The following is a 57,671-nucleotide window of genomic DNA, read 5'->3' as shown; positions in this document are numbered from 1 at the left end:
ACATAATGAAACAATATCGTCATGATAGGGGTTTCTGCCGTGCTTGGGCGTTTTAAATAGTTCGAAAAGTGTTAACGCGGTGCACCGTTTGTAACGGTTGTCAGGGTGGGTGGATTGAATTTTGAGAACGGAAGATTTGCGTCTATCGTGACGCTTCGGTTTTTCAGGCGTCATAGACCGGTACGATTGAAGTTGAATGGCCACCATTGGCCTTCGGCACCTTGGAAGAGGCAGAATTTTTATGATCATCAAACCGCGGGTTCGTGGCTTTATCTGTGTGACCGCTCACCCTGTTGGCTGTGAAGCGAACGTCAAGGAGCAGATCGAGTACGTCACCCAAAACGGCGTAATCGAAGGCGGCCCCAAGAAGGTGCTGGTCCTCGGTGCTTCCACCGGCTACGGCCTGGCCGCGCGCATCAGTGCTGCGTTTGGCTGCGGCGCCGACACCCTGGGCGTGTTTTTTGAGAAAGAAGGCGAAGAAGGCAAGCTGAGCTCCGCCGGCTGGTACAACAGCGCGGCGTTCGAGAAGTTTGCCGTGCAAAAGGGCCTGTACGCCAAGAGCATCAACGGCGACGCGTTCTCCGACGAGATCAAGCGCCTGACCATCGACACCATCAAGAAAGACCTGGGCAAGATCGACCTGGTGGTCTACAGCCTGGCCGCGCCACGCCGTACCGACCCGCAAGGCGTGGTGCACACCTCCACCCTCAAGCCGATCGGCAAGGCTGTGACCCTGCGTGGGATCAACACCGACAAGGGCGTGGTGGTCGACACGACGCTGGAACCGGCGACCCAGGAGGAAATCGACGGCACCGTGAAAGTGATGGGCGGCGAAGACTGGCAGCTGTGGATCGATGCCCTGCGCGACGCCGACGTACTGGCCGAAGGCGCCAAGACCACCGCGTTCACTTACCTCGGCGAAAAGCTGACCCAGGACATCTACTGGAACGGTTCCATCGGCGAAGCCAAGAAGGACCTGGATAAGAAAGTCCTGACCCTGCGCGAAAACCTCGCTGCACTCAAGGGCGACGCCCGTGTGTCGGTGCTCAAGGCCGTGGTCACCCAGGCAAGCTCGGCAATCCCGATCATGCCGCTGTACCTGTCGCTGCTGTTCAAGGTCATGAAAGAGCAGGGCACTCACGAAGGCTGCATCGAGCAGGTCTATGGCCTGTTCAAGGACAGCCTCTACGGCAGCGAGCCAAAGCTGGATGCCGACGGTCGCCTGCGTGCCGACCTGGCCGAGTTGGAGCCAAAGGTCCAGGACGCCGTGGCGGCGCTGTGGAACCAGGTCACCGACGACAACGTCAACGAGATCAGCGATTTTGCCGGCTACAAGGCTGAGTTCCTGCGCTTGTTCGGTTTTGAAGTCGATGGCGTGGACTACGACGCGGACGTGAACCCGACCGTCAAGATCAACGGTCTGGTCCAGGCGTAAATGATGTGATTGGCAGCGGCCTGGATCACAAAGTGATCAGGCTGCTGTTCGCCCGAGTTTGAGTTGAATAAGGTTTTGCGCGCGGATGAAGTCAGGCCGTCGCACCTCGACCACTTCTTTCTCCCAGAGTGGATTCAACGGCAAATGATAGCCGCTGTCCTTGGCGGTGTTAATGAATTCGGCCATTTCCCGAGCGTTACAGATGATGCTGATTTCATCGAATCTGCCCAGTTTCGCCGGCAGGAAAAAGGTCACCGGGTAATTTGCGCTCACGTCCGTGAACGGGTTGCCTGAATCCGCACTGTGGTGAACCACTGGCTCCGCATCACCCACCAGTTTGCGGTTGATGATGTTTATCATCTGCTGCAGTCGCGCAGTTGCATTGCCGAGATGGGGATCTTCTTTCTGATAGAAACTGTCCGCGCTTTTAAAGTCCGCGTGCAGTTCTTGCGGTACCTTTTTGTACCCACTGATTCGTTCCTTGAACACGCTGTGCGCGACACCCGATACGGGGAGCTTATCCTGGGCCCCGAAGTCACTCAGGTGCGGCGCGACCATATGCAGATCGTAGTCGGCGGTCAAAGGCTTGCCCTCTGCCTGCTTGGCCAGCACTTCAAGCGGCTTGTCCTGGTGGGTGATCAGATAGGTGTCGGCGGCGGGCGAAGCGCAACGGGCTTGAAACGTATAGCGTTGCCCGCTCGGCCCTTGGGCGCTGAGGTGCAGCGTACCGTTGGCGTCTTTTGCAGACAGCTCAGTGATAGCGCCCAGCTTCACCAATTCGTTAAGGCGGCCGCGCGAGAGTTTCAGCGGGATCGGGACTGCATGGCCTTGCGCGACACAATCCAGGATCTGCACGTTGGCGCCAGCGACTTTTTCCGGCGTGCCCTCCAGCTTGCTGAAGGCCTGGTCGATACAGATCAGACCGGCCTGCGGCCCCCAGTTGGCACTTTTGCTCTTGATGTGAAAATCCTTGGTGGGGTGTCCGGCTTCTATCAGTCCGGTAGCCACGGACTCGACTGGGCGTATGCCGATGATGGAGTTGGTGGTCGCCGCGATCTGTTGCAAGGGTTCTATGTGGCTTGAAACTATTCCTGTTTGCTCTTTTACCCGCTCGATCAGGGGGGTGTGCAGGCTGTCGGATTTTCCGGCACCTGCGTTTTTCTGAAGGGACTGTTTGCGGTGCAAGGCTTCCATGCTGAGTGCGGAGGGTGATGTAACACTGAGAGTTCTGGTTTTCATCGGAATACCTCTACGTCACGTCTAGCGGCAGTGCGGGATGATTCCGTTCAGTCACTGTTCTCCTTGATAGGGCTGACAGTAAAAGAGATTGGCTCCTTACGCAGAGGTTTGGTGAATTTTCAGAACGATCCTACGCGTGCTTGCCTTCTGCTGCGGGTCCTGCGCATGCCAGACTGCCCCACTCATTGTGCAAACGAGAGCAAACCCATGACGATCCGGGCGGTAGTGTTTGATTTCGGTGGCGTGTTGTTTGACTGGAGCCCGCAGCATCTGTATCGCAAGCTGATTGCCGACGAGCAGGAACGGCAATGGTTTCTCGAGAATATCTGCACCCAGGCCTGGAACACCGAGCAGGATGCCGGCCGAACCCTGGTTGAAGGCACCCGCAGCCTGATTGCCCAACATCCTGAACACCGGGCCTTGATCGAGGCTTACTACGCGCGCTGGCACGAAATGTTGCGTGGTGCGTTGCCGGAAGGGGTTGCGATTCTCACCGCGTTGCATCAGGCCAATATGCCGTTGTTCGGGCTGACCAACTGGTCGGCGCAAACCTTTCCCTATGCCCTTGAACGCTACCCGTTCCTGCAATTGTTCCGCGATATCGTCGTCTCCGGCCAATTGAAACTGATCAAGCCGGACCCGGCGATCTACCAGGCCAGTCTTACGCGGATCCGTGCCCATCTGCCGGACATCCAGCCCAATGAGGTGGTGTTCATTGATGATGTCGTCGGCAATGTCGACGCGGCCATCGCCCTTGGCTGGCAGGGCATCCACCACGTGTCGGCCGAGCGCACCGCCGCGCATCTGCGTGAACGGGGCGTGGCGTTCTAGCGCGCCCATTTCTCCATGACAAAATCGACGAAGGCCCGCAGCTTGGGCAGGCGATAACGGTCCTGGCGATACAGCAGGTGCATGGGCCGGCTGGGCAGTTTGTAGCCGGTCAGCAAGGCGACCAGCTTGCCGCTCTCCAGGTCCGGTTGCACCAGGGCATCCGCCAGCATGATGATGCCCATGCCGTTTACCGCCGCCTGGCGCAAGCCCTGGGAGCTGTTGATGGTCAATGAGCCGGCCACCGGCACCTCTACCTCGCCCGCGTCCCCGGTCATGCGCCACAGTTTGTCGGTGTCGCGCCAGTTGTCGGTGGCAGGGTAGGCGAAGGCCAGGCAGTCGTGTTGCTGCAGGTCAGCCGGAGTCTGCGGCGTGCCACGCCGCGCCAGGTACGCAGGGGACGCGCAGAGGGTGAGGGTGTAGGCCTGCAGGGGCCTGGCGATCACGCTGGAGGTTTCCAGTTCGCCGAGACGGATCGCCACGTCGAAGCCGCTGTCGACCAGGTCCATCCGCTCATTGCTCAGCACCACGTACAGGTCGATCAGCGGGTAGCGCTGGGAAAACTCGCTCAAGGCCGGCACGAGACGTTCGGTGCCGAACACGGGCGGGGCGGTGATACGCAGGCTGCCTTTGGGGGCTTCGCTGTGAATCTGCTCCGCCAGCAGCTCGGAGTCGGCCACCAGCCCCAGCACTTCCAGACAGCGCTGATAATACTGCCCGCCAAATTCGGTAAGGTTCTGTTTGCGGGTGGTGCGTTTGAGCAAACTGACGCCCAGTCGTTGCTCCAGCGCCCGCAGATGGTTGCCGACCATGGTGGTCGACATCCCGCACTCGTGCGCGGCGGCGGTCATGCTGCCGGTCTCGACGACTTTCACGTACACCGACATGGCCTGGAACAGATCCATTATCAAGTCCTGGTTTAAAGTAATTGCAGTAATTCGCAGTTTATCCAGCTGTGGTGGCTAACGATACTTAAACACCACAACGATGCACTGGAGCCCGCCCCATGACTGCCGCCTGCCTGATGAGCACCTATCAACCCTTGGCCTTGAGTTTTACCCGTGGCTTGGGCACCCGTCTGTGGGATCAGCATGGCCGCGAATACCTGGACGCGGTTGCGGGCGTGGCCGTGACCAATGTCGGCCATTCCCATCCGCGGCTGGTAACGGCCATCAGCGAGCAGGCCGGCCTGCTGTTGCACACCTCCAACCTCTACAGCATTGACTGGCAACAGCGTCTGGCCAGGCGCCTGACCCAGCTGTCCGGGCTGGACCGCGCGTTCTTCAACAATTCAGGCGCTGAAGCCAATGAAGCAGCGCTGAAACTGGCACGACTGCATGGCTGGAAAAAAGGCATTGAGCAACCCCTGGTGGTGGTGATGGAGAACGCTTTCCACGGGCGCACGCTGGGCACCATGGCCGCCAGCGACGGGCCGTCGGTACGCCTTGGGTTTCAACGTTTGCCGGGGGATTTTCTGAAGGTGGGTTTTGGCGATCTGGACGCACTGGAACGTATCACCCAACACTGTGGCGCGCGTATCGCCGCCGTGCTGCTGGAGCCGATCCAGGGCGAAAGCGGTGTATTACCGGCACCGCCCGGCTATCTGAAAGCGCTGCGTGATCACTGCACGCGCCACGGCTGGCTGATGATGCTCGATGAAATACAGACCGGCATTGGCCGTACGGGGGCCTGGTTTGCCTTTCAGCACGAGGGCATTGTCCCCGACGTGATGACCCTGGCCAAAGGCCTCGGCAACGGCATACCGATCGGCGCCTGCCTGGCCCGCGCCGGCGTCGCCGAATTGTTCACGCCGGGCAGCCATGGCAGCACCTTTGGCGGCAACCCGCTGGCGTGCCGTGTCGCTTGCACCGTGCTGGATATTATTCACGAGCAAGGCTTGTTGCAGAACGCTGCACGCCAGGGCGAACACCTGCTGGATCGCTTGCGCATCGAGCTGGATGGGCATCTGCAAGTGCGGGCGATTCGTGGCAAAGGCCTGATGATCGGGATTGAACTGGCCAGCCCTTATCGCGACCTTGCACACCGTGCCGCCCAGGAGCACGGGCTGTTGATCAACGTCACGCGGGGCAAGATCATTCGCCTGTTGCCGCCGCTGACCCTTGACGCCAGGGAAGTCGAGATGATCGTTCGAGCCATCACCCGACTGCTGGACTGAAAGGCAATCAAAATGTGGGAGGGGCAAGCCTTAATACCGTCTGTAGGAGCGAGCTTGCTCGCGAAAAACGTCAACGATAACGCGTGCTTTCTGAATGAACGCGGTGCCGGTAAGTTTCTCGCGAGCAAGAGCTAGGCGCTCCCCTCCCTCAGAATTCTGTGCCGCTTTTCAGATTCCATTCAACCACTCCTGATTCAGGGTCTCGGTATCCCCCAGGTACTCCAGCAACCACGCCATGGCCGGCGACAGTTTGTTCTGCGCCCAGGCCACGCAGGATGGGCTGGCCGGGAAGGGGCGGTGCAGTTGCAGCGCCACCAGCTCGCCGCGCTCGACCCACGGCAGCACCTGATGCGCCGGGGCCATGCCGACGCACAAACCGTCGCGCAAGCAATCGAGCGCCGAGGACCAGTTGGGCACCACCAGGCGGCGCTGGTTATCCAGGGTCCAGGTGTCACGCTTGGGCAGGTTGCGCGAGGTGTCGGTCATGCACAGTGAGGCAAAGGGGCGCAGTTGATCATCACTGAGCAGGCCGCTGACCGCTGCCAGGGGATGTTTGGCGCTGACCACGCACAACCAGTTCAACAAGCCCATGTCACGAAAGCTGAAGTGGCTGGCCACCGGCACCGCGCTGGTGGCGCCGATCACAATGTCGGTGCGCTCGTCCGCCAGCGCATCCCACACGCCGTTGTACACCTCGTACTCCAGCAGTAATTCCACGTCGGGAAACTGTCGATAGAAGTCCAGCACCAGTTGCCGACAGCGGTGCGGCTTGACGATGGAATCCACCGCCACCTTCAATTGGCCGCTCCAGCCATTGGCCACTTGCTGGCACAGGCGCCGGGTGCCGAGCATTTTTTTCATCACCCCGCGGGCTTCGTCGATAAACAGGCGGCCGGCGGGCGTCAGCTCCACGTCACGGTGGCGCCGTACAAACAGCGGCACGGCCAGCCACTCTTCGAGCTGACGCACCGTGTAACTGATGGCCGACGGCACGCGATGCAGTTCCTGGGCGGCGGCGCTGAAACTGCCGTGGCGTGCAACGGCATCGACCACATCCAGGGAGTATTCGGACCACATGGCAGTTGCCTTCAAAATTATTGATAAGACTATTCAATTATTATCGCTTCACAGGAAAACTGCCAGCTTCATAATGGGCGCGAGTCAGCAAATAGTTTGATGGCAGGATCGACAAGGCTTCAATGAAAAATTCTTTTGGTTTCACGTGGTATCTGGCGGGGCTGAGCATGCTCGGTTATCTCGCCATGGACATGTATTTGCCGGCGTTTGGCGCCATGGGCGAGCAGTTGCAGATTGGCGCCGGGGCCGTGGGCGCCAGCTTGAGCATTTTCCTTGCCGGTTTTGCGCTGGGGCAGTTGCTGTGGGGGCCACTGTCCGACCGGCTCGGGCGCAAGCCGGTCCTGCTCATGGGGTTGAGCCTGTTTGTGCTGGGGTGCCTGGGTATGTTCTGGGTGCAGACGGCGCCGCAGCTCTGGGCATTGCGCTTTATGCAGGCGATCGGTGTGTGCTCTGCCGCCGTGAGTTGGCAAGCGCTGGTGATTGATCGTTACCCGGCGGACAAGGCTCACCGCGTGTTCGCCAGCATCATGCCGCTGATGTCGCTGTCGCCGGCGTTGGCGCCGTTGTTGGGCGCGATGGTGTTGAATCACTTTGGCTGGCAGGCGATTTTTGGCGTGTTGCTGGGTGTGTCGCTGCTTCTGCTGTTGCCGACAGTGTTCCTGCGCGCCGCACCGAAGCGTCAAACGCACCACCCCGTGCGCCTTGGCTATGCACAGCTGCTCACTTCACGGGTATTTACCGGCAACGTCATGATATTTGCCGCCTGCTCCGCCAGTTTCTTTGCCTGGCTGACTGCTTCGCCCTTCATCCTCGGTGGCATGGGCTACACCCCGAGTGACATCGGCCTCAGTTACGTGCTGCCCACCCTGGCCTTTCTCGTCGGCGGCTACAGTTGCCGCAGCGCCTTGCAGCGCTTGCCGGGCAAAACCTTGCTACCGTGGTTGCTCGCCTTCTATTGCCTGAGCATGGTGGCGTTGTACCTGGTTGCAACGTTGACAGTGCCGACCCTCACCACCTTGCTGATTCCGTTCTGCCTGATGGCGCTGTGCAACGGGGCCAGTTACCCGATTGTGGTGGCGAATGCACTGATGCCGTTCTCGGAAAATTCCGGCAAGGCGGCCGCTCTGCAAAATACCCTGCAATTGGGCTTGTGCTTTCTCGCCAGTCTGTTGGTGTCATCAATGATCGAGCAGCCGCTGTTGATCACGGTGATTGTGATGCTGGCGACCGCACCGGTGGCGGTGCTGGGTTACTGGCTGGCGCGGCCGAAGGCGCAGTGCTCTGAGCTGGCAACTGATCTGAAGTGAAAGTGTGGGAGGGGGCTTGCCCCCGATAGCAGTGGATCGGCCAGCACATTTGGCGCTGATATACCGCGATCGGGGGCAAGCCCCCTCCCACATTTGGATTGAGTTTTTTCAGCTTGAACGCGTTCTGGCTCATGACGGCTGGATTGTTTTTGTAACGCCTCGGCAGGCTATCTTGTCTGAATGATTGTATACAACTCTATGGACATACAGTCTTAACATTGCATACAGTGAGCGCACAACAAAAACAGAGATGCGCTCACCATGACTATCCCGAAGGCGTCACCGCAGCGGCCCGAAGATGAAAATCTGGGGGTCGCCGCCAATATGGCCTACGGCCTGCAGCATGTGCTCACCATGTATGGCGGCATCGTTGCCGTACCGTTGATCGTCGGCCAGGCAGCCGGGTTGTCGCCAGCGGATATCGGCCTGTTGATCGCCGCGTCGTTGTTTGCCGGTGGCCTGGCCACGTTGCTGCAAACCCTTGGCTTGCCGTTCTTCGGCTGCCAGTTGCCGCTGGTGCAGGGCGTGTCGTTCGCCGGTGTGGCGACCATGGTGGCGATCGTTGGCAGCGACGGGGCAGGGGGCGTGCCGGCGATTCTCGGCGCGGTGATGGCCGCGTCGTTGATCGGTTTGTTGATCACCCCGGTGTTTTCGCGCATTACCCGGTTTTTCCCGCCGCTGGTGACCGGTATCGTCATTACCACCATCGGCCTGACCCTGATGCCCGTGGCGGCGCGCTGGGCCATGGGCGGCAACAGTCGCGCGGCGGATTTCGGCAGCATGTCGAATATCGGCCTGGCTGCGCTGACACTGGTGCTGGTGTTGCTGCTGAGCAAAATCGGCAGCGCGGCGATCTCGCGCCTGTCGATTCTGCTGGCGATGGTGATCGGCACGGCGATCGCGGTGTTCCTGGGCATGGCCGACTTCTCCGGCGTGACCCAGGGGCCCATGTTCGGCTTTCCCACGCCGTTCCATTTCGGCATGCCGACCTTTCATGTGGCGGCGATCATTTCCATGTGCATTGTGGTGATGGTGACGCTGGTGGAAACCTCGGCGGACATTCTGGCGGTGGGCGAGATCATCGACACCAAGGTCGACTCCAAACGCCTGGGCAACGGCCTGCGCGCCGACATGCTGTCGAGCCTGTTCGCGCCGATCTTCGGTTCATTCACGCAGAGTGCGTTCGCCCAGAACGTCGGCCTGGTGGCGGTGACCGGGGTGAAAAGCCGGTTCGTGGTGGCAACCGGCGGGGTGTTCCTGGTGGTGCTTGGCCTGCTGCCGTTCATGGGCCGGGTGATTGCCGCAGTGCCTACCTCGGTACTTGGCGGTGCCGGCATTGTGTTGTTCGGCACGGTGGCGGCCAGCGGTATTCGCACCTTGTCCAAGGTGGATTACCGCAACAACATGAACCTGATCATCGTCGCCACGAGTATCGGTTTCGGCATGATTCCTATCGCCGCGCCCAGCTTCTACGACCAGTTTCCCAGCTGGTTCGCGACCATTTTCCATTCGGGCATCAGCTCGTCGGCGATCATGGCGATCTTGCTCAACCTGACGTTCAACCACTTCACCGCCGGTAACTCCGACCAGCAGTCGGTATTCGTGGCGGGGACTGAGCGCAGTTTGTGCTTTCGCGATGTGGCGGCATTGCGCGACGGTGACTACTACCGGGGCGGCAAGCTGTTCGATGCCGAAGGCAAGGAGATTCCTTTGGTGGCGGATACCTTGAGGAAAACCGCCAAACCTGAAACCACTGAGGTCTGAATGTGGGAGGGGGCTTGCCCCCGATGGCGGTGTATCAGTCAAAACTCCAGTGGCTGACACACCGCTATCGGGGGCAAGCCCCCTCCCACATTGGAATTAGCCAGCCTTGAGGGCTTGGTGCGGCATTGAACATACTTCATCCAAGAACTTCACCACCGTCCCCATGCACGCCTGGCGTTCTTCCACGTGGGGCATGTGGCTGGAGTCTTCGAACAGCGCCCAACGCACGTCCGGGATTTCGTCCAGGAACGGCTTGACCACCAGCGGCGTGGCCTCGTCGTGCCGGCCGGAGATCACCAGGGTCGGCACGTTGATCGCAGACAAGCGACCGATCACGTTCCAGTCCTTCAAGCTGCCGATGACATGGAACTCCGTCGGGCCGCTCATGGCGTGATACACCGTCGGGTCGGCATCGACCTGGGCGAAGGTGCGCGCGACTTCTTCCGGCCACGGGTTGACCCGGCACACGTGCTGGTCGTAGAAAATCCGCGAGGCGGCCTGGTATTCCGGGTCCTGGTAGGTACCGGCGGCTTCATGCTTGAGCAGGGTTTCATGCACACCTTCGGGCAACAGCTTGCGCAGTCGATTGGCCTCGCTGACCCAGGTGCGCATGCACGTCGGTGAGTTGGCCGGGATAAAGGCGCGCAGGCCCTTGGGCTGCAGAATCGCATGTTCGCTGCCGAGCATGCCGCCCCAGGATTGCCCGAGGATCGCGTAGTTGTCGCTGATGTGCAGGTGGTCGAGCAGGTTGTTCAATTCGTCGAGGAATAGCTCGACGGTCCAGAACGAAGCCGGTTTTTCCGGCAAGTGCGTCGAGCGACCATTGCCCAACTGGTCGTAGTGAATCACCGCGTGGCCGCTGGCGGCGACATCCTTGAACGCGTCGACGTAATCGTGGGTGCAGCCGGGGCCGCCATGGATGATCACCAGTGGTGTGCGGCCAGTGGACAGCTCGCCCGTGATGCGATACCACGTCTGATAAGCGCCGAAGGGGGCGTAGCCTTCGCGGACTTTGTCGATGAATTCCATTTCGTACCCTGCTCTGAAAAAAGGATCATGGCTACGATAGTCTGCACGCGACGTTTAGGTAACTAGCAAAACAGCTAGGTTTTAGATAAGGATCAATCGTCCAGCAACCGGTAGTGCGTGGCGCGCACCACCGCCTGCACGCGGTTCTTGGCGCCCAACTTGTGCATGGCCGATGCCAGGTGCAGGGTCACCACCGCCAGCGAACGGGTCAATTGCGTGGCGATCTCGGCCGCAGTCAAGCCTTCGGCCGCCCATTTCAGGCACTCGCGCTCGCGCTTGGTCAGATGGATATGCGGGTAGGTGCGCACTGCTTTGTTGAACAAAGGATAAGCCGCCTCCTGTAACGCGTGGCCGATCACGCTGAAGTCCGACAAGGTTTGCTGCGCATCTTTCAATACCGCGCTCGCCTTACCGGTGCGCAGCCCGGTCAGTGAAGCGAAGCCACCGCGGGGCAGGTGGATCGGCACGCTGACGCCGCAGGTCAACTGTTGTTCGTGTAGGTAGGAGCAAACGGGTGCATGGCAGGGGTCGATGATCGTTTGCAGTGCAGTCTCGGCCTTTGCCTCATACGACCAGACAAACGGCGATACGCTGCGCAAGGCCAGGTGTTGCACCGGATCGATCTGGTAGAACCCTTCGCTGCACCACAAGGCGTGCCAGTCGGTCGGCGTGTTGCGCAGTTGCAGCACCGAGGGCGTGATCAGCACCCCGTTGAGGTCGATGGGCACCGGCGTGTAGTCGTACACCAGCGCATCGAAACCCAGCTGTTGGGCGAGGATAAACGTATTGTCTATCTGCTCGTCCAGGCTCCTGCCCGGCATCAGGCGATTATTGAAGGCAGTTAGCCTGGCCAGCATCCGTTCTGCTCCCGAATTCATTTGAATCTCGACTTGCTGCAAGTAGAATGCCACGCCCCGGCGAAGGACTGCCAGGCCAAACCTATAAGAAACGCTAGGTTATGGACGCGCGGCATCCTCGGTAGTGTTGACGTACAAACGGCCACTACCTGCCAGGCCGATACAACACAAGGAATGTATGCATGTGGCGTGAAATTGCCCCCGACCAGCAGTACAACGTGCAAGTCGACGGCCATAATCTCGTGGTCTACAGCTTTGGCGAAGGCGATGAGGTGCTGCTGTGCCTCAACGGCGGGCCGGGCCTGCCGTGTGACTATTTGCGCGACGCCCATGGCTGGCTCAAAGACCATAACCTGCGAGTGGTTGCATTCGACCAGCTTGGCACGGGCGCATCAGCCAGACCGAGCGATGTTTCCCTGTGGGAAATCCGCCGTTATGTCGAAGAAGTCGAGACCGTGCGCCAGGCACTGGGCCTGGGCCCTGTGCATCTGCTCGGGCATTCCTGGGGCGGTTGGCTGGGTATCGAGTACGCCATCCATTACCCCGATGCGCTGAAAAGCCTGATCCTCGAAAACACGGTCGGCGATATTCCCCACCTGTCACGGGAACTTGAACGCCTGCGCGGCGCCCTTGGCAGCGAAACCGTGGCCATGATGCAGCGCCATGAAGCCATGGGCACGCTCGATCACCCGCAGTATCAAGCCGCCATCACCTTGCTCAACTATCGTCACGTGTGCCGCCTGGACGAATGGCCGGAGCCGGTAAAACGCTCCCTCGGCGACTGGAACATGGGGCCTTACGAAACCATGCAGGGGCCCAACGAATTCCTGTATATCGGCAACCTCAAGGACTGGAACCGCATTCCTGAAATGGCCACGTTCAAGATGCCGATCCTGATCACCACCGGCCAGCACGACGAACTCACGCCGGCCTGTGCCCTGCGCATGAAGATGGCGGCCCGGCACGCCGAACTGCACGTATTTCCCAACAGCAGCCATATGCCGTTCTACGAAGAACCCGAGGCGTATTTTCCGGTGCTGCTGGACTTTCTCGCCCGCCACCGAGGCTGACGAATGAACCTCGCGCGTTACCGCTTTGTACTGTCCCGGCCCCTGCAATTGTTGCCAGTGCTATTGGGCATCAGCCTGATCACCTTTGTGCTGGTGCGTTCGATCCCGGGCGATCCGGCGCGCGCGCTGCTGGGTTCGCGCAGCACGCCCGACGCGTTGCTGAAAATCCGCGCCCAGTACGGCCTCGATGAACCGTTGTGGCTGCAATATTTCTACTTCCTGAAGAACCTGCTCAAGGGCGATCTCGGCCAATCGCTGCTGTACAAGGTCGACGCCCTGAAGCTGATCGTCACGCGTATCGAACCGACGCTGGTGCTGGTGCTCGGCAGTGTGCTGCTGGCGCTGTTGATCGCTGTCCCGCTGGCGACACTGGCGGCGCGCAATAAAGGCGGTTGGCCAGACAACCTGATCCGCGTATTCACCACAGTCGGCCTGGGCATGCCGGCGTTCTGGCTGGGCCTGATGCTGATCCTGTTGCTGAGTGTGCAGTGGGGCTTGTTTCCGGTGTCCGGTTACGGTCGCACCTGGCTGGACAAGGCCCATCATATGGTCCTGCCGTGTCTGACCATTGCCCTGGCGCTGTCGGCAGTGCTGGTGCGCAATTTGCGCGCGAGCATGTTGGTGGAACTGCAGGCCGATCATGTCACCGCAGCGCGGGCGCGGGGGCTGTCGGAAGCCGCCGTGTTCCGCCGCCATGTCGTGCCCAACTCCCTGGTGCCGGCCGTCAACCTGCTGGCTGTGAATATCGGCTGGCTGATCAGCGGCACGGTGGTCATCGAAAGCCTGTTCGCCATTCCCGGCATCGGCCAGTTGCTGGTGCGCGGTATTTTTACCCGCGACTACATGGTGGTACAGGGCGTGGCGATGGTGCTGGCCTGTGCGACGGTGGTGGTCAACTTCATCGCCGACGTGGTCACGGTGGCCCTCGACCCACGGGTGAAAATGCAATGAACAGCCGCCCATTGATAGCGCCCTGGCGTTTGCGCCTGCGCCTGGGTTTTCGCAACGGCCGGCTGACCGCCGCGTGGGGCCTGTTGATACTGCTCACGTGGCTGACCCTGGCGCTGTTCGCGCCGTGGATCGCGCCCTACGACCCGATTGCGCAGAACACCGATATGAGTCTGCTGGCGCCCGGTGCTGCGCACCTGTTCGGCACCGATAACTACGGTCGCGACGTGCTGTCGCGGGTGATCTGGGGTGCGCGCATCGACCTGCAACTGGCGATTGTCGGGGTGATCTTTCCGTTCATGATCGGCACCTTCATCGGTGCAATCTCCGGTTATATCGGCGGGCGCCTGGACAGCGTGTGCATGCGCGTGATCGATGTGGTCCTGGCGTTCCCGTTTCTGGTGTTGATGCTGGCGATCATGGCCATTCTCGGGCCTGGGCTGCAGAGCTTTTACATCGCTATGGCGCTGGTGGGCTGGGTCTCTTATGCGCGGTTGATCCGCTCGCAGATCCTGGTGCTCAAGGAGAGTGATTTTGCCCTGGCCGCCAGGAGCCTGGGGTTTGGTCATGGGCGTATTCTGTTCCGGCATTTGCTGCCCAATGCCATGTTTGGCTCGATCGTGTTTTCCATGTCCGACGCGGTGCTGGTGCTGCTCAACGGCGCCGCGGTGAGCTACCTGGGCCTGGGCGTGCAGCCACCGACCGCCGAATGGGGCACGATGGTCGCCGAGGGCCAGGCCTTTATCACCACCGCCTGGTGGATCTGCACCTTCCCGGGCGTGGCCATCGTGACCCTGGCCATGGGCTTCAGCCTGCTGGCCGATGGTGTGGCGCAAGTCCTGGGGGATCGTTCATGAGCCTGCTGCAAGTGCGCGACCTCAGCGTGATCGCCGATAACGGCGGGCATGCGCTGACCCTGGTCGACCGCGTGTCCTTCGACCTGGCCGAGGGTGAAATCCTCGGATTGGTCGGTGAAAGCGGTTCGGGCAAGACCCTGGCCTGTCGCGGCCTGATGCGCCTGCTGCCATCGCCCAACCTGCGCGTGCAGGGCGGCACGGTACACCTGGCCGGCCAGGACCTGCTGCGCCTGGATGAAGCCGGCATGCGCGCCGTCCGTGGCGGGCAGTTGGGCATGATCTTCCAGAACCCCAGCAGCCATCTGGACCCGTTGATGCGTATCGGTGAGCAGATCGCCGAAGGCATCCGCCTGCATCAAGGCGCCTCGAAGAAAGACGCGCGCCAGCAGGCCATCGACGTGCTGCGCCAAGTGGGCATTCCCGACCCGCAGGCCCGTGTCGACAACTATCCCCATGAGTTTTCCGGCGGCATGCGCCAGCGCGCGATGATTGCGGTAGCCCTGGGGTGCAACCCGAAGGTGCTGATCGCCGACGAACCCACCACGGCCCTGGATGTGACGGTGCAGGCGCAAATCCTGCGGTTGTTGCTCGACCTTCGCGACAGGCGTGGCCTGTCGATCATCATGATCACCCACGACCTCGGCGTGGTCGCGCAAAGCTGCGACTCCATCGCGGTGATGTACGCCGGGCGCCTGTGCGAACACGGCAGCAAATACGAACTGCTGGCCCAGCCACGGCACCCGTACACCGCCGGCCTGATCGATTGCCAGCCGGCCCACAGCAGCGGCCATGCGTTGTTGCGCACCATCCCTGGCCAGCCGCCGCTGCTCGACGCATTGCCGGGCGGTTGCCGCTTCAACCCGCGCTGCCCGCAGGTCGGCGCCCTGTGTACCGAACTGTTGCCGGAAGGCGCGCGAGTTGCCTGTCACTATCCCCTCGGAGGGCGCCCATGAGCCTGTTGCAGATCAAGGACCTGGAGGTCCGCTTTGCCGCATCCGGCGGTGGCCTGTTCGGGTTGAGCAAGCAGTGGGTGAGGGCGGTGAACGGGGTGTCGCTGAATCTGGCCGCCGGTGAAACCCTCGGGCTGGTGGGCGAGTCCGGCAGCGGTAAAAGCACGTTGGGCCGGGCAGTTTTGCACCTCAACCCGATCAGCGCCGGGCAAGTGCTGTTCGACGGTGTCGACATGGCCCGGGGCAGCGCCATCGATATTGCGCGCTTGCGCCGGGAAACCGCGATGATCTTCCAGGACCCCTACGCCGCCCTGAACCCGCGTCACAGCATCGGTGAAACCCTCGCCGAAGTGTTGCGCGTGCAGCGCAAGGTCGCGCCGCAAAACATCCGCGCCCGTGTCGATGAACTGCTCGAGCTGGTTGGCCTGCGCCCTGAACTGGCCTCGCGCAAACCCGGCTCCCTCAGCGGCGGCCAATGCCAGCGCGTGGGCATCGCCCGGGCGCTGGCGGTGGAACCACGCTTGATCGTCGCCGACGAATGCGTGGCGGCGCTGGATGTGTCGATTCAGGGCCAGATCATCAATCTGCTGTTGGAACTGCAACAGCGCATGAACCTGGCGATCCTGTTTATCGCCCATGACCTGGCCATCGTGCGGCGCTTGTGCGACCGCGTGGCGGTGATGTACTTGGGCAAGATCGTCGAGGAGGGGCCGGTGGAAGCGGTGTTCACTGCGCCGCGCCATCCCTATACGGCGGCGTTGATCGAGGCGATTCCGCAGATTGACCCCCATCGTCCGTTGCCTGCGCAGCCGTTGCCCGGCGAGCCACCCAGCCCGCTGAATTTGCCCACAGGTTGCGCGTTTCACCCGCGCTGCCGCTATGCCCAGGCCATGTGTTCCGTGGTGTTGCCGCCCACCCATTCAGTGCATGAGCATCGGTACAGTTGCGTGCTTGAACACCCTTTGCCCCTTCCTGCCCATCATGAACAAGGAGTTATGACATGCAATCGCGCCATTTGAAATTACTCGCCGCCGCCACGCTGACCGCCTGGTCCCTCACTGCCGGCCTGGCCCAGGCTGCTGGCGTACTGACCATCGGTTGCCGTGAAGACAGCACCACCTTTGACCCGATCAAAAGCGCGCAGAACCGCGATACCTGGGTATTTGCCAACGTCTACGACACCCTGGTGCGAGTGGACAACCTGGGCACCAAGATGGAACCGGGCCTGGCGCAAAGCTGGGAGATTTCCAAGGACGGCCTGACCTACACCTTCACACTGCGCGACGCCAAGTTCTCCGACGGCTCGCCGATCACCGCCAGCGACGCGGCGTTCAGCCTGTTGCGCATCCGCGATAACAAGGCCTCTCTGTGGAGCGACCCGTTCAGCCTGATCGACACCGCCAAGGCCCGCGATGGGAAAACCCTGGTCGTGACCCTGAAAACCCCGGCGGTGGCGTTTCTCTCGCAATTGGCGTCGCCAACGGTGTCGATCCTGTCGGAAAAAGCCATGACGACAATGGGTGAAGACGCCTACTCGGAAAACCCGGTGACCTCCGGCGCCTTCACCGTGGACGAATGGCGCAAGGGCGACCGCGTGATCCTGAAGAAGAACCCGAACTTCTGGCAGGCCGGCAACGTCAGCCTGGACGGGGTGGAGTGGGTGTCGGTCACGGACGACAACACACGCATGCGCATGGTGCAGAACAACGAGCTGGACACGGCGATCTTCGTACCCTTCTCCCGGGTTGAAGAGCTGAAGAAAGACCCGAACGTGGTGATCCATGCCGACCCGTCCACCCGCGAAGATCACCTGCTGATCAACCACGCGCACGGCCTGTTGGCCAAGCCAGAAGTGCGTGAAGCGCTGGACATGGCCATCGATAAACAATCGCTGGTGAAGACCGCCACTTACGGACAAGGCACCGTGGCCTATTCCTACATCCCGAAAGGCTCGCTCTATCACTACGCCAATAACCTGCAACGCCCGTATGACCCGACTGCGGCGAAAAAGCTGCTGGCCGATGCAGGCGCCAAGGACCTGAAGCTCAACTACGTGGTCAACGCCGGCAACGAAGCGGACGAGCAGATTGCGGTGATCATCAAGGATCAACTGGCCAAGGTCGGCGTCACCGCCAACCTGCAAAAGGTCGACCCGACCCAGAGCTGGCAGATGCTGGTGGACGGTGAGTACGATATTTCGGTGATGTACTGGACCAACGACATCCTCGACCCGGACCAGAAGACCACTTTCGTGCTGGGTCATGACACCAACCAGAACTACATGACCCGTTACCAGAACGACAAGGTCAAGGCCCTGGTGGCGCAGGCGCGCATCGAGGCCGACCCGGCCAAGCGTGAACAGATGTACGTGGAGTTGCAGAAACTGGCGAAACAGGACGTGAACTGGATCGATCTGTACTACAGCCCGTACATCAATATCTCACGCAAGAATGTGAGCAACTTCCTGCAAAACCCGCTGGGCCGCTTCACGCTTGAGGAAGTGGTGAAAAACTAAGTTCGAGAGAACACCACAATACAAAATGTGGGAGGGGGCTTGCCCCCGATAGCGGTCTGTCAGCCAACAGATTCATGGGCTGATCCACCGCAATCGGGGGCAAGCCCCCTCCCACATTTTGCTTCAGGTTGTGTCAGGGGTTATTGCGCATCAAATGCCTGCCCATTGATCACTGCACTGTCCGGCCCCATCAGGTACAGGTACACCGGCATGATTTCTTCCGGCGCCGGCCGTTCCATCGGGTTTTCCCCTGGGTAGGCCTGGGCTCGCATGCTGGTGCGCGTACCGCCCGGGTTGATGCTGTTGGCGCGCACGGCGGCGACGTCTTCCAGCTCGTCGGCCAGGGTCTGCATCAAGCCTTCAGTGGCAAACTTCGACACTCCGTAAGCGCCCCAATACGCGCGGCCCTTGCGCCCGACGCTGCTGGACGTGAACACCACCGACGCATCCGTGGACAGCTTGAGCAACGGCAGCAGGGTGCTGGTCAGCATGAACATCGCGTTGACGTTGACGTGCATCACTCGCATGAAGTGCTCGCCGGACAATTGTTCGATGGGCGTGCGCGGTCCGATGATCGAGGCGTTGTGCAGCAGGCCGTCGAGGCGGCCGAATGCCTTTTCGATCATTGCTGCCAGCTCATCGTATTGATGGGGCAGGGCGGTCTCCAGGTTGAACGGGATCACCACCGGTTGCGGCTGGCCGGCGGCTTCGATTTCGTCATACACCTGGGCCAGGTTGGCCTCGGTCTTGCCCAGCAGCAGCACGGTAGCACCGTGGGCGGCGTAGGTTTTCGCCGCAGCCGCGCCGATCCCGCGGCCGGCACCGGTGACCAGGATCACCCGGCCTTTGAGCAGTTCTGGAGGGGCGGAATAATCAAACATACATAACCTCACATTCGAAAACGCCGAAGATCAACTGTGGGAGGGGGCTTGCCCCGATAGCGGTGGATCAGTCAACAAATGCAGTGACTGACACACTGCAATCGGGAGCAAGCCCCCTCCCATATTGGATCTTCATCGATCAGTTAAATCAGCAACTGCACACCGCGCTATCCAGCACCTTGCGCAGCTCCAATGGGTGGTCCACCACCACATCCGCCCCCCAGTGACGCGGATTGTCGTCCGGATGGATATAGCCGTAGGTAACTGCCGCCGTCCGGGTGCCGGCATCGCGACCGGATTCGATATCACGCAAATCGTCGCCCACGAACAACACGCTGGCCGGGTCGAGGTCGAGCATCTTGCACGCCAGGATCATCGGCTCCGGGTCCGGCTTGCTGTTCTTTACGTGGTCCGGACAGATCAGCACGGCCGAGCGTTCGGCCAGGCCCAGTTGCTGCATGATCGGCTCGGCAAAGCGCAGCGGCTTGTTGGTGACCACGCCCCAGACCAGCTTGGCTTTCTCGATGTCTTCCAGCAGCTCGGCCATACCGTCGAACAATTTGCTGTGCACCGCGCAGTCCTTGAGGTAGCGCTCGAGGAATTCCTGGCGCAGCGCTTCGAAACCTGGCGACTCCGGGTCCATCGAGAACGTCACGGCGACCATCGCCTTCGCGCCACCGGAGATTTCATCGCGGATGTGCTGGTCGTTGACCGGCGGCAGGCCACGGTCGGCGCGCATGGCCTGGCAGATGGCGATAAAGTCCGGCGCGGTGTCCAGCAGGGTACCGTCCATGTCGAAGAGAACCGCTCGCAACTTCACAGGCTTACTCCTCGCGCAGGGTCTGGATCATGTAGTTGACGTCAACGTCGTTGGCCAGCTTGTAGTGCTTGGTCAGCGGGTTGTAGGTCAGGCCGATGATGTCCTTGACGGTTAGCCCCGCCTGGCGGCTCCACGCGCCCAGCTCGGAGGGGCGGATGAATTTCTTGAAGTCATGGGTGCCGCGCGGCAGCAGCTTCATGATGTATTCGGCGCCGATGATCGCGAACAGATAAGCCTTGGGGTTGCGGTTGATGGTGGAGAAGAACACCTGGCCGCCGGGCTTGACCATGCGGAAGCAGGCGCGGATCACCGAAGACGGGTCCGGCACGTGTTCGAGCATTTCAAGGCAGGTGACCACGTCGAACTGTTCGGGCATTTCCTCGGCCAGGGCTTCGGCGGTGATCTGGCGGTATTCCACGCTTACGCCGGATTCCAGCTGGTGCAGCTGGGCCACGGCCAGCGGTGCCTCGCCCATGTCGATGCCCATGACGGTGGCGCCGCGCTGGGCCATGGCTTCACTGAGGATGCCACCGCCGCAACCGACGTCCAGCACCTTTTTGCCGGCCAGGTTGACGCGTTCGTCAATCCAGTTGACCCGCAGTGGGTTGATGTCATGCAGCGGCTTGAACTCGCTCTCACGGTCCCACCAGCGGTGGGCCAGGGCTTCGAATTTGGCGATTTCGGCGTGGTCGACGTTGCTCATGGTGAATCCTCTGAATCTGATAAATCGGTTTATTCGCTGTGCCCGCTGATGCGTTGGCCCCAGGCAATGGCCGTGGCGGTCAACTGTGCTTCATCCATGCGGGTCAATCGTCGGTCGTCGAGCAACTGCTTGCCGGCGACCCAAAGGTGTTTCACACAATCGCGACCGGTGGCGTAGATAAGCTGTGAGACCGGGTCGTAGATCGGTTGTTGCGCCAGCCCAGAAAGGTCGAAGGCGACGATATCCGCAGCCTTGCCGACTTCCAGCGAGCCGATCTGGCTGTCCAGGCCCATCGCCCGCGCGCCATTGAGGGTGGCCATGCGCAGCGCGCGATGGGCGTCCAGCGCGGTGGCCGAACCGGCGACGGCCTTGGCCAGCATCGCGGCCGTGCGGGTTTCGCCCAACAGGTCAAGGTCGTTGTTGCTGGCGGCGCCGTCAGTGCCTATAGCCACATTGACGCCAGCCTGCCACAGGCGTTCAACCGGACAGAAGCCGCTGGCCAGTTTAAGGTTCGATTCCGGGCAATGGATCACGCTGGTGTTGCTTTCTACCAGCAAAGCCAGGTCATCCTCGCTGATTTGGGTCATGTGAACGGCCTGGAAGCGCGGGCCCAGCAAGCCAAGGCGACCCAGGCGGGCCAGTGGCCGCTCGCCCGTCTGTTCCACGGCCTGCTGCACCTCGAAGGCGGTTTCGTGCACGTGCATATGGATTGCGGCGTCCAGCTCTTCAGCGATGATCCGGATCTTTTCCAGGTTGTCATCGTTGACGGTATAAGGCGCGTGGGGGCCGAACGTGATCTTGATGCGTGGATGATGCTTGAGGTCGCCGAACAGCTCGATGCCTTGGCGAATCGCCTCATCGGCGGTGATGGCGCCCGGGATCGGGAAGTCCAGGATCGGAATGGCGATCTGCGCGCGCATGCCGCTGTTGTGCACGCAATCGCTGGCGACCTTGGGGTAGAAATACATATCGGAGAAGCAAGTGATGCCGCCCTTGAGCTGCTCGGCGATGGCCAGATCGGTGCCATCGCGCACGAAGGCTTCATCGACCCACTTGGCCTCGGCGGGCCAGATGTGTTTTTCCAGCCAGGTCATCAATGGCAGGTCATCGGCCAGGCCGCGGAACAGGCTCATCGCCGCATGCCCGTGGGCGTTGATCAGTCCGGGGCTGAGCAGCATGCCCGGCAGTTCGCGCACTTCGCTCGCCTCAAGCTTCAATGCCGCCGCCCGCGGCCCGATAAACACGATGCAACCGTCGCGGATACCCAGGCCATGCTCCTTGAGCACTACGCCGGCGGGTTCGACGGGTACCAGCCAGGTCGGCAGCAGTAATAAGTCGAGCGGGGCGGCAGTGGGCGTCATCGCAGGCTTCTTCCTGGGCAGCTATAAAAGAAGGGCGAAGTATACCCGAGCGTCCCGGCGGGCGGATCGCTATAATCGGCGGCTTTTGTTCATGAGTACGGGGTTAAGGGATGCGCGACCGACTGTTGGCGGCGGAGAAGGTGAAGGCCATCGAGTGGCGTGATGGCGTGCTGCACCTGCTCGATCAGCGTGCATTGCCGGCCCGGGAAAGCTGGGTGACGTGCTCGACCGTCGACGAGGTGGCCGCCGCCATTCGCGCGAGGGTGGTGCGCGGCGCGGCGGCCATCGGTATCAGTGCAGCCTACGGCCTGGTCCTGGCTGCGCGCCAGCGCATTGCCGAGGGCGACGACTGGCAGGCTGCATGGGAAGAAGACTACGCATTGCTGGCCGATACGCGCCCCACCGCATCCAACCTGTTCTGGGCGTTGAAGTGCATGCGCGAGCGCCTTGACCGTCTCAAGCAACACGCCGACCCGTTGGCGGTGCTGGAAGCCGAAGCCATTGCGATTCATGAGAGCGATCGCGAAGCCAATGTGGTCATGGCCCAATTGGGCCTCGAGCGCATTCGCAAGCATCAGGGCAACGCCCAGGCGATCCTGACCCATGGCAACGCCGGCGCCCTTGCCTCCGGCGGTGTCGGCACGGCCCTCGGGGTGATCCGCGCGGCATTCCTGGAAGGCCTGGTCGAGCAGGTTTATGCCAATGAAACCCGGCCGTGGCTGCAAGGCTCGCGATTGACCGCCTGGGAGTTGGCCGGCGCCGGCGTTCCGGTCACGGTAAATGCCGACACTGCCGGGGCGCATATCCTCAAGACCAAAGGCGTCACCTGGGTGGTGGTCGGCGCGGACTGCATCGCGGCCAATGGCGATGTGATCAGCACGATCGGTACCTATCAACTGGCCGTTTGCGCCATGCACCACGGCGTACGCTTCATGGTGGTGGCGCCGAGCTCGACCGTCGATCTGATGATGGCTACCGGCGATGATGTGACCCTGGAAGAGCGTGACGGCGCTGAGTTGCTGGAGGTGAATGGCCAGCGGTTGGAGGCGCAGGTATTTAATCCGGCGTTCGATGTGACGCCGGCGGATCTGATTGATGTAATCGTGACCGAAAAAGGTGTGGTGGAGCGGCCGGATACTGCCAAGCTGGCCAGGTTGATGTGCCGTAAGCGGCTGCATTGAGGGCTGTGGTGTCTGTGCCATTGCTATCGGGGGCAAGCCCCCTCCCACAGGTTTGACTGTGTTCACAATTCAAGTGTGGGAGGGGGCTTGCCCCCGATTGGCCCTCAAAGTCAATAAAAGTCCCGGATTTGCCCTCAAAAAACAGCACCACCCCACCTCTGAGCCTCTCTCGTCCCCCTCAAGCCTGTCATTCATCAAATTACTAGCCTCCATGCGCATCAGGGGGATAGGTGCGTGGCGGCGATTGTGATAACATCCGGCGGTTTCCAGGGCTGCCCCGAGGGGTGGTCCATAACGTGCAGATCCGTGTCATAACTCGTTGATTTGTCGTAAGTCGTTGTCAGGCACCGTGCCGGCAGCGGCGAGCTTTGTTCGTCCCGAATGGATGTAACGAAGTTTCACCCGAAAAAGGAATCAGGCTTCTCATGGGCGAACTGGCCAAAGAAATCCTCCCGGTCAATATCGAAGACGAGCTGAAACAGTCCTACCTCGACTACGCGATGAGCGTCATTGTCGGTCGGGCACTGCCTGATGCGCGCGACGGCTTGAAGCCCGTGCACCGGCGTGTGCTGTTCGCGATGAGCGAGCTGGGTAACGACTGGAACAAGCCGTACAAGAAATCTGCCCGTGTTGTCGGTGACGTGATCGGTAAGTATCACCCCCACGGCGACACTGCGGTGTACGACACCATCGTTCGGATGGCCCAGCCGTTTTCCCTGCGCTACCTGCTGGTAGACGGCCAGGGCAACTTCGGTTCGGTCGACGGCGACAACGCCGCGGCCATGCGATACACCGAAGTGCGCATGACCAAGCTGGCGCACGAACTGCTGGCCGATCTGCATAAAGAAACCGTGGACTGGGTGCCGAACTACGACGGCACCGAAATGATCCCGGCCGTTATGCCCACCCGTATTCCCAACCTGCTGGTCAACGGTTCCAGCGGTATCGCCGTGGGCATGGCCACCAACATCCCGCCGCACAACCTCGGTGAAGTCATCGACGGTTGTCTGGCCCTCATCGACAACCCCGAGCTGACCGTCGATGAGCTGATGCAATACATCCCCGGCCCGGACTTCCCGACCGCCGCGATCATCAACGGTCGCGCCGGCATCATCGAAGCCTACCGCACCGGTCGCGGGCGCATTTACATGCGCGCCCGCTCGATCATCGAGGACATCGACAAGGTCGGTGGCCGCCAGCAGATCGTCATCACCGAACTCCCGTACCAGCTGAACAAAGCGCGTCTGATCGAGAAGATTGCCGAGCTGGTTAAAGAGAAGAAGCTCGAAGGCATCACCGAACTGCGCGACGAGTCCGACAAGGACGGTATGCGCGTAGTCATCGAGCTGCGTCGTGGCGAAGTGCCCGAGGTGATCCTCAACAACCTCTACGCCCAGACCCAGCTGCAAAGCGTGTTTGGTATCAACGTGGTTGCCCTGATCGATGGCCGCCCACGCATCCTGAACCTCAAGGATCTGCTGGAAGCCTTCGTACGTCACCGCCGTGAAGTGGTCACCCGTCGTACCGTGTTCGAATTGCGCAAGGCCCGCGAGCGCGGCCACATCCTGGAAGGCCAGGCGGTTGCGCTGTCGAACATCGACCCGGTAATCGCCCTGATCAAGGCATCGCCGACGCCGTCGGAAGCCAAGGAAGCCCTGATCAAGATGCCGTGGGAATCCAGCGCCGTGGTGGCCATGGTTGAACGCGCCGGCGCTGATTCCTGCCGCCCCGAGACCTTGGACCCGCAGTACGGTCTGCGTGACGGCAAGTATTTCCTGTCGCCGGAACAGGCCCAGGCCATCCTGGAGCTGCGCCTGCACCGCCTGACCGGGCTGGAGCACGAGAAGCTGCTGGCCGAGTACCAGGAGATCCTCAACCAGATTGGCGAGTTGATCCGCATCCTCAACAGCGCCGTGCGCCTGATGGAAGTGATCCGCGAAGAACTCGAAGTGATCCGCGCCGAATACGGCGACGTACGCCGCACCGAAATCCTCGATGCGCGCCTCGACCTGACCCTGGGTGACATGATCCCGGAAGAAGAGCGCGTGGTGACCATCTCCCACGGTGGCTATGCCAAGACCCAGCCGCTGGCGGCGTACCAGGCCCAGCGTCGTGGTGGTAAAGGTAAATCGGCTACCGGCGTCAAGGATGAGGACTACATCGCTCACCTGCTGGTCGCCAACAGTCACACCACGCTGCTGCTGTTCTCCAGCAAGGGCAAGGTGTACTGGCTGAAGACCTACGAAATCCCGGAAGCCTCTCGTGCCGCCCGTGGGCGTCCACTGGTCAACCTGCTGCCGCTGGACAGTGATGAATACATCACCACCATGCTGCCGGTCGAGAACTACACCGAAGGTCACTTCATCTTCATGGCCACCGCCATGGGCACCGTGAAGAAGACCCCGCTGGAATCCTTCAGCCGTCAACGCAGCGTGGGCCTGATCGCCCTGGAGCTGGATGAAGGCGACGTGCTGATCTCTGCCGCGATCACCGATGGCGAGCGCGAAGTCATGCTGTTCTCCGACGGCGGCAAGGTCACGCGCTTCAAGGAATCCGACGTTCGCGCCATGGGCCGTACCGCCCGCGGCGTGCGCGGCATGCGCCTGCCGGAAGGGCAGAAGCTGATCTCCATGTTGATCCCGGAAGAAGGCAGCCAGATCCTTACCGCGTCCGAGCGTGGCTACGGCAAGCGCACCGCCATCAGCGAGTTCCCGGAGTACAAGCGTGGCGGCCAGGGCGTGATTGCCATGGTCAGCAACGACCGCAACGGCCGTCTGGTCGGCGCGGTGCAGGTGCTCGACGGCGAGGAGATCATGTTGATTTCCGACCAGGGCACCCTGGTCCGTACCCGCGTGGCGGAAGTATCGAGCCTGGGCCGTAACACCCAGGGCGTGACCCTGATCAAGCTGGCCAAGGATGAAAAACTGGTCGGCCTTGAGCGTGTGCAGGAGCCTTCGGAAGTTGAGGGCGAAGCGCTCGAAGGTGAGGAATTCGACGGCGAGGTGATCGCAGCCGGCGATGACAACGTCGACGAGCCAACCCTCGATGCTGCCGCAGACGAAGAAGAACCGCAGGAATAAGCGGACACACAGGGGGCGGATGAAGATTCGCCCCCTTGTTGTTTGTCCCCTTTGAAATATAACGCCGCCCCCTGTAGGAGCTAGCTTGCTCGCGAAAATCGCCAACGATGACGCGGGCTGCCTGATACGCCCTTGCGCTATCGGGTTTTTCGCGAGCAAGCTCGCCCCAGCAGTGTTTGATTTCAGTCCCACCAGATCAGAGAGATTGGATGTGAGCAAGAGAGCCTATAACTTCTGTGCCGGTCCCGCGGCGCTTCCTGAAGCAGTCCTGCAGCGCGCGCAGGCTGAACTCCTCGACTGGCATGGAAAAGGCCTCTCCGTGATGGAAATGAGCCATCGCAGCGATGAGTTCGTGTCCATCGCCACCAAGGCCGAGCAGGATCTGCGCGACTTGCTGGACATCCCCTCCCACTACAAAGTGCTGTTCCTGCAGGGCGGCGCGAGCCAGCAGTTCGCCCAGATCCCGCTGAACCTGCTGCCCGAAGGCGGCACGGCCGACTATATCGACACCGGTATCTGGGGTCAGAAGGCCATTGAAGAAGCCTCCCGCTACGGTCACGTCAATGTGGCAGGCACCGCCAAGCCTTATGACTACTTCGCCATTCCTGGTCAGAACGAATGGAAACTGTCCAAGGATGCGGCCTACGTGCACTACGTCGCCAATGAAACCATCGGCGGCCTACAATTCGACTGGGTGCCGCAAGTGGGCGATGTCCCACTGGTGTGCGACATGTCCTCGGACATCCTCTCGCGCCCCATCGATGTGTCCAAGTACGGCATGATCTACGCCGGTGCGCAGAAAAACATCGGCCCGAGCGGCATCCTGGTCAATATCATCCGCGAAGACCTGCTCGGCCGCGCGCGCTCGGTGTGCCCGACCATGCTCAACTACAAGGTCGCGGCCGATAATGGCTCGATGTACAACACCCCGCCGGCATTCGCCTGGTACCTGTCCGGCCTGGTGTTCGAATGGCTCAAGGAGCAGGGCGGCGTGGCTGCCATGGGCAAGCTCAACGAAGTGAAGAAGCGCACCTTGTACGACTTCATCGACGCCAGCGGCCTGTACAGCAACCCGATCAACCTCGCCAATCGCTCATGGATGAACGTGCCATTCCGCCTGGCTGACGACCGCCTGGACAAGCCGTTCCTGGCCGGTGCCGACGAGCGCGGCCTGCTGAACCTCAAGGGTCACCGTTCGGTCGGTGGCATGCGCGCCTCCATCTACAACGCCGTCGACATCCACGCCATCAACGCGCTGGTTGCCTACATGGCAGAGTTCGAAAAGGAACACGGCTAATGTCTGAGCAAGAACTCAAGGCCCTGCGGGTACGCATCGACAGCCTGGACGAGAAAGTCCTCGAGCTGATCAGCGAGCGCGCACGCTGCGCCCAGGAAGTGGCCCGGGTGAAAATGGCGTCCCTGGCGGAAGGCGAGGTGCCGGTGTTCTACCGGCCCGAGCGCGAGGCTCAGGTGCTCAAGCGCGTGATGGAGCGCAACAAGGGGCCGCTGGGCAACGAAGAGATGGCGCGGTTGTTCCGTGAAATCATGTCCTCGTGCCTGGCGCTGGAGCAGCCGCTGAAAGTGGCGTACCTCGGCCCGGAAGGCACCTTCACCCAAGCGGCGGCCATGAAACATTTCGGCCATGCCGTGATCAGCAAGCCAATGGCGGCGATCGACGAAGTGTTCCGCGAAGTGGCGGCCGGTGCGGTGAATTTTGGCGTGGTGCCGGTGGAAAACTCCACCGAAGGCGCGGTCAACCACACGCTGGACAGCTTCCTGGAACACGACATGGTGATCTGTGGCGAGGTCGAGCTGCGCATCCACCACCACCTGCTGGTGGGCGAAAACACCAAGACCGACAGCATCAGCCGTATCTATTCCCACGCCCAGTCCCTGGCTCAGTGCCGCAAGTGGCTGGACGCCCATTACCCGAACGTCGAGCGCGTGGCGGTCTCCAGCAATGCCGAGGCGGCCAAGCGGGTCAAGGGCGAGTGGAACTCGGCGGCGATTGCCGGCGATATGGCGGCGGGCCTGTACGGGCTCACGCGCCTGGCCGAGAAAATCGAGGACCGTCCGGACAACTCCACGCGCTTCCTGATGATCGGCAGCCAGGAAGTGCCGCCCACCGGCGACGACAAGACCTCCATCATCGTCTCCATGAGCAACAAGCCCGGTGCGCTGCATGAGCTGCTGGTGCCGTTCCACGACAACGGGATTGACCTGACGCGCATCGAGACGCGTCCTTCGCGCAGTGGTAAATGGACCTACGTGTTCTTTATCGACTTCATCGGGCATCACCGTGACCCACTGGTCAAAGGTGTGCTGGAGAAAATCAGCCAGGAGGCCGTGGCACTCAAGGTGCTGGGCTCTTACCCGAAAGCGGTTTTGTGAGGCTTTGACATGAGTGGCAACTTCCTCGCCCTGGCGCAGCCGGGCGTGCAACAACTCTCGCCTTACGTTCCGGGCAAGCCTGTGGACGAGTTGGCGCGTGAGTTGAATCTGGATCCGTCCAAAATCGTCAAGCTGGCGAGTAACGAAAACCCGCTGGGCCCGAGCCCCAAAGTGTTGGCGGCGATTCGGGAAGAGTTGGCCGAGCTGACCCGTTATCCCGACGGCAACGGCTTTGCCCTCAAGTCGTTGCTGGCGCAAAAGTGTCGGGTCGAGCTGAACCAGGTGACCCTGGGCAACGGCTCCAACGACATCCTCGAGCTGGTCGGCCGGGCCTACCTGGCACCGGGCCTGAACGCGGTGTTCAGTGAGCATGCATTCGCGGTCTACCCGATCGTCACCCAGGCCGTAGGCGCCGATGCACGGGTGATTCCGGCAAAGGACTGGGGGCACGACCTGCCGGCGATGCTGGCCGCAATCGATGCGCAAACCCGCGTGGTGTTTATCGCCAACCCGAATAACCCGACGGGCACCTGGTTCGATGAGCAGGCCTTGAACGAATTCCTGCAGGACGTGCCCGAGCATGTCCTCGTGGTGCTGGACGAGGCTTATATCGAGTACGCCGAAGGCAGCGACCTGCCGGATGGACTGGCCTTCCTGGCGGCCTATCCGAACCTGCTGGTGTCGCGCACCTTCTCCAAGGCCTACGGCCTGGCGTCGCTGCGGGTTGGCTATGGTTTGTCCAGCGCGGTAGTCGCTGATGTGCTGAACCGTGTGCGCCAACCGTTCAACGTTAACAGTCTGGCCCTGTCGGCGGCCTGCGCGGCGTTGAACGATGCCGATTACCTCGAGGAAAGCCGTCGCCTCAACGAGCGCGGCATGCAGCAATTGCAGGACGGTTTTCGCGAGTTGGGCCTGGGCTGGATTGCGTCCAGGGGCAACTTTATCTGCGTCGACCTCGGCCAGGTAGCCGCCCCGGTCTTCCAGGGTTTGCTGCGCGAAGGCGTGATCGTGCGCCCGGTGGCCAATTACGGCATGCCCAATCACCTGCGCGTCACCATCGGTTTGCCGGCTGAGAACAGCCGCTTCCTGGAGGCGTTGGCCAAGGTTCTGGCCCGTGGTTGATGTCACTGCATTGCAACCTGCTGTGCCTATGATCGGTCGCCTGGTGGTGGTTGGTCTTGGGTTGATCGGTGGATCCTTCGCCAAAGGCCTGCGCGAGAGCGGCCTGTGCGGCGAAGTGGTCGGCGTGGACCTGGACCCGCAATCGCGCAAGCTGGCGGTGGAGCTGGGGGTGGTGGATCGCTGCGAGGCGGACCTGGCCATCGCTTGCCAGGGTGCCGACGTGATCCAGCTGGCCGTGCCGATCCTGGCCATGGAAAAGCTGTTGGCGATTTTGGCCGGCCTGGATTTGGGCAGCGCGATCCTCACGGATGTCGGCAGCGCCAAGGGCAACGTGGTGCGCGCGGCGCAACTGGCGTTTGGTGAAATGCCACCGCGTTTCGTGCCCGGCCATCCGATTGCCGGCTCCGAGCAGAGTGGGGTGGAAGCGTCCAACGCCCAGCTGTTTCGTCGGCACAAAGTGATCCTGACGCCGCTTGCGCAGACCGATCCTGCAGCCTTGGCCGTGGTGGACCGGTTGTGGCGCGAGTTGGGGGCGGATGTGGAGCATATGCAGGTCGAGCGTCACGACGAAGTGCTGGCGGCGACCAGCCATCTGCCCCATCTGTTGGCATTCGGCCTGGTGGATTCATTGGCCAAGCGCAACGAGAACCTGGAGATTTTCCGCTATGCCGCCGGCGGCTTCCGCGACTTCACGCGGATTGCCGGCAGCGACCCGGTGATGTGGCACGACATCTTCCTCGCCAATCGTGAAGCGGTGTTGCGTACCCTCGATACCTTCCGCAGCGACCTCGACGCCTTGCGCGACGCCGTGGATGCAGGCGATGGCCATCAACTGTTGGGTGTGTTCACCCGTGCGCGGGTGGCGCGTGAACACTTCAGCAAGATCCTGGCGCGGCGCGCCTATATGGAAACCGCAGTGAATGCCGACGAACTGACCTTCATCGCCCGTCCAGGTGGCCGCTTGAGCGGGCGCATTCGGGTGCCGGGTGACAAGTCGATCTCCCATCGCTCGATCATGCTGGGCTCATTGGCTGATGGCGCGACCGAAGTGGAAGGCTTCCTTGAAGGTGAGGACGCCCTGGCGACCTTGCAGGCATTTCGCGACATGGGCGTGGTGATTGAAGGGCCGCACCACGGCCGCGTGACGATTCATGGTGTGGGCTTGCACGGCTTGAAACCGGCGCCGGGGCCGATCTACCTGGGCAATTCCGGCACGTCCATGCGCCTGTTGTCCGGGTTGCTGGCGGCACAGCGCTTCGACAGCGTGCTGACGGGCGATGCCTCGCTGTCCAGGCGCCCGATGAGCCGCGTGGCCAAGCCGTTGCGGGACATGGGTGCAGTGATCGAGACCGGGCCGCGAGGGTGCCCGCCGCTGACCATACGCGGTGGCCAGGCACTCAAAGGCATCAATTATGTACTGCCGATGGCCAGTGCCCAGGTGAAATCCTGTGTGTTGCTGGCCGGACTGTATGCCGAAGGTAAAACCGCAGTGACCGAGCCTGCACCGACCCGCGACCACACCGAGCGCATGCTGCGCGGTTTTGGTTACCCGGTGACCGTGGAGGGCGCGACGGCGTCGGTCGAATCCGGGCATACGTTGACCGCTACCCATATAGAAGTGCCGGGGGATATTTCCTCCTCGGCATTTTTCCTGGTGGCGGCCACGATTGCCGAGGGTTCCGAGTTGTTGCTCGAACATGTCGGTATCAATCCGACCCGCACCGGGGTGATCGATATTCTGCGCCTGATGGGCGCGGACATTACCCTGGAAAACCCGCGTGAAGTGGGTGGCGAGCCGGTGGCCGACTTGCGTGTACGCGCCGCTGTGCTCAAAGGCATCGAGATTCCCGAAGCGCTGGTGCCGCTGGCGATCGATGAATTTCCCGTGCTGTTCGTCGCCGCCGCCTGCGCCGAGGGGCGCACCGTGTTGCGCGGTGCCGAGGAGCTGCGGGTGAAGGAATCCGATCGCATCCAGGTCATGGCCGACGGTCTGTTGGCGCTGGGTGTGAAGTGTGAACCGACATCTGATGGGATTATCATTGATGGCGGCCCGATAGGCGGCGGCGACGTGCATGCCCATGGCGATCACCGCATCGCCATGGCATTGAGCGTGGCGTCGTTGCGAGCGGCGGCGCCGATTCGTATCCGTGACTGCGCCAACGTCGCTACATCTTTTCCGAACTTTCTTACACTGTGTGCCCATGTCGGCATGCGTGTAGCCCAAGAGGCTCAATTGTGAATATCAAAGCACCGGTGATTACCATCGATGGGCCAAGCGGCTCGGGCAAAGGCACGATCGCCGGCATTCTGGCCAAGCGTCTTGGCTGGTGCCTGCTCGATTCCGGCGCGCTGTATCGCCTGCTGGCCTTCGCTGCGCGCAACCATGGCGTCGACCTGACCAACGAAGAATCCCTGAAGCTGCTGGCGGCGCACCTTGATGTCCAGTTCGTCGGCGCGACGGAAGGTCATCCCCAGCGGATCATCCTCGAAGGCGACGATGTGACCGACGACCTGCGTAACGAACAAGTCGGTTCCTGGGCCTCCCAGGTTGCCGCGTTGCCGGCCGTGCGTGACGCATTGCTGCAGCGCCAGCGCGCGTTTCAGGAGCCGCCGGGCCTGGTCGCCGACGGCCGTGACATGGGCACGGTGGTGTTTCCCGAGGCGCCGCTGAAGATTTTCCTGACCGCCAGCGCCGAGGAACGTGCTCGCCGCCGTTACTTGCAGTTGAAGGGCAAAGTCGATGGTGTTAGTCTGTCGAGTCTGCTAGATGAGATCCGTGCACGCGATGAGCGTGATACCCAGCGTGCGGTAGCCCCGCTCAAGCCGGCGGCTGACGCCATACAGCTGGATTCCACGGAGTTGTCCATCGAGCAGGTGCTGGAACGCATCATGAGCGAGATCGCCATTCGCGATATCGCCGGGTGACCAAGAAGGCTGCAGGGGACCAGTCATAGTCCTGTGGTGCTTCTTCTAATTGAAACTGACCCATACCGTCTGGGGTGTGGAGATGGGCGTATTCTTCGCCCTTATCAACAGGAATTAAAATGAGCGAAAGCTTTGCGGAACTCTTTGAAGAAAGCCTAAAAACCCTGAACCTTCAGGCAGGCTCCATCATCACCGGTGTTATCGTTGATATCGATTACCAAGCTCGCTGGGTAACCGTTCACGCTGGTCTGAAGTCTGAAGCTCTGATCCCGCTGGAACAGTTCTACAACGATGCTGGTGATCTGACAATCAATGTCGGTGACGAAGTTCACGTTGCTCTGGACTCGGTTGAAGACGGTTTCGGTGAAACCAAGCTGTCCCGTGAAAAAGCCAAGCGCGCTGAATGCTGGATTGTTCTCGAAGCAGCCTTCGCAGCTGAAGAAGTGGTCAAGGGCGTTATCAACGGTAAGGTTAAAGGCGGCTTCACTGTCGACGTTAACGGCATCCGTGCGTTCCTGCCAGGTTCTTTGGTCGACGTTCGTCCTGTGCGTGACACCACGCACCTGGAAGGCAAAGAACTCGAATTCAAGGTCATCAAGCTCGACCAGAAACGCAACAACGTTGTCGTTTCCCGTCGCAGCGTCCTGGAAGCAGAGAACTCCGCCGAGCGTGAAGCTCTGCTGGAATCCCTGCAGGAAGGCCAACAAGTCAAAGGTATCGTCAAGAACCTCACCGATTACGGCGCATTCGTCGATCTGGGTGGCGTCGATGGCCTGCTGCACATTACCGACATGGCTTGGAAGCGTATCAAGCATCCATCGGAAATCGTCAACGTTGGCGACGAGATCGATGTCAAGGTTCTGAAATACGATCGCGAACGCAACCGTGTTTCCCTGGGCCTGAAGCAACTGGGTGAAGATCCATGGGTCGCTATCAAAGCCCGTTACCCAGAAAGCACCCGCGTGACCGCGCGTGTTACCAACCTGACCGACTACGGCTGCTTCGCTGAGCTGGAAGAAGGCGTGGAAGGCCTGGTACACGTTTCCGAAATGGACTGGACCAACAAGAACATCCACCCTTCGAAAGTCGTACAAGTCGGCGACGAAGTGGAAGTTATGGTTCTGGACATCGACGAAGAGCGTCGTCGTATCTCCCTGGGCATCAAGCAGTGCAAATCTAACCCATGGGAAGATTTCTCTGGCCAGTTCAACAAGGGCGATAAAATCTCCGGCACCATCAAGTCGATCACCGATTTCGGTATCTTCATTGGTCTGGACGGCGGCATCGACGGCCTGGTTCACCTGTCCGACATCTCCTGGAACGAAGTTGGCGAAGAAGCTGTTCGTCGTTTCAAGAAGGGCGACGAGCTGGACACCGTTATCCTGTCGGTTGACCCAGAGCGCGAGCGCATCTCCCTGGGCATCAAGCAACTGGAAAGCGATCCGTTCTCCGAGTACGTACAAGAGAACGACAAAGGCGCCATCGTTAAAGGTACAGTGAAAGAAGTTGACGCCAAAGGCGCCATCATCACCCTGGCCGACGATATCGAAGCGACTCTGAAAGCCTCCGAAATCAGCCGTGACCGCGTTGAAGACGCGCGCAACGTTCTGAAAGAAGGCCAGGAAGTAGAAGCCAAGATCATCAGCGTTGACCGCAAGAGCCGCGTAATCCAACTCTCCATCAAGTCGAAAGACGAAGTGGAAGAGAAAGAAGCTATCCAGAGTCTGAAAGAAACTCCGGCAGCTGCAACTGGCGAGACCACCATGGCCTCCCTGCTGCGCGAAGCAATGGCTAAGCAGAACTAAGTTCTGTAAGGCTGTAGAAAAAGGGCGACTTCGGTCGCCCTTTTTTGTGCCTGTTGGTTCAGTCTGATGAGGCTTGCAGTTTGTAATTCAGTAGCGCTCCAGTGAATAGCGCTGGCACGCTTGCTTGAATGATGGATTTATTCGCGGGCCGATTGTTCACGAAAGACGAAGTACTTGCATGTGAAAAAACTAAAAAAAGCGACAACTATGATTGCAAAAATTTGAACAAGTTGATGAGGGTAAAGTAACTTGTCGACAAGTAGATACAGAAGTATAAAGTTTATGAGATACCCGGTTAAATGCATCTGTATGTATCGAATCAAGGCGCCTCGATTTTTTCTCTGAGAAAACGTCCATCTGTAATTGAACGTATAACTGGTGAGAACACCTATTATATAAATCAGCGTCATCGCCAGCTTTTCACCACTTCCGCAATACACGAGCAATAAGTAGCCCAGGTAAAGCAGGGCGTTATTGGTCAGGCCAACAATCCCATAACGTATCAATTGTGAAAAAGCGGGTGAGGCAAAAAAGCTCATTTTGGCCTTCATTCTTTTTCGAGGCTTAATGTAGATCGAGATGTTTGTTTGCGCGCGCCAAATGTGTCTTCAGATAAATCGAATGTTTTACGTCCTACAATATACAGGGGGCGGTTTTTGGTCTGGTCAAAGGTTTTACCGACATAGATGCCAACAATGCCCTGGATTGAAATGACAATGCCACCAATAAAGAACGTAGAAACCATCAGACTGGTCCAGCCTTGTACAACGGCTCCGTGTAGCATTGTGGTGAAAATCAGGTACGCCCCAAAGATAAATGCCAATGCCGCCATCGTGAAGCCTAGCTTCACCGCAAGCCGAAGTGGTTTGTCTGAATAGGCAATTATTGTCTCCATCGCCAGGTTCCACAGCTTTGAAAACGTATAGGTGCTTTTTCCATCCAGGCGTTCTGCGTGCGAGATTTCAATCCCTGTGCTGGAGAAGCCTGTCCAATGAACCAGTGCACCAAAAAAGCGAAGTTGCTCACGCATTTGGCAGAGGTTATCGACTACTTTCCGCGAAATAATACGGAAGTTTCCGCTGTCGCCATTATATTCAAAGTCCGCCAGGTAGCTGAACGTTTTGTAGAACAGCCAAGAGGTGAATCTCTTAAGAAGCGGATCACTCCGCTTCCCTCTTAAGGCTAGGACGATATCGTAACCTTCCTGCGCCTTGGCATAGAGGCGAGGAATCTCTTCAGGGCGATCCTGAAGGTCGCAATCCATCACAACGACCCATTGGCCACGGCAAGCATCCAGGCCTGCAGTGATTCCATAGTGCTGGCCAAAGTTTCGACTCAACTGGATGCCACGTACTCTCGGGTCTGCCTCGGCGAGGCGCTCTATAATTTGCCATGAGCGATCACCCCCGCAGTCCTCTATCAATACGATTTCGAAATCGAATGAGATTTCCTCGAGGGCGGATTTCAGGCGTAAGTAAAGCTCGTCGAGTGAGTTTTCAGCTTTGTAAACCGGAACGATCACCGAGATATGAGGTGGCGTCAATTTGGCAGGCATAATATTTTGGTCTTGTTAGTGTGTGGGGTAGGCGAATGGTTACCAAAATTTCGCATTGAAAAAAAGCTCTTGCTTGTAAAAGAATATTCCAAAAAGTGCATGCAAGAAAAACAGCGCCAGACAGAGTGAGTATTTTACTTTGTCTACGTCGCGGATAGTCAGGTGTTGTCTGTTTTTAAATAGAAAAGCGACAGAGAACAGAAATACCAGATAGAGCCCCATTTGTCCGCTCCACCAGAAGTTCCCATCGTACATTCTCGATCCACTTTCTGCGAAGAAGTAGGTCAGCACCAGACCCATCAATAGGCAGCAGCAGGAAAAAACGACCGCTTTGTCTTGTATGAAAGCTCTTGGGTAGAATAAAAAAGTCAGCAGCGGAAACGCGATCGATAGAATCAGCTTCGGAAATAGGAAGTCCGAATAGTGAGCCATGGTCTCGAAGGGTAGAACAACAATATGGCTTTCAGTGCCACCAGTGGCTTGTGAAAGGTCCTGGAAGAAAAACGTTTGAAAGAACTGCAGGCCTAGCAACGTGATGATGGGGAGGAAAAACGCGAGATAGATATACTTGTTCGTGAGTGCTGACTTGAGCTGCTGGGTGACTAGCAGGAAAAGCACAAAGGCGGGGAGCACGATCATCAAGAAATTGGGCTTTGAAATCCCGCTGAGGAACAAAGCGAAAGCGAGTGCGAGGCCGTTGGATAAATTGTTGTGCTGTGGACTGTCTACAGACTTGAGTGCATAGCAGAACGCCAGGAGAGACAGGGGCTTCAACAGCAACATGGTAGGGCTGTGATAAATGCTTATCCCTATGTAGCCGAAGTAAAGGTGCTGATCAACAGCGAAGAAAAGTTGTAAAGGCGTGATGATGAGCAAGCAGACCGAGAAAAAGATAGCGATCAGCGCGGACGTGTGCGCTTTCAAAATGTTGTAATTTAAAACCGCAAGGAAAAAAATCGAAAGCACTATGACCAGTGTTGACGCCTGCGGGTAACTGATGGCAAGTGCTTTTTTGGAGAGTATGGTGAGCAGGTGATAAAGCGGGTGAGGCAATATTAATTTTTGACCATTCTCCATGTCGCTTGCCCACTTTAGGTGAGTGACATAGTCGAACGCATTTGTAGAGAGTGTGCTGATAAGAGGCTCAAATAAAATAACGCAAATTCCCAGGAGTATTGCGTAGGCCACTAAGTGAGTGATGCGCTTTGAGTGAGGTGTGTCGACTGTCGTTCCAGTGCGCTCCCTGCTATTTTTTTTAATTGGTTTAGCAGGTTTAAATAACGTCATTGCTGCTGCATCCCTTTGGCTTTCTTCGTGAAAATACGGACCGGATAAACTTAGAGTAATTATACCTGCTGAGCGATGATGATGCGCTCTTTGCTGGCTTCTCATTGTATGGGGTTGCGACCCGATAGCGTCAGCGCCGTCACTGCGCTGACCTGTCCGTGCATGCCTGGGCGATGTCGATTCGCGAGTGACGTGGTTTACGACTGTCTATAGTCATTTGTAGCCGCGTTTTATTTAGCCGCTGGGGCGAATCGGGATCCGCGGGACGTCCGTGCTTGTAGCCGGGGAGGGGGCATGCCCTTTTCGGAGAGCGTATTTCGACACGTCCCGTGAGTGATGCAAAGAGAAGCAGGCGATCCATAGCGACTTCCTGCCGGTGCTGAAATCAAGTGAATCAAATACCCAGAACTAACGCGTACGTCACAAGGTCACAAGTGGCTATAGTCTTTAACTACTCCACCGTGTCGATTCAATAAGGGGTTGAATGAACAGGTTTATTGTAGTGCTGGCAGTGCTGATGCTTGCAGGTTGCTCCGCAACCAGCGCCAAGACTCATGCGACGCGGGGCGGCAGCGGTATTGAGATCGACTGCTCGGGTTTGGGGAACAAATGGGAAAAGTGCGAAGCGCGTGCGATGCGTGAGTGCAAAGCGCAAGGTTATAAAGTCATCGCCCGGTCCAGTGAAGCCAAGGATGACGCCGAAGACTACCCGTTCGGCTGGAACCCGGCTGGCGCGATTACGCGCACGATGTTGGTGACCTGTAATTGACGATTTGGGCGTTCACGGCTGTATTGGAGTAGGCGCGCAGATAAGTTGGTATATGGGCTGTTCAAAATCATCAGGTCATGCTAAAACCTTCGAAGCGATTTTCCTAGCTGCTTGAAAAAGAAGGGAAAAATATGACGAAGTCGGAGTTGATCGAACGAATTGTCACCCATCAAGGGCTGCTCTCATCCAAGGATGTCGAGTTGGCTATCAAGACTATGCTTGAGCAAATGTCCCAATGCCTGGCCACTGGAGATCGTATAGAAATCCGCGGCTTCGGCAGCTTTTCGCTGCATTACCGTGCACCGCGAGTGGGGCGTAACCCCAAGACTGGCCAGTCCGTCAGTCTTGACGGGAAGTTCGTACCTCATTTCAAACCCGGTAAAGAGTTGCGCGACCGAGTTAATGAAGATGAGGAAGAGGGCATCTGATTGTTTGCCAGGAGTATGTTATGCGTCAGTTCAAGCGTATTTTTACTGTCATCATTGCTGCAATCGTTGCTCTCGCAATTGTAGGCTTTGTGCTTGAAAACCAACAGTCAGCCTCGCTTTCGTTCTTGGGGTGGTCCTCCGCCGCACTGCCTGTTTCAGTATTCGTTACATTGGCACTGATACTCGGAATGTTACTGGGCCCAGTGCTGTTCCTGCTTTTCAAGCCTAGGCAGGGCCGAAGGAAGATGCCGGCGTCGTGACCTGGATCCGCTCCGTTCAGAGGGGAAAAATTACCAGTGGCGGGGGGCTGTGTGCCGTTTGTCGGATCAGTCTGGTCGTTTTTCATGTCGAAAACGCTGATTTACACCCTATAAATGAATATCAGAATTTAAAGCGGCAGCTTTTTTGGTAGCCGCTGCGGGTCGAATCTATTTTTCGATTAATGATAATGACAGTGTTTAAGGGGAACGGCTGCGCGTTGCTAGCTCTGCGGAAATATCCTACGCGCAGGCCGGAAGCGTCTCATTGACTTGTCAAGTCTTGCAATGTAGCGAAGAGATGGCAAAATGCAACATATTCTCGAGAACAGTCATTTTGTGCGCTCAAGGCCAGGCAGCGAAGCTGGGCCTCGTTGGGCGGTTGATGGAAAAATCACGCAAGATAGTCTGCATAACGAGCCCGCAGTTTCTCATTGAAGGCAGGTTTTTGTTGTGAGTAGTAGCTTCCGCGCCCCCCCTGTGCCCTCGACTGGTGAAGTCGACCTCTTTGCGCTATCTCAAATCGTCTGGCGACAGAAAAAAACAGTCCTGATAACCACTGCAGGCGTGGCGCTGCTCGCAGCGGCATACGCATTCCTGGCGACTCCTGAATATCAGGTAAGCAGTGTTCTAAGGCCTGCCGCAATCAATGAACTGGACGCCTTGAATCGTTCAGAAGTTTACAAGCTACCACCGAGTGAAGCACTTCTGAAAGTTGGGGCTTCCCTTGAATCCTATGAAACCCGATTGAATTTTTTCAGGGCTAATCAGCAACTCTTCAGCGAGTTTGAACGTCCAGGACGTACCCTTGAGCAGAGCTTTGAAGAGTTTAACCGTAATTCGATCAATTTGATTGTGCCGGACTTGAAGAAAGCTGAGTCACTGAGCGCATACATCAAACTTGAAATGAATTATCCGCAAGGCGTCGATGGTGTAAAAATTCTGAACGACTTCGTTCAGTATGCAATTGCCAGCGAGCGTAAGCAAATAGCCGCCGATATGGATGTCATTGTCAAAAACCGGCTTAACGAAATCACCGGTAAGTTTAATGCTGCGCGAGCCAGTTATGAAACCGACAAGGAAGCAAAAATAGCTTCATTGCTTGAAGCCGATAATCTGAAGCGCGCGCAACTGTTGGATGAATTGAAGGCTTTACGTGCCCAGTTGAAGACATTGCGTACCGATCGCATGTCGCAACTGTCTGAGGCAATCGGTATTGCCAAATCACTGGGCATTAACAAGCCTACGACGCCCTCTTCGTTGGGAGACGCTGAGCGCGCAAGTTCAAACAGCGTGATGCGCACTGAGGTGAACAACCAGCAGATACCTCTTTATTTCATGGGGGTAGAGGCGCTGGAGGCAGAAAAGCGAGCACTCAATCAACGAAACTCCGATGACTTCGCTGAGGCGCGCATCGCGCAAATCGCCAAAGAACTCCAGCTGCTTCAATCCAACCGTCAAGTTGAAGTACTCAATCGCCGCGAAAACGAAGATATTTTCCTGGCCGGGGTTGAGCCGCTGAGAGCGGAAATGGCGCGTTTGCGGAATTTGAATATCGATATGAGCCGCATAAAGTTAGTGGCTATCGACCGAGCCGCTATGGAACCGTTGAGCGCAATAAAGCCCAAGAAGTCGCTAATTATTATAGGCGGTGTTATTGCGGGTTTGGTTCTCGGTATTGCCCTGGTGTTGTTCTCCAATGTTTTTCGCTCCAAGAAGCTCGCGTAGAGGTGATTGCTGAAGCGCACCTTGCTAGCTAGAGCCTGCAAAAACGCGCTCCACCGTCGTCTTAAATGATGGCCAGTAGCCTGTGTCTGTACCCGGCCTGAGATTTGCCCGATTTATTGGGGAGCTGCAGGCGATTATGCTATTGCGCCAGGAAAAACGAGTTTAAAATTGCTTATACATTTTGATGCGCCTGTCAGCAGCGTCCAGCTGCGGAACCGTGCGTAAGGCTGCTGACAGTATCGGCTAGGTGTGGAGGGATTATGGCGTACTTAACAAACGAGCAGCTGGCTCAGGTCGGTTTTAAGAAGCTCGGCAAAGATGTGAAAATCAGTGATCGAGCGAGCATTTATAATGCTGATCAAATTGAGATAGGCGATTTTTCGCGAATTGATGATTTTTGTGTGATCTCAGGCAAAATTAAATTCGGTCGTTTCAATCATATAACACCTATGTGCCTTATCGCCGGTGGAACGCCGGGTATCGTATTTGAGGATTTTTGTACGTTGGCGTACGGCGTCAAGGTATTTTCCCAGTCGGATGATTACAGCGGCGAAACGTTAACAAACTCTTTAATTCCAAAAAAATTCAAGAACGAGTTGTTTTCTGCGGTGCACGTGCACAGGCACGTAATAGTAGGCGCTGGCGCTGTCATTTTTCCAGGTGTGATACTGGCTGAAGGGTGCGCCGTAGGCGCGATGGCGCTTGTGACAAAACCTACTGACGCCTGGGGTGTCTATGCAGGCATACCGGCAAAGCGTGTCAAAGAACGTAAGAAAGATTTACTTCAACTAGAAAAAGAATTTTATGGTGAGTGCGATGAAAGTTCCCTTTAATAAGCCGCCTTATACCGGTAATGAGGATCAATACGTCACCCGCGCCATGCGCAGCGCGAAGATGTCCGGAGATGGCGACTTCACAATAAGTTGCCAGCGCTGGTTCGAAGAAACGTTTTCGTGCAAAAAGGCATTGTTAACGCCCTCTTGCACCCAGGCTCTGGAAATGGCGGCAATATTGGTCGATATACAGCCGGGCGATGAAGTAATCATGCCCAGCTATACATTCGTCAGTACCGCCAATGCCTTTGTACTTCGCGGGGCGAAAATAGTATTTGTCGATATTCGTCCGGACACGATGAATATTGATGAAACGCTGATCGAAGCGGCCATTACTGAAAAAACCAAGGTCATTGTACCGGTTCATTACGCAGGCGTGGGGTGTGAAATGGACACCATCATGGACATTGCGCAGCGACACAAGTTGTTTGTTGTCGAGGACGCGGCGCAGGGCATGATGTCCACTTATAAAGGACGTAAGCTGGGCACTATCGGTCATTTAGCTGCCTACAGTTTTCATGAAACGAAAAACTACACCAGTGGTGGTGAAGGTGGCCTGCTACTCATTAATGACGAGCGTTTTATTGGACGCGCTGAAATTATCCGTGAAAAAGGCACCAACCGTAGTCAGTTTTTCAGAGGGATGATTGATAAATACACCTGGGTGGATATTGGCAGCAGCTACCTGCCTGGTGAACTTCAGGCCGCCTATTTGTTTGGTCAATTAGAGCGGGCGGACGCGATCAACGAATTCCGATGCAAAATCTGGAATCGCTACAATGCCGCGTTTAAAGATTTGGTCGATGCCGGGCTGATCGAAACGCCGTCAGTCCCAGACGACTGTGTAGCCAACGCGCACATGTTTTATATCAAGGTCAAGGACATTGTAGCTCGCACAGCCGTGCTCAAGCATTTGAACGCGTCAGGCGTGGGTGGGGTTTTTCATTATGTGCCTCTGCACAGCGCTCCAGCCGGTATTTTGTTGGGACGTTTTAATGGCGAAGATCTGTTTACCACCAAGGAAAGTGAGCGTCTTCTTCGCCTGCCGGTCTGGTACGGGATGTCAGACGTTGAAATTCAGCACGTCATTGATTCTGTTATAGGTGCAGTTAATGCCGCCGGTCGGTAAATTAAAAGAGAAACGCGCGGGACTGCTGGCGGGCGCTTTTTTTACGAGCGCCGCTCAAGCATCAAAAATCCTGGTAGGTTTCTGCATTCTCAAGCTGATTGCTTTGTATTTGGGTGCAGATGGCCTCGGGAAATTGGGGCACTTCATGAGCCTTGTCTCCATCGCCGTCTTGTTGGCGGGGGGGGGGTTAGGGCACGGTGTCATCAAATATGTAGCCGAGTTCAAGGACAGTAAGTTCAAACTGCACAGGCTGTTTTCTACCTCAGTATTCTATGCGTTGGGGGCCTCCATACTTGTCTTGGTGGCCTTGTTTTCATTTGCCGAGAAGATATCGGTCCTGGTGTTCGGAGAGCCCCGCTTTTACTGGGTGATCCTGTGCCTTGCCATCGCGCAGGTAGCGTTCGCGTTCAATATTCTATTTTCCGGTTTCTTCAATGGGCTGGGTAAACTGAATGTGAATGCGCTGGTGCAGGTTGTTTCAAATATCCTGGCACTCCCATTAATATGGTTTTTGATTTCAAGCTACCAAATGCCGGGTGCGGCGATTGCCATGCTGGCGATCTTTGTCATGCCGATTATTGTTTCGTTGTTTTTTGTCAAAGGCATGCCGCTACTCAGAATGATCAAGTGGCGGAAGTTTGATGCAGGCATAGGCAAAGGTTTTGCCCGATTCGGTTTGATGTTGCTGGTCAGCGCGGTCATGTTTCCTGTTGTGGAAATAGTTATCAGGGAGTCGCTGATTACGCAGGTGGGGTACAGTGAGGCAGGTATATGGCAGGGAAGCATAAAGCTCTCAAGTGCTTATATTGGGTTTTTTAGCGTATTCCTGGCGTCCTACTATATGCCACTGATCTCTGCAACGCGAGAGAAGAGGGCGATCACGCTTCAGGTCATCAAGTTTATGTTACTGGTGATGGGCGGGTTCCTTATCGGCGGGAGTGTGCTTTATTTTGGCCGACACTTCTTCATTCCTCTGCTGTTGTCCTCCGAATTCAATGAGCTGGAAAATTATATAATTTTTCAGCTGGTGGGTGATTTTTTCAAGGTTTCGGCTTATGTGATCGGGTTTGTAGCCGTGGCTAAGGCTGCGACCAAGCTATACATACTGTCTGAAGTCGTTCAGGCGTTGCTGTTTGTCGGGCTGACTTTTTCGCTTGGGAAAAGCCTTGGTGGTATTTACGGTGTCATGTATTCCTACATGATTGCTTACATCATATTTTTTGTCGTGTGTGTCATCGGTTTTGCCTGCTGGGCGCGAAGATAATGGAATTGGAATTCACTCTCCCGTTGTATTTGGCATATGGCTTTTTGGCGCTGGTGGCGGCATTTGATACTTTAAGTGATAGAAAGCTACCAGCGATCGTTGTGTCTGTGCTGATGACCGTTCCACTTGTTTTCCTGGCCACGTTCAGGGCGGTTGGAGTTGGCAGCGATGATGCCGCTTATCTCGAGATGCTCTATCAGATACCGTCGGTATTGGATTGCCAGAATGTCTATTGTGACTACAGCTACGCGACGTTTAATGTCGAGTTCGGCTTTTTCATGTTCCTCTCTGTATTGGCAGCACTCGGAAAGAATTCGGCGGTGCTGTTTGGCTTTAGTTCGCTAGTCGCGGTGACGTTAAATATTCGCAGCATAAGGTATTTTTCTCCTTATTTTGCATTGGCGGTGCTGGTTTACTTCACGCATTTTTACCTGGCCAAAGAGCTCAATGCGATACGTCTGGGTTTGGCATCCGGGTTGCTATTTCTCGCCGCGGCCTATCTGGATCAGCAAAAGTATAAAATGATGGCGGCGCTGATCATTGCTGCGACGTTAGTTCATGTGTCATCGGTATTTTTTATCGTGCCAGTGGGGTTGTATCTTTTTCGACCCAAACGCAGTTTATATCTTCTTGTCAGTGCTGTTCTGATATTCATTTCTGCGACGATCGACTTTAAATCGGTGCTGCGCCAGATGGCAATCTTCGGTTTCGTGGGCGATAAAATCGAATTGTATCTCAATGCCGACATGTACAGTTATGCCTTGCCGCTTTTTGATATGGTGAATATCAAGAATTTGCTGGTGATCATTGCGGGCCTCGTTTGCTGGAAGAAATTGGAAAATCGATATCAGAGCTTCAACCTGATTTTCTGTATTTTTTATTGTGCGGCCTTCTTGCGTATTGTGCTCGGCGATTTTGCGATCCTGGCGGGTCGGGGCTACGCAAGTATCTCAATGTTCGAGTACGTGCTGATCCCCATGATCGCTGTGCATGTGTGCGGCAGAAAATTGGGCTTTTTGATAGTCGCGGCTTATGCCTTTGCAACCTTGTACCTGAACCTCAACAGCAATTCGGGGTGGACAGGTGGTTCCGAAGTGTTCTTCGATTTCTTATAGATTGTGGTTAAGGGGTGTATGAAAAACATATTGTTTGTAATGGGAGGGCTCGCTATTGGCGGGGTTGAGACATACGTGGTCAGACTGGCCAAATATCTCAAGCTGGCCGGGCATTCCGTTACCGTAACTTTACTGTCCGATAAGTATGATCAGGGGCTGTTTACCGAACTCTCCCAGCACGCGACGGTTAATATTGTCGAGCATGTTCCTTTCCTGTCTGCTTCCAGTTGGGTCAATGCACTGTTGCCGGCAAAGGCGGATACTACGAAGTACGACATCGTTCATGTCGTGGATGTGCTGACGTTGGCCTATGTTTGTTTAAATAGAGATCAGCTGGATTTTAAATTCGTCAGTGTAGGTATTTATCACTCCAAGGAAATAGCCTGGTGGCGCGGTCGTTATATCTACTTCAGAAAAAAGATGCTGGAACTGTATGATCGCAATGTTCAGCTCACGTTATTTCCCAACGAAAGAACGGCTGAGATGGCTGCCGAATTCAGTGGTTCCGACGTGTCGAGCCTGGATATTCTACCGTTGGGTATTTCTTTTGAAAGCTACAGTGCGCGCCAGCCGCTCCAATCGTCCTTGCGTATAGTTTCCGTCGGTCGTTTGGTTGACTTCAAGATCTACAATCGCCATGTCATCTCGCAGCTGGCTGAGCTTCGCAAACTCGCCGATTTTGAGTACTTCATATATGGCGATGGCCCTGAGCGCAGCGCGCTGGTTGCATTGGCTCAGTCGCACGGCGTTCAGGCCCACGTGCATTTTTGTGGTGAGGTAGATTACGCCGAACTGCCTTCTATCCTGGATGGGGCGTTTTGCTTTGTAGGGTCGGGGACGACGATTATCGAAGCCTCGGCGGCTGGTATTCCCTCTGTCGTCGGCATTGAGTCGATTGAGAAACCGCTCACGTGTGGTCTGTTTTCGGACGTTGTGGGATATTCCTATAACGAAGAGTCCGCGACCACCAACCGCGTGGGGATTTTTGATACCATTGCAGCGCTGCACGTGATGAGCCCTTCCGAGTACATGCAGGTTTCCGAGCGTCACCGGACGAAGGCCAAGCTTTTTGACATACGGGAAACCTCTGCTCAGTTTGTAGAGAAATCCAATCGCGCCCCTCGTTTCGATATTAAAATTAACCGGTGGGTTGCGATGGTTTCATTCATTAAATCTGTGATTTTTTTGGGGCCTAAAGCGCTCAAATCCAGATTCGATAGTGTGGACTGACATGTCTCTAACTATAGCAATCGTTACTCAGTATTTTTATCCTGAGAGTTTTATCATCAATGATATTGTTGAAGAGCTGGCGTCGCTTGGCCATACCGTAGAAGTATTTACGGGGCAACCTAATTATCCGGACGGTAATACCTACGAAGGCTATGAGAGCGATTCGTGCAGCGAGCACCTTTATAAAGACTCGATAAAGGTCCATCGTGCACCGTTAAGGCCACGTCGTGCAGGCGGTGCCAAGAATCTGATCCTTAACTACCTGTCATTTGTAGTTAATGGCATCAAGCATTTTCCAAAGCAAAATGCGGGAAAAAAATTCGACGCTATCATTGTGTTCGCCGTGTCTCCCATCACTGCTGCGATCCCCGCAATCGTATTGAAACGCTCTACGAATGCGCACCTGATGATCTGGGTGCAGGATTTGTGGCCCGAAACGCTGAAAGCAACCGGGTTTATAAAGAACCACTGGGCGCTGAAAGCGGTGGGTGTGCTGGTTCGGTTCATATATGCCAAGGCAGATACCGTATTGGTACAGTCTGAAGCATTTATATCGTCTGCCGAAAAGTACGTGGACAGAAGCAAGCTTGTTTATTATCCCAACTCCTATCGGCTGTCACCCGCGCCGCCAGCAGGCGCCGTCAGTGTTTTACCTGATGAAATCAATCAGCTGCTAACCTCCAATTTTTGCATCGTGTTTGCTGGCAATCTCGGATTTGCGCAATCTTTGGAAACTATCGTCGATGCGGCGAAAGCCCTGACTCACCTTGGTTGCAAGATCGTGGTGGTTGGCAGTGGTAGCCGTCTTGAATGGATGAATGAGCAAAAGCGTCTGCATGCGCTGCACAACCTGGAGTTGGTGGGGCGTTTGCCATCTGAATCAATGCCGGAATTATTCTCCAAGAGTGAAGTCCTGTTGGTGACGCTCAAAAAGGACGAAATATTCACCCTGACCATTCCCAGCAAAGTCCAGGCCTATATGGCAGCAGGCAAGCCCATCTTGGCCGCCCTTGACGGCGAGGGTGCGAGAGTCGTGCAGTTGGCGGGCGCCGGCCTTTGCTCTCCCGCAGGTGACGCGGCTGCGCTGGCGAGTAACATCGAAGAAATTTATCGCAGCGAGCCCGAAAAAAGAAGCGCCTACGGGGCCGCAGGGTATCGCTTTTTCTGTGATAATTACGAAATGAAAAGCCAATGCCACCGGTTGGTCGAAATTATTCAAGATCGAATTAAAAATACCTAGAGATCCAATATGAAAATTTTAGTGCTGGGTGTGACAGGGATGCTCGGAAGTGCTGTTTTCAAGTACATCGCCAGCCATACCTCACATAGTGTGTTTGGCACCATGCGTGGTAGAGGGGGGCGTAAGTACTTCGATGAAAAGTACGCAGAAAACTTCTATTCCGATGTTGATGTCCTGGACTACGAAACCTTGGTCGGTGTCTTCGAGCAGGCACGTCCGGACGTCGTTATCAACTGCGTGGGCTTGATCAAGCAGTTAGCCCAGGCCAAGGACCCGCTGTCGACGTTGCCGCTCAACTCGATGCTGCCGCATCGCCTGTCGAAGTTGTGCGCGCTTATTGGCGCCCGGCTTGTCCATGTCAGTACCGACTGCGTCTTTACAGGCGAGAAGGGAATGTATTTGGAGTCTGATATTTCAGACGCAGTCGACTTGTACGGAAAGTCCAAGTTTATTGGTGAAATTCAAGACCAACCTCACGCCATCACCTTGCGCACCTCAATCATCGGCCATGAGCTGGCAAGCAGTGCTTCGCTGGTTGACTGGTTCCTTTCCCAGGAAGGTGCCGTAAAAGGTTTTACGAAAGCCATATTCTCGGGTGTGCCGACCTCAGAACTCGCTCGCATCATCACCGATTTCGTGATTCCCAATCCGCAGCTGTTCGGTCTCTATCATGTTTCCGCTGAGCCTATCGATAAATTCACGTTGCTGAATGAAATCGCGAAGATTTATGAAAAGAAAATCGACATTGTGCCGGATGACCATCTAGCTATTGATCGTTCTCTGGACTCTACGCGATTCCGCCAGGCAGTGGGCTACGTTCCGCCTGCTTGGCCAGACCTTATTCAATTTATGCGCGCTCAGCGATAATTAGGAGATTTTACAGATGTTCGATAATAAAGTTTTGATGATTACCGGCGGTACCGGTTCGTTTGGTAACACCGTGCTGAAACGGTTTCTCGATACCGATGTTAAAGAAATCCGTGTGTTCAGCCGTGACGAAAAGAAACAGGAAGACATGCGCATTGCGCTGGGTAACGACAAGGTAAAGTTTTACATCGGTGATGTGCGTGACTATGCCAGCATTTCCCAGGCGATGGTCGGGGTCAATTACATCTTTCACGCCGCTGCGCTCAAGCAGGTTCCCTCCTGCGAGTTCTATCCTATGGAAGCGGTCAAAACCAACGTGATGGGCACGGAAAACGTGCTGAACGCGGCGATCGCCAACAATGTAGAACGCGTAGTGGTTCTAAGCACGGATAAAGCCGTCTACCCAATCAATGCGATGGGTATTTCCAAAGCCATGGCGGAAAAGCTGGTCGTTGCCAAGTCCCGGATGATCCCGCAAAACGGTCCTGTCATTTGTTCCACGCGCTACGGCAACGTTATGGCTTCCCGAGGTTCGGTGATCCCCCTGTTCATCAATCAGTTGAAGCAGGGCGGCGAACTGACGGTAACTGACCCCAACATGACCCGTTTCCTCATGTCCCTGGAAGATTCGGTTGATTTGGTTTTGCATGCTTTTGAATATGCCGAACAAGGCGATATTTTCGTACAAAAGGCGCCTGCATCGACCGTCGAAGATTTGGCTCAAGCGCTCAAAGAGCTGTTCAAGTGCATGAACTCGATCAAGGTGATCGGCACGCGTCACGGCGAGAAGCTTTACGAGTCGTTGATTTCTCGCGAAGAAATGGCCAAGGCAGAAGACATGGGCCGTTACTACCGGATCCCTGCGGACAATCGCGACCTGAACTATGAGAAATATTTCGTAGAGGGTGAAACGCATATTTCGGAGTTGGACGACTACACATCACACAATACTGAACGCCTGGACGTTGAGGGTGTTAAAGCGCTGCTGATGAAGTTGGAGTTTGTTCGGGAGCAACTCAATGCTTAAAGTCATGACCCTGGTGGGCACTCGGCCGGAACTCATCAAAATGAGCCGCGTGATCGCAGAACTGGACAAACAGACCCACCATATTTTGGTGCATTCCGGTCAGAACTACGATTATGAGCTTAACCAGGTATTTTTTGATGACCTGGATATTCGCAAGCCCGACCATTTCCTGGGCGCCGTAGGTGATACTGCGGCCCAGACGATCGCTCAGGTTATCGCTAAATCGGATGAGTTGTTCGAGTCGGAAAAGCCGGATGCACTCCTGCTCTACGGGGATACCAATACCTGTCTGGCTGTCATTTCTGCCAAGCGCAGAAAAATCCCGGTTTTCCATATGGAAGCGGGTAACCGTTGCTTCGACCAGCGCGTGCCCGAGGAGCTGAATCGCAAGGTTCTCGACCACCTCAGCGATATAAACATGGTGCTGACCGAACACGCCCGTCGCTATCTGCTGGATGAGGGCGTACGCCCGGAAACGATCATCAAGACCGGGTCGCACATGGCAGAAGTCCTGGACTTCTACATGCCCAAGATCCAAGCGTCCGATGTACTGGCTCGCGAAGGGCTGACCTCCGGTGGCTTCTTTATTGTCAGCACGCATCGTGAAGAGAACGTAGATACCCCGGATAATCTTCGGGATCTGATTGGCTCGCTGAAGGCACTGGCCGACGAGTACAAGCTGCCTATTATTGTTTCCACACACCCAAGGACGCGTAAGCGCCTTGAAGCATTGGGTGAGTCGCTTGACCATCCACTGATTCGCTTCGTTAAGCCGTTCGGTCTGCTCGACTACATCAAGTTGCAGATGGAAGCGTTTTGCATTCTGTCCGACAGCGGCACCATCACTGAAGAAGCGTCTTTGCTGAACCTGCCGGCGGTGACGATTCGCAACGCTCACGAGCGGCCAGAAGGCATGGATGAGGGCACGCTTATCATGTGTGGCCTGACGACTGATCGCGTGCTCAACGCTGTCAGGGTCGTGACCAGCCAGCATGTACGTGGCGAACGAGTGATGTCGGTGGTAGGCGATTATTTGGGGGGCGCCGTCTCCAAAAAAGTCGTGCGCATTGTGCACAGCTATACCGATTATATTAATCGCACCGTTTGGTCTAAATCCTAAACAAGGAGTTTGGTGTGCGCATATTTGTGACTGGGGCATCTGGATTTGTTGGTAGCCGGTTGGTCCAAGTGTTATCCGCTCGTACAGATGTTCAGGTCACGGTTGCCGTCAGAGACCCCGGTTTTTCCTGTCCTGGCGCCGATCAAGTGGTTCAATTCGACGACCTGTCGAGCGCTGATTTTTCGGGCGTTCTGACCGGGGTTGAGGCGGTTGTTCATTGCGCGGCCCGCGTTCATGTGATGAACGATTCCGAGGCCGATCCGCTTGAAGCCTTTCGCCGCGTCAATGTCCAGGGCACCCTGGCCCTGGCGCATCAGGCGGCGCAGGCTGGTGTGCGACGCTTTGTGTTCCTCAGTTCAATCAAGGTCAACGGTGAAGGCACGGTCTCGGGCGCGCCTTATACCGCCGATCAGCCGCCGGCACCGTCGGACCCTTACGGCATATCGAAGATGGAGGCCGAACAGGGTCTCCTGGAATTGGCTGCAACGACAGGGATGGACGTGGTGATCATCCGTCCGGTGTTGGTTTATGGCCCGGGTGTAAAGGCCAACTTCCTGAGCATGATGCGTTGGCTGCACAAAGGTGTGCCATTGCCTTTCGGCGCCATCCATAACGCGCGCAGTCTGGTCGCGCTGGATAACCTGGTTGATCTTTCGATTACCTGCATCACTCATCCAGCCGCCGCCAACCAGGTATTCATGGTCAGTGATGGCGAGGATCTTTCAACCACTGTTTTATTACGCAAAATGGCGTCCGCGCTGGGCAAACCTGCGCGTCTTCTTCCCGTTCCGGCCTCGTTGCTCAGTGTGGCCGCAATTACCCTGGGCAAACGCAGTCTGTCCCAACGGTTGTGCGGTTCCTTGCAGGTCGATATTGGGAAGACGCGTGCCCTTTTAGGCTGGACGCCTCCGCTGTCGGTTGATGAGGCGCTCAAGGTCACTGCGTCTGCTTATATGGAAAGTCAAAACACATGAGTTATTGGTGGATCGTTCCGGTTGTTGCGTTTGTCTCGTTTGTCATGACCGCTGTGCTTAGGCGCTATGCGTTATCTCGAAGCATCATTGATATACCGAACGCACGGAGTTCACATTCTGTTCCTACGCCAAGGGGCGGCGGGGTAGCCATTGTATTGGCCTTTCTTGCGGTACTCCCGCTGGTCGGGTGGCTGGACCTGGTCCCGTGGCCTTCGCTCGTCGCAGCAGGCGGCGCCGGAGTGGTAATAGCGGTCCTGGGCTTTATGGATGACCATGGGCACATTGCCGCTCGCTGGCGTTTGGCAGGGCATTTTGCAGCGGCGGCATGGGCGTTGTTCTGGATCAACGGACTGGCCCCGCTGAACATATTCGGATGGGCCCTGGATCTGGGCCTTGCGGGTAATGTGCTGGCGGCTGTCTATATCGTCTGGATGCTCAATCTCTACAATTTCATGGATGGAATTGACGGTATCGCCAGCGTGGAAGCGATTTGCGCCTGCCTGGGCGCCTGTTTGCTTTACGTATTGGGCGGTCACCCGCAGATGATCTGGCTGCCTTTATTGCTGGCAGCGGCAGTGGGGGCATTTCTGGTTTGGAATTTTCCACCGGCCAAGATTTTCATGGGGGATGCCGGTAGCGGTTTCCTGGGGATTACCTTGGCCTTCTTCTCACTGCAGGCAGCCTGGGTCAAATCGGATTTTTTCTGGGCATGGTTGATTTTGCTCGGCGTCTTCGTCGTCGACGCGACCTGCACGCTTGTTCGTCGCTTGGTAAGGGGTGATAAGGTTTACGAAGCACATCGCAGTCATGCTTATCAATTTGCCTCGCGCAAATATGGCAAGCACCTGCCAGTGACCATGGCCGTTGCTGCCATCAACGTTTTTTGGCTTTTGCCTATTGCGGCGGGTGTAGTCTTGAGCGGATGGGATGGCACATGGGCTTTGGTTGTTGCCTACTTGCCGTTGGTCGCGCTGGCGATAAAGTTTCATGCCGGCGAGCTCGAGATGATGGTCGCGCAGAAGTAAAGGTTATCGTAGTCGGTCAGCGAGTCCTGAAAAGCCCGTGGATGGCTTTGCAGTATTAGGCATTGGAATGTACAGAGGTGTTCGAAGGGGTTATGGATAAGTTACGGGCGTTCTTAGTCGGTTTGCCTCGACGCAAAAAGCGGCTGATTCAGGTCAGTACCGATGTAATGGTGGTCTGGGCTGCATTGTGGCTTGCTTTCGTCGTACGTCTGGGCGTCGATGAAATGGCTAATCCAATCATCGCTCACCTTTGGCTGTTTATTGCCGCACCTGTCGTGGCGATACCCCTGTTCATTCGTTTCGGTATGTACCGAGCGGTGATGCGGTATTTCGGTAACGATGCGCTGATTGCGATTATCAAGGCGGTCAGTCTTTCATCGCTGATTCTCGGCGTGGTCGTATATTGGTACAGCAATCACCAGAATGTGGTCCCGCGCTCGATCATTTTCAACTATTGGTGGCTCAGCCTGATCATGGTCGGCGGCCTGCGTCTGGCGATGCGCCAATACTTCCTGGGTGACTGGTTTACGGCGGCTCAGCACGTTCCGTTCACTAGCCGGGAAGATGGTCTGCCGCGCGTTGCTATTTATGGCGCGGGCGCAGCCGGCAACCAATTGGTCGCGGCGTTGAGGATGGGCAGGGTGATGCGCCCTGTCGCGTTTATCGACGATGATGAAAGCATCACTGATCGCGTCATTTCGGGTCTGCAGGTGTACAAGGCCAAACATATCCAGCGAATGATCGATACCACTGGCGCCCAGGAAATACTGTTGGCCATCCCTTCCTCCAACCGTGGGCGTCGCCGTGAAATCCTCGGTTTCCTCGAAGGCTTCCCGCTCCACGTACGAAGCGTTCCGGGTTTCATGGACCTGGCCAGCGGTCGCGTCAAGGTCGATGACATCCAGGAAGTCGACATCGCCGACTTGCTGGGTCGCGACACGGTGCCTGCACAGGACGAGCTCCTGGAACACTGCATCAAGGGCCAGACTGTTCTGGTCACTGGCGCAGGCGGTTCGATCGGTTCCGAGTTGTGCCGGCAGATTCTGGCGTTGCGTCCAACGACGCTGCTGTTGTTCGAACACAGTGAGTTCAATCTCTACAGCATCCTGTCGGAACTTGAGCAGCGCGTGGTCCGTGAGTCGTTGCCCGTCAAGTTATTGCCCATCCTTGGTTCTGTGCGTAACCCGTCCAAACTGCTGGATGTGATGAAAACCTGGCGCGTGGATACGGTTTATCATGCTGCAGCGTACAAGCATGTACCGATGGTTGAGCACAACATCGCAGAAGGTGTGCTGAACAACGTCATCGGGACGTTGAATACTGCCCAGGCCGCCCTTCAAGTTGGTGTTTCCAACTTTGTTCTGATCTCTACGGACAAAGCCGTGCGCCCGACCAATGTCATGGGCAGTACCAAGCGTTTGGCCGAACTGACCCTGCAGGCGCTCAGTCGTGAACTGGCTCCCGTATTGTTCGGTGACAAGTCGAATGTCTCCCGCGTCAACAAGACCCGTTTCACGATGGTTCGTTTCGGCAATGTACTGGGTTCTTCGGGCTCGGTGATTCCGCTCTTTCACAAGCAGATCAAGTCTGGCGGCCCATTGACGGTCACCCATCCGAAGATCACGCGTTACTTCATGACGATCCCTGAAGCGGCGCAGTTGGTGATTCAGGCAGGCTCCATGGGCCTGGGCGGTGATGTGTTTGTGCTGGACATGGGCGAGCCGGTGAAGATTGTCGAGCTGGCCGAAAAAATGATTCATCTGTCCGGCTTGAGCGTGCGTTCCGAAAAGAATCCCCATGGCGATATTGCCATCGAATTCTCCGGCTTGCGTCCCGGCGAAAAGCTTTACGAAGAGTTGCTGATTGGCGACAACGTCGTCGCGACCCAACACCCGATGATCATGAGTGCCAACGAAGATTATCTGTCATGGGAAGTCCTCAAGGGCAAGCTCACTGAGTTGCTTGCAGCGGTGGATGAAGACGATTACACCCGTGTCCGCCAGCTTCTGCGCGACACGGTCAGCGGCTATGCGCCTGACGGCGAAATCGTTGACTGGATCTATCAGCAACGTCGCCTGGAGCCGTGAGTTAACACCCTGTTACTCAACCGCTTTTGACACCCTCCAACCATCGCCTAAGTTAGAAAAGCAGCTTCGGAAAAGCTGCTTTTCTCTTACCGATGTCATGGAGCGTCACCGATGCAAAACACCTACGTTTCCTCCCTTGTCTTTGCCTTCCTCGCCAGCCTCTCTGTCGCCACCACCGCAGCCCCATCCGTCAAACCTGAAGCCCCAACCCCCATCTCCGCGCAAATGATCAAAGCCGAGCAATCCGCCAAGGTCAACCTCAACGCGGCCGATGCTGAAACCCTGCGCCGCGATTTGTTCGGTATCGGCGCCGCCAAGGCGAAAGCGATCGTTGCTTTTCGCGAAAGCAATGGCCCGTTCACTGCGGTGGATGAGTTGCTGGAGGTAAAGGGTATTGGCAAGGCCCTGCTGGAGAAGAATCGCGACAGGTTGATTATCAACTGAAGAACGTAGCCACGAAGGCCGATCATTGATCGGCCTTTTAGCCTGTGTGTTTCTAGCCCAGTCCTGGCATGAAATGTGGTTACCTCAAGATTATCGATTGTTCGACAGTCACCCTTGATGGAGGATCGCCCCATGTACAAAGACTATCCGGCCGCCTACCAAGTCAGCAAAGGCTCGGCATTACAGGTGGATACGGCGTTCTACGAGCGCATCCGGGATCGCCGGGACCAGCGCACGCTGGTCGAACAGTTCGAGGTGCCTATCCGCACGGGCAGGGCATGGAAAGTCCCTGCCGGGCATGTCTTCCGCGTGACCACTCCGGTGGGTCCGCAGGTGGGGGATTTCAACGTGTGGAACGCCAATGATCCGCGCGAGCGCCTCTGGGCAGCTCGCACCCGGCAACTTCAAGGTGCCCATGTCAGCACCCACGACCGTTTGTGGTCGAACCTTCCGTTCCTGCGGCCACTGGTGACCATTACCGATGACAGCCTGGCAGGCTACGGCATCGATGAACATGGCGGGCGCCTGCATGATTTGCTTGGCACGCGCTGCGATCCTTATGTGAACCGTATGCTCACCGGTGAGGACTTTCATCATCATTGCCATTCGAACCTGACTCGCGCGGTATTGCCCCACGGTCTGACGGAATTCGATGTGCACGACGTGCTGAATATTTTTCAGTGCACCGGGCTCAATCACGATGACATGTACTTTATGAAAGCCTGTCCGGCACAGAAGGGCGATTACCTGGAGTTTTTTGCCGAGATTGATTTGCTGTGCGCGCTGTCGACGTGTCCGGGTGGGGATTTGTCACTGCCGATGTGGGGGCCGGACGCGCAGGACCCGTTGACGGTGTGTCGTCCGTTGGGCGTCGAGATCTACCAATTGGAGGAGGGGTTGCTTGAAGGCTGGAGCCAGCCCGAGCGTGCTGCCTATAAAGGGCAGCACGGGTTGCAGATTGCCAAGGCGGCTTGGGGGTAACCCCAAGGCTCAACGATCCTGGGCATCCTTGGCATCCGCCTGCGCATTGCGCTCGGCCACGCGTTTGCGTTGTTCGTCGGTGAGTTCCACTTTGTTGGCGCTGTCGCGCAGCATCATCAATCCACCGACTATCGATCCGATCGCAACTACCATAATCAACCACGCATACCACGGCATAAGGCTCTCCTTGAGGCAGGTTGCCGGGGGAGAATTTTCCCACGGTAATAACTGCTTTGAGTTACGGGCGTTCTGAGTAGTTCAGTGTAGGCCCGTTCTGCCTCACAAGTCTTATAGCCCGGTCAACATCGCATCTGCCGGCGCATCGGCGCGGTCTTGGGCGGTCAGTTGGAAGTAGATGAAGCCCACGGCCATGAAGCCAAGGAAGATCAACCCGATCAGTGTATTGAACCAGGCCATCGCCACCAGGCACACCACGGCCAGTACCAGCGCGATGCCCGGTACGATGGGGTAGCCCGGTGCACGGAAAGTCCGCTCCAGCAGCGGTTCGGTTTTGCGCAATTTGAACAGGCTGAGCATGCTCATGATGTACATGACGATGGCGCCGAACACCGCCATGGTGATCATCGCAGCGGTCAGGGTCATGCCGCCCAGGTTGATCAGGCCGTCGCTGTAGATGGCCGCGATGCCGACCACGCCGCCGGCGATGATGGCGCGGTGAGGTGTCTGAAATCGCGACAGTTTGGCCAGGAAAGGCGGCAGGTAACCGGCGCGCGCCAGGGCGAAGAACTGGCGCGAGTAGCCGAGGATGATGCCGTGGAAACTTGCCACCAGGCCGAACAGGCCGATCCAAACGAGCATGTGCAACCAGCCGGAGCTTTCGCCGACCACGGTTTTCATGGCCTGGGGCAGCGGGTCGTTGATGTTTGACAGGGTGCGCCAGTCGCCCACGCCGCCCGCGAAGAACATCACGCCCATGGCCAGGATTACCAGGGTGAGGATGCCGCTGATGTAGGCTTTTGGAATGGTGCGCTTGGGATCTTTCGCTTCTTCGGCGGCCATGGCCGCGCCTTCGATGGCGAGGAAGAACCAGATGGCGAAGGGGATCGCGGCGAACATGCCGGCAATCGCCGGGGCACCGAAGGTGTCGGAACCGGCCCAGCCGTTCAGGGCGAAGTTGCTGAAGCTGAAGGCGGGCGCCACCACGCCCATGAACACCAGCAGCTCAGCGACGGCGAGCACGCACACCACCAGTTCGAAGGTGGCGGCGAGTTTCACGCCGAGGATGTTCAGGCCCATGAACACGATGTAGGCGCCGACGGCGGCGTGTTTCGGGTCCAGCGCTGGAAACTGCACGTTGAGGTAGGCGCCGATGGCCAGGGCGATCGCGGGTGGCGCGAAGACAAACTCGATCAGGGTTGCCAGGCCGGCGATCAAGCCGCCTTTTTCACCGAAGGCGCGGCGTCTGTAGGCAAAGGGGCCGCCGGCGTGGGGAATCGCCGTGGTCAGTTCGGTGAAGCTGAAGATGAAGCAGGTGTACATCGCGGCGACCATCAATGAGGTCACCAGAAATCCCAGTGTGCCGGCCACACCCCAGCCATAGCTCCAGCCGAAGTACTCGCCGGAAATCACCAGCCCGACAGCGATGCCCCATAGATGCAGGGTGCCCAAGGTGGGTTTGAGTTGTGTGTTCATTGTGAGGAGTTCCCTGAACGGTTGGAATGATTCAGGGTGTTGCAGTGGGCATGCCAGCCTGAGAATCATTGTCGTAAAGCGATGCAACTGTCGTGTGGAAGATGGTTTGGCGTTTGAAAATTCTCATCATTGCACCAGGCAGGTGCAGCCCTGCCTGGACTGCCGCCATCGCGGGCAAGCCCGGCTCCCACAGTGGACCGCATTCCAGTATGGGAGTGGGCTTCCCCGCGATGAACATAGGTATCTACACAACTCTGTATCGCTCACCCGTAACCACGATGCGAAGCGAGCCGCTCTTGATCTTGATCTGCTTTTGATCTCAGGCGCCCCGTTAAAC

51 protein-coding genes are annotated in these 57,671 nt (G+C 57.3%); 37 read left to right on the top strand and 14 right to left on the bottom strand.

Annotated elements, in window-relative coordinates; all coding sequences use genetic code 11:
• The first annotated feature begins 241 nt into the window (after window positions 1-241).
• Entirely contained in the window at window positions 242-1,435 is a 1,194-nt protein-coding gene (fabV, locus tag BFP90_RS10695; RefSeq protein ID WP_065886389.1) for an enoyl-ACP reductase FabV, read from the top strand.
• A gap of 36 nt (window positions 1,436-1,471) precedes the next feature.
• Here fabV and BFP90_RS10690 read toward each other — a convergent pair whose 3' ends face one another.
• Window positions 1,472-2,674 (bottom strand): anthrax toxin-like adenylyl cyclase domain-containing protein, encoded by a 1,203-nt coding sequence (locus tag BFP90_RS10690; protein WP_083203215.1) that lies wholly within the window; start codon window positions 2,672-2,674, stop codon window positions 1,472-1,474.
• Between the two features lie 207 nt (window positions 2,675-2,881).
• Here BFP90_RS10690 and BFP90_RS10685 point away from each other — a divergent pair, with 207 nt between their 5' ends.
• A complete protein-coding gene (locus tag BFP90_RS10685; RefSeq protein WP_065896639.1) occupies window positions 2,882-3,505 on the top strand; it encodes an HAD family hydrolase in 624 nt (207 codons plus the stop codon).
• On the opposite strand, the gene BFP90_RS10680 is transcribed toward BFP90_RS10685, so the two are convergent.
• A complete protein-coding gene (locus tag BFP90_RS10680; protein WP_065896638.1) occupies window positions 3,502-4,407 on the bottom strand; it encodes a LysR family transcriptional regulator in 906 nt (301 codons plus the stop codon). The genes BFP90_RS10685 and BFP90_RS10680 overlap by 4 nt on opposite strands.
• Window positions 4,408-4,508: 101 nt before the next feature.
• On the opposite strand from BFP90_RS10680, the gene BFP90_RS10675 reads away from it, so the two are divergent.
• Window positions 4,509-5,678, top strand: coding sequence for an aspartate aminotransferase family protein (locus BFP90_RS10675; RefSeq protein WP_065896637.1), 1,170 nt, complete (start codon window positions 4,509-4,511; stop codon window positions 5,676-5,678).
• A gap of 168 nt (window positions 5,679-5,846) precedes the next feature.
• Here the strand turns inward: BFP90_RS10675 and punR are convergent, their stop codons facing one another.
• Window positions 5,847-6,755 (bottom strand): DNA-binding transcriptional activator PunR, encoded by a 909-nt coding sequence (gene punR / locus BFP90_RS10670; RefSeq protein ID WP_065896636.1) that lies wholly within the window; start codon window positions 6,753-6,755, stop codon window positions 5,847-5,849.
• 122 nt (window positions 6,756-6,877) lie between these two features.
• Between punR and punC the strand changes: the two genes are divergently transcribed.
• Together punC and BFP90_RS10660 are read left to right on the top strand one after the other, a co-directional pair.
• Entirely contained in the window at window positions 6,878-8,062 is a 1,185-nt protein-coding gene (gene punC, locus BFP90_RS10665; RefSeq protein WP_065896635.1) for a purine nucleoside transporter PunC, read from the top strand.
• Between the two features lie 261 nt (window positions 8,063-8,323).
• The gene (locus BFP90_RS10660) at window positions 8,324-9,826 is read left to right on the top strand and encodes a nucleobase:cation symporter-2 family protein (RefSeq protein WP_065896634.1); all 1,503 of its coding nucleotides are present in this window, start codon (window positions 8,324-8,326) and stop codon (window positions 9,824-9,826) included.
• A gap of 96 nt (window positions 9,827-9,922) precedes the next feature.
• Here BFP90_RS10660 and BFP90_RS10655 read toward each other — a convergent pair whose 3' ends face one another.
• Together BFP90_RS10655 and BFP90_RS10650 are read right to left on the bottom strand one after the other, a co-directional pair.
• Complete coding sequence (locus tag BFP90_RS10655) at window positions 9,923-10,855, bottom strand: proline iminopeptidase-family hydrolase (RefSeq protein WP_065893568.1); 933 nt, start codon at window positions 10,853-10,855, stop codon at window positions 9,923-9,925.
• A gap of 92 nt (window positions 10,856-10,947) precedes the next feature.
• Entirely contained in the window at window positions 10,948-11,712 is a 765-nt protein-coding gene (locus BFP90_RS10650) for a LuxR family transcriptional regulator (protein WP_065886397.1), read from the bottom strand.
• Between the two features lie 182 nt (window positions 11,713-11,894).
• Here BFP90_RS10650 and BFP90_RS10645 point away from each other — a divergent pair, with 182 nt between their 5' ends.
• From BFP90_RS10645 to BFP90_RS10620, 6 genes are read left to right on the top strand one after another with little or no spacing between them, the layout of a single operon-like run.
• A complete protein-coding gene (locus BFP90_RS10645; protein ID WP_065896633.1) occupies window positions 11,895-12,782 on the top strand; it encodes a proline iminopeptidase-family hydrolase in 888 nt (295 codons plus the stop codon).
• Between the two features lie 3 nt (window positions 12,783-12,785).
• Entirely contained in the window at window positions 12,786-13,733 is a 948-nt protein-coding gene (locus tag BFP90_RS10640; RefSeq protein ID WP_065893571.1) for an ABC transporter permease, read from the top strand.
• A complete protein-coding gene (locus BFP90_RS10635; RefSeq protein ID WP_065896632.1) occupies window positions 13,730-14,587 on the top strand; it encodes an ABC transporter permease in 858 nt (285 codons plus the stop codon). Before BFP90_RS10640 ends, BFP90_RS10635 begins: the two co-directional genes overlap by 4 nt.
• On the top strand, window positions 14,584-15,540 hold the full coding sequence (locus BFP90_RS10630; RefSeq protein ID WP_065896631.1) for an ABC transporter ATP-binding protein: 957 nt from the start codon (window positions 14,584-14,586) through the stop codon (window positions 15,538-15,540). The genes BFP90_RS10635 and BFP90_RS10630 overlap by 4 nt, the downstream gene beginning before the upstream one ends.
• Window positions 15,537-16,556, top strand: coding sequence for an ABC transporter ATP-binding protein (locus tag BFP90_RS10625; RefSeq protein WP_065896630.1), 1,020 nt, complete (start codon window positions 15,537-15,539; stop codon window positions 16,554-16,556). The genes BFP90_RS10630 and BFP90_RS10625 overlap by 4 nt, the downstream gene beginning before the upstream one ends.
• Window positions 16,538-18,052 (top strand): ABC transporter substrate-binding protein, encoded by a 1,515-nt coding sequence (locus tag BFP90_RS10620; protein WP_065886403.1) that lies wholly within the window; start codon window positions 16,538-16,540, stop codon window positions 18,050-18,052. Before BFP90_RS10625 ends, BFP90_RS10620 begins: the two co-directional genes overlap by 19 nt.
• 140 nt (window positions 18,053-18,192) lie before the next feature.
• Here the strand turns inward: BFP90_RS10620 and BFP90_RS10615 are convergent, their stop codons facing one another.
• The 4 genes from BFP90_RS10615 to BFP90_RS10600 all read right to left on the bottom strand — a co-directional run bounded on the left by BFP90_RS10615 (window position 18,193) and on the right by BFP90_RS10600 (window position 21,817).
• Window positions 18,193-18,933, bottom strand: coding sequence for a YciK family oxidoreductase (locus BFP90_RS10615; protein WP_065896629.1), 741 nt, complete (start codon window positions 18,931-18,933; stop codon window positions 18,193-18,195).
• 148 nt (window positions 18,934-19,081) lie between these two features.
• On the bottom strand, window positions 19,082-19,753 hold the full coding sequence (mupP, locus tag BFP90_RS10610) for an N-acetylmuramic acid 6-phosphate phosphatase MupP (protein ID WP_065886405.1): 672 nt from the start codon (window positions 19,751-19,753) through the stop codon (window positions 19,082-19,084).
• Window positions 19,754-19,757: 4 nt separating this feature from the next.
• Complete coding sequence (ubiG, locus tag BFP90_RS10605) at window positions 19,758-20,456, bottom strand: bifunctional 2-polyprenyl-6-hydroxyphenol methylase/3-demethylubiquinol 3-O-methyltransferase UbiG (protein ID WP_003189760.1); 699 nt, start codon at window positions 20,454-20,456, stop codon at window positions 19,758-19,760.
• Between the two features lie 29 nt (window positions 20,457-20,485).
• Complete coding sequence (locus tag BFP90_RS10600; protein WP_065896628.1) at window positions 20,486-21,817, bottom strand: TRZ/ATZ family hydrolase; 1,332 nt, start codon at window positions 21,815-21,817, stop codon at window positions 20,486-20,488.
• A 110-nt stretch (window positions 21,818-21,927) separates the two neighbouring features.
• Between BFP90_RS10600 and mtnA the strand changes: the two genes are divergently transcribed.
• The 8 genes from mtnA to rpsA all read left to right on the top strand — a co-directional run bounded on the left by mtnA (window position 21,928) and on the right by rpsA (window position 34,321).
• Window positions 21,928-22,998 carry an S-methyl-5-thioribose-1-phosphate isomerase gene (gene mtnA, locus BFP90_RS10595; RefSeq protein WP_065896627.1) on the top strand — a complete coding sequence of 357 codons (1,071 nt, stop codon included), beginning with the start codon at window positions 21,928-21,930 and terminating at the stop codon, window positions 22,996-22,998.
• A 425-nt stretch (window positions 22,999-23,423) separates the two neighbouring features.
• Window positions 23,424-26,078, top strand: a complete 2,655-nt coding sequence (gene gyrA / locus BFP90_RS10590; RefSeq protein ID WP_065896626.1) for a DNA gyrase subunit A — start codon at window positions 23,424-23,426, stop codon at window positions 26,076-26,078.
• 211 nt (window positions 26,079-26,289) lie between these two features.
• A complete protein-coding gene (gene serC, locus BFP90_RS10585) occupies window positions 26,290-27,375 on the top strand; it encodes a 3-phosphoserine/phosphohydroxythreonine transaminase (RefSeq protein ID WP_065896625.1) in 1,086 nt (361 codons plus the stop codon).
• Entirely contained in the window at window positions 27,375-28,469 is a 1,095-nt protein-coding gene (gene pheA, locus BFP90_RS10580; RefSeq protein ID WP_003172650.1) for a prephenate dehydratase, read from the top strand. Before serC ends, pheA begins: the two co-directional genes overlap by 1 nt.
• A 9-nt stretch (window positions 28,470-28,478) precedes the next feature.
• A complete protein-coding gene (hisC, locus tag BFP90_RS10575; protein ID WP_065896624.1) occupies window positions 28,479-29,591 on the top strand; it encodes a histidinol-phosphate transaminase in 1,113 nt (370 codons plus the stop codon).
• Between the two features lie 28 nt (window positions 29,592-29,619).
• The gene (locus tag BFP90_RS10570) at window positions 29,620-31,830 is read left to right on the top strand and encodes a bifunctional prephenate dehydrogenase/3-phosphoshikimate 1-carboxyvinyltransferase (RefSeq protein ID WP_065896623.1); all 2,211 of its coding nucleotides are present in this window, start codon (window positions 29,620-29,622) and stop codon (window positions 31,828-31,830) included.
• Window positions 31,827-32,516, top strand: coding sequence for a (d)CMP kinase (cmk, locus tag BFP90_RS10565; protein WP_012722932.1), 690 nt, complete (start codon window positions 31,827-31,829; stop codon window positions 32,514-32,516). Before BFP90_RS10570 ends, cmk begins: the two co-directional genes overlap by 4 nt.
• Before the next feature lie 119 nt (window positions 32,517-32,635).
• Window positions 32,636-34,321: a 30S ribosomal protein S1 gene (gene rpsA, locus BFP90_RS10560; protein ID WP_065886412.1), complete on the top strand. Its 1,686-nt coding sequence runs from the start codon at window positions 32,636-32,638 to the stop codon at window positions 34,319-34,321.
• Window positions 34,322-34,458: 137 nt separating this feature from the next.
• Here the strand turns inward: rpsA and BFP90_RS29580 are convergent, their stop codons facing one another.
• From BFP90_RS29580 to BFP90_RS10545, 3 genes are read right to left on the bottom strand one after another with little or no spacing between them, the layout of a single operon-like run.
• Window positions 34,459-34,860, bottom strand: coding sequence for a GtrA family protein (locus BFP90_RS29580; protein WP_065896622.1), 402 nt, complete (start codon window positions 34,858-34,860; stop codon window positions 34,459-34,461).
• An 8-nt stretch (window positions 34,861-34,868) separates the two neighbouring features.
• On the bottom strand, window positions 34,869-35,876 hold the full coding sequence (locus BFP90_RS10550; RefSeq protein WP_083203212.1) for a glycosyltransferase family 2 protein: 1,008 nt from the start codon (window positions 35,874-35,876) through the stop codon (window positions 34,869-34,871).
• Between the two features lie 39 nt (window positions 35,877-35,915).
• The gene (locus tag BFP90_RS10545; RefSeq protein WP_065896621.1) at window positions 35,916-37,163 is read right to left on the bottom strand and encodes a hypothetical protein; all 1,248 of its coding nucleotides are present in this window, start codon (window positions 37,161-37,163) and stop codon (window positions 35,916-35,918) included.
• A gap of 484 nt (window positions 37,164-37,647) precedes the next feature.
• On the opposite strand from BFP90_RS10545, the gene BFP90_RS10540 reads away from it, so the two are divergent.
• The 18 genes from BFP90_RS10540 (at window position 37,648) to BFP90_RS10455 (ending at window position 55,681) form a co-directional block, all read left to right on the top strand.
• On the top strand, window positions 37,648-37,932 hold the full coding sequence (locus BFP90_RS10540; protein ID WP_065896620.1) for a hypothetical protein: 285 nt from the start codon (window positions 37,648-37,650) through the stop codon (window positions 37,930-37,932).
• A 131-nt stretch (window positions 37,933-38,063) separates the two neighbouring features.
• A complete protein-coding gene (gene ihfB / locus BFP90_RS10535) occupies window positions 38,064-38,360 on the top strand; it encodes an integration host factor subunit beta (RefSeq protein WP_065886416.1) in 297 nt (98 codons plus the stop codon).
• A 20-nt stretch (window positions 38,361-38,380) separates the two neighbouring features.
• Window positions 38,381-38,620, top strand: a complete 240-nt coding sequence (locus BFP90_RS10530; RefSeq protein WP_065896619.1) for a lipopolysaccharide assembly protein LapA domain-containing protein — start codon at window positions 38,381-38,383, stop codon at window positions 38,618-38,620.
• A 450-nt stretch (window positions 38,621-39,070) separates the two neighbouring features.
• Entirely contained in the window at window positions 39,071-40,345 is a 1,275-nt protein-coding gene (locus tag BFP90_RS10525; RefSeq protein WP_065896618.1) for a Wzz/FepE/Etk N-terminal domain-containing protein, read from the top strand.
• A 260-nt stretch (window positions 40,346-40,605) separates the two neighbouring features.
• The gene (locus BFP90_RS10520; protein ID WP_065896617.1) at window positions 40,606-41,178 is read left to right on the top strand and encodes an acyltransferase; all 573 of its coding nucleotides are present in this window, start codon (window positions 40,606-40,608) and stop codon (window positions 41,176-41,178) included.
• On the top strand, window positions 41,162-42,307 hold the full coding sequence (gene rffA, locus BFP90_RS10515) for a dTDP-4-amino-4,6-dideoxygalactose transaminase (RefSeq protein WP_065896651.1): 1,146 nt from the start codon (window positions 41,162-41,164) through the stop codon (window positions 42,305-42,307). The genes BFP90_RS10520 and rffA overlap by 17 nt, the downstream gene beginning before the upstream one ends.
• Window positions 42,291-43,571 (top strand): O-antigen translocase, encoded by a 1,281-nt coding sequence (locus BFP90_RS10510; protein ID WP_065896616.1) that lies wholly within the window; start codon window positions 42,291-42,293, stop codon window positions 43,569-43,571. Before rffA ends, BFP90_RS10510 begins: the two co-directional genes overlap by 17 nt.
• A complete protein-coding gene (locus BFP90_RS10505) occupies window positions 43,571-44,686 on the top strand; it encodes an EpsG family protein (RefSeq protein WP_065896615.1) in 1,116 nt (371 codons plus the stop codon). The genes BFP90_RS10510 and BFP90_RS10505 overlap by 1 nt, the downstream gene beginning before the upstream one ends.
• Window positions 44,687-44,704: 18 nt before the next feature.
• Window positions 44,705-45,916 carry a glycosyltransferase family 4 protein gene (locus BFP90_RS10500; protein ID WP_065896614.1) on the top strand — a complete coding sequence of 404 codons (1,212 nt, stop codon included), beginning with the start codon at window positions 44,705-44,707 and terminating at the stop codon, window positions 45,914-45,916.
• A 1-nt stretch (window position 45,917) separates the two neighbouring features.
• Window positions 45,918-47,156: a glycosyltransferase family 4 protein gene (locus BFP90_RS10495; protein ID WP_065896613.1), complete on the top strand. Its 1,239-nt coding sequence runs from the start codon at window positions 45,918-45,920 to the stop codon at window positions 47,154-47,156.
• Between the two features lie 9 nt (window positions 47,157-47,165).
• Window positions 47,166-48,023: a dTDP-4-dehydrorhamnose reductase family protein gene (locus BFP90_RS10490; RefSeq protein WP_065896612.1), complete on the top strand. Its 858-nt coding sequence runs from the start codon at window positions 47,166-47,168 to the stop codon at window positions 48,021-48,023.
• A gap of 16 nt (window positions 48,024-48,039) precedes the next feature.
• Window positions 48,040-49,050, top strand: coding sequence for a polysaccharide biosynthesis protein (locus tag BFP90_RS10485; protein WP_065886424.1), 1,011 nt, complete (start codon window positions 48,040-48,042; stop codon window positions 49,048-49,050).
• Complete coding sequence (gene wecB / locus BFP90_RS10480; RefSeq protein WP_057722891.1) at window positions 49,043-50,170, top strand: non-hydrolyzing UDP-N-acetylglucosamine 2-epimerase; 1,128 nt, start codon at window positions 49,043-49,045, stop codon at window positions 50,168-50,170. Before BFP90_RS10485 ends, wecB begins: the two co-directional genes overlap by 8 nt.
• Before the next feature lie 14 nt (window positions 50,171-50,184).
• Complete coding sequence (locus BFP90_RS10475) at window positions 50,185-51,144, top strand: UDP-glucose 4-epimerase family protein (RefSeq protein WP_083203211.1); 960 nt, start codon at window positions 50,185-50,187, stop codon at window positions 51,142-51,144.
• Window positions 51,141-52,169: an MraY family glycosyltransferase gene (locus BFP90_RS10470; RefSeq protein WP_065896610.1), complete on the top strand. Its 1,029-nt coding sequence runs from the start codon at window positions 51,141-51,143 to the stop codon at window positions 52,167-52,169. Before BFP90_RS10475 ends, BFP90_RS10470 begins: the two co-directional genes overlap by 4 nt.
• A 92-nt stretch (window positions 52,170-52,261) precedes the next feature.
• A complete protein-coding gene (locus BFP90_RS10465) occupies window positions 52,262-54,256 on the top strand; it encodes a polysaccharide biosynthesis protein (protein WP_065893594.1) in 1,995 nt (664 codons plus the stop codon).
• 111 nt (window positions 54,257-54,367) lie between these two features.
• Complete coding sequence (locus tag BFP90_RS10460) at window positions 54,368-54,700, top strand: ComEA family DNA-binding protein (RefSeq protein ID WP_065893595.1); 333 nt, start codon at window positions 54,368-54,370, stop codon at window positions 54,698-54,700.
• 132 nt (window positions 54,701-54,832) lie between these two features.
• Complete coding sequence (locus tag BFP90_RS10455) at window positions 54,833-55,681, top strand: urea carboxylase-associated family protein (protein WP_065896609.1); 849 nt, start codon at window positions 54,833-54,835, stop codon at window positions 55,679-55,681.
• A gap of 9 nt (window positions 55,682-55,690) precedes the next feature.
• On the opposite strand, the gene BFP90_RS10450 is transcribed toward BFP90_RS10455, so the two are convergent.
• Both BFP90_RS10450 and eat read right to left on the bottom strand, forming a co-directional pair.
• Window positions 55,691-55,858: a DUF2897 family protein gene (locus tag BFP90_RS10450; protein WP_003172675.1), complete on the bottom strand. Its 168-nt coding sequence runs from the start codon at window positions 55,856-55,858 to the stop codon at window positions 55,691-55,693.
• 111 nt (window positions 55,859-55,969) lie between these two features.
• Complete coding sequence (gene eat, locus BFP90_RS10445) at window positions 55,970-57,334, bottom strand: ethanolamine permease (protein WP_065896608.1); 1,365 nt, start codon at window positions 57,332-57,334, stop codon at window positions 55,970-55,972.
• Window positions 57,335-57,671 lie beyond the last annotated feature (337 nt).

The sequence above is a fragment of the Pseudomonas sp. 24 E 13 genome (assembly GCF_900004715.1).
Taxonomy (GTDB): domain Bacteria; phylum Pseudomonadota; class Gammaproteobacteria; order Pseudomonadales; family Pseudomonadaceae; genus Aquipseudomonas; species Aquipseudomonas orientalis_A.
The sequence above is the reverse complement of the archived record's forward strand: the minus strand, read 5'-3'. Positions and strand labels throughout refer to the sequence as shown.

Excerpts from the sequence above, each read along its gene's own strand:
- BFP90_RS10690 (WP_083203215.1), bottom strand. The coding sequence starts at position 2,674 with ATGAAAACCAGAACTCTCAGTGTTACATCACCCTCCGCACTCAGCATG.
- BFP90_RS10635 (WP_065896632.1), top strand. The coding sequence starts at position 13,730 with ATGAACAGCCGCCCATTGATAGCGCCCTGGCGTTTGCGCCTGCGCCTG.
- BFP90_RS10520 (WP_065896617.1), top strand. The coding sequence starts at position 40,606 with ATGGCGTACTTAACAAACGAGCAGCTGGCTCAGGTCGGTTTTAAGAAG.
- ihfB (WP_065886416.1), top strand. The coding sequence starts at position 38,064 with ATGACGAAGTCGGAGTTGATCGAACGAATTGTCACCCATCAAGGGCTG.
- BFP90_RS10450 (WP_003172675.1), bottom strand. The coding sequence starts at position 55,858 with ATGCCGTGGTATGCGTGGTTGATTATGGTAGTTGCGATCGGATCGATA.
- BFP90_RS10650 (WP_065886397.1), bottom strand. The coding sequence starts at position 11,712 with ATGCTGGCCAGGCTAACTGCCTTCAATAATCGCCTGATGCCGGGCAGG.
- BFP90_RS10545 (WP_065896621.1), bottom strand. The coding sequence starts at position 37,163 with ATGACGTTATTTAAACCTGCTAAACCAATTAAAAAAAATAGCAGGGAG.
- BFP90_RS10505 (WP_065896615.1), top strand. The coding sequence starts at position 43,571 with ATGGAATTGGAATTCACTCTCCCGTTGTATTTGGCATATGGCTTTTTG.
- BFP90_RS10500 (WP_065896614.1), top strand. The coding sequence starts at position 44,705 with ATGAAAAACATATTGTTTGTAATGGGAGGGCTCGCTATTGGCGGGGTT.
- wecB (WP_057722891.1), top strand. The coding sequence starts at position 49,043 with ATGCTTAAAGTCATGACCCTGGTGGGCACTCGGCCGGAACTCATCAAA.
- rpsA (WP_065886412.1), top strand. The coding sequence starts at position 32,636 with ATGAGCGAAAGCTTTGCGGAACTCTTTGAAGAAAGCCTAAAAACCCTG.
- BFP90_RS10600 (WP_065896628.1), bottom strand. The coding sequence starts at position 21,817 with ATGACGCCCACTGCCGCCCCGCTCGACTTATTACTGCTGCCGACCTGG.
- BFP90_RS10530 (WP_065896619.1), top strand. The coding sequence starts at position 38,381 with ATGCGTCAGTTCAAGCGTATTTTTACTGTCATCATTGCTGCAATCGTT.
- rffA (WP_065896651.1), top strand. The coding sequence starts at position 41,162 with ATGAAAGTTCCCTTTAATAAGCCGCCTTATACCGGTAATGAGGATCAA.
- BFP90_RS10630 (WP_065896631.1), top strand. The coding sequence starts at position 14,584 with ATGAGCCTGCTGCAAGTGCGCGACCTCAGCGTGATCGCCGATAACGGC.
- BFP90_RS10465 (WP_065893594.1), top strand. The coding sequence starts at position 52,262 with ATGGATAAGTTACGGGCGTTCTTAGTCGGTTTGCCTCGACGCAAAAAG.
- BFP90_RS10615 (WP_065896629.1), bottom strand. The coding sequence starts at position 18,933 with ATGTTTGATTATTCCGCCCCTCCAGAACTGCTCAAAGGCCGGGTGATC.
- BFP90_RS10485 (WP_065886424.1), top strand. The coding sequence starts at position 48,040 with ATGTTCGATAATAAAGTTTTGATGATTACCGGCGGTACCGGTTCGTTT.
- punC (WP_065896635.1), top strand. The coding sequence starts at position 6,878 with ATGAAAAATTCTTTTGGTTTCACGTGGTATCTGGCGGGGCTGAGCATG.
- BFP90_RS10460 (WP_065893595.1), top strand. The coding sequence starts at position 54,368 with ATGCAAAACACCTACGTTTCCTCCCTTGTCTTTGCCTTCCTCGCCAGC.
- BFP90_RS10620 (WP_065886403.1), top strand. The coding sequence starts at position 16,538 with ATGCAATCGCGCCATTTGAAATTACTCGCCGCCGCCACGCTGACCGCC.
- BFP90_RS10510 (WP_065896616.1), top strand. The coding sequence starts at position 42,291 with ATGCCGCCGGTCGGTAAATTAAAAGAGAAACGCGCGGGACTGCTGGCG.
- BFP90_RS10680 (WP_065896638.1), bottom strand. The coding sequence starts at position 4,407 with ATGGATCTGTTCCAGGCCATGTCGGTGTACGTGAAAGTCGTCGAGACC.
- BFP90_RS10455 (WP_065896609.1), top strand. The coding sequence starts at position 54,833 with ATGTACAAAGACTATCCGGCCGCCTACCAAGTCAGCAAAGGCTCGGCA.
- BFP90_RS10625 (WP_065896630.1), top strand. The coding sequence starts at position 15,537 with ATGAGCCTGTTGCAGATCAAGGACCTGGAGGTCCGCTTTGCCGCATCC.
- punR (WP_065896636.1), bottom strand. The coding sequence starts at position 6,755 with ATGTGGTCCGAATACTCCCTGGATGTGGTCGATGCCGTTGCACGCCAC.
- eat (WP_065896608.1), bottom strand. The coding sequence starts at position 57,334 with ATGAACACACAACTCAAACCCACCTTGGGCACCCTGCATCTATGGGGC.
- fabV (WP_065886389.1), top strand. The coding sequence starts at position 242 with ATGATCATCAAACCGCGGGTTCGTGGCTTTATCTGTGTGACCGCTCAC.
- hisC (WP_065896624.1), top strand. The coding sequence starts at position 28,479 with ATGAGTGGCAACTTCCTCGCCCTGGCGCAGCCGGGCGTGCAACAACTC.
- BFP90_RS10495 (WP_065896613.1), top strand. The coding sequence starts at position 45,918 with ATGTCTCTAACTATAGCAATCGTTACTCAGTATTTTTATCCTGAGAGT.
- BFP90_RS10660 (WP_065896634.1), top strand. The coding sequence starts at position 8,324 with ATGACTATCCCGAAGGCGTCACCGCAGCGGCCCGAAGATGAAAATCTG.
- BFP90_RS10490 (WP_065896612.1), top strand. The coding sequence starts at position 47,166 with ATGAAAATTTTAGTGCTGGGTGTGACAGGGATGCTCGGAAGTGCTGTT.
- gyrA (WP_065896626.1), top strand. The coding sequence starts at position 23,424 with ATGGGCGAACTGGCCAAAGAAATCCTCCCGGTCAATATCGAAGACGAG.
- mtnA (WP_065896627.1), top strand. The coding sequence starts at position 21,928 with ATGCGCGACCGACTGTTGGCGGCGGAGAAGGTGAAGGCCATCGAGTGG.
- pheA (WP_003172650.1), top strand. The coding sequence starts at position 27,375 with ATGTCTGAGCAAGAACTCAAGGCCCTGCGGGTACGCATCGACAGCCTG.
- BFP90_RS10645 (WP_065896633.1), top strand. The coding sequence starts at position 11,895 with ATGTGGCGTGAAATTGCCCCCGACCAGCAGTACAACGTGCAAGTCGAC.
- BFP90_RS10540 (WP_065896620.1), top strand. The coding sequence starts at position 37,648 with ATGAACAGGTTTATTGTAGTGCTGGCAGTGCTGATGCTTGCAGGTTGC.
- BFP90_RS10570 (WP_065896623.1), top strand. The coding sequence starts at position 29,620 with ATGATCGGTCGCCTGGTGGTGGTTGGTCTTGGGTTGATCGGTGGATCC.
- BFP90_RS10470 (WP_065896610.1), top strand. The coding sequence starts at position 51,141 with ATGAGTTATTGGTGGATCGTTCCGGTTGTTGCGTTTGTCTCGTTTGTC.
- BFP90_RS10655 (WP_065893568.1), bottom strand. The coding sequence starts at position 10,855 with ATGGAATTCATCGACAAAGTCCGCGAAGGCTACGCCCCCTTCGGCGCT.
- BFP90_RS29580 (WP_065896622.1), bottom strand. The coding sequence starts at position 34,860 with ATGAGCTTTTTTGCCTCACCCGCTTTTTCACAATTGATACGTTATGGG.
- BFP90_RS10640 (WP_065893571.1), top strand. The coding sequence starts at position 12,786 with ATGAACCTCGCGCGTTACCGCTTTGTACTGTCCCGGCCCCTGCAATTG.
- BFP90_RS10550 (WP_083203212.1), bottom strand. The coding sequence starts at position 35,876 with ATGCCTGCCAAATTGACGCCACCTCATATCTCGGTGATCGTTCCGGTT.
- BFP90_RS10675 (WP_065896637.1), top strand. The coding sequence starts at position 4,509 with ATGACTGCCGCCTGCCTGATGAGCACCTATCAACCCTTGGCCTTGAGT.
- ubiG (WP_003189760.1), bottom strand. The coding sequence starts at position 20,456 with ATGAGCAACGTCGACCACGCCGAAATCGCCAAATTCGAAGCCCTGGCC.
- BFP90_RS10685 (WP_065896639.1), top strand. The coding sequence starts at position 2,882 with ATGACGATCCGGGCGGTAGTGTTTGATTTCGGTGGCGTGTTGTTTGAC.